Origin of the sequence: Streptomyces echinoruber (assembly GCF_014651135.1) — a bacterium.
Lineage (GTDB): Bacteria > Actinomycetota > Actinomycetes > Streptomycetales > Streptomycetaceae > Streptomyces > Streptomyces echinoruber.
This window is the reverse complement of record NZ_BMWH01000041.1, coordinates 1-42,127: the sequence shown is the minus strand read 5'-3', so window position 1 is coordinate 42,127 and position 42,127 is coordinate 1. Positions and strand designations below refer to the sequence as shown.

40 protein-coding genes, 1 pseudogene and 1 riboswitch are annotated in these 42,127 nt (G+C 73.2%); of the genes and pseudogenes, 27 read left to right on the top strand and 14 right to left on the bottom strand.

The window, feature by feature from the left end; translation table 11 throughout:
* Nucleotides 1-170 precede the first annotated feature (170 nt).
* The 10 genes from clsA to IE225_RS30590 all read left to right on the top strand — a co-directional run bounded on the left by clsA (nt 171) and on the right by IE225_RS30590 (nt 10,790).
* Nucleotides 171-779: a cardiolipin synthase ClsA gene (clsA, locus tag IE225_RS30635; RefSeq protein WP_190060916.1), complete on the top strand. Its 609-nt coding sequence runs from the start codon at nt 171-173 to the stop codon at nt 777-779.
* A 114-nt stretch (nt 780-893) separates the two neighbouring features.
* Nucleotides 894-3,389 carry a mannose-1-phosphate guanyltransferase gene (locus IE225_RS30630; protein WP_190060915.1) on the top strand — a complete coding sequence of 832 codons (2,496 nt, stop codon included), beginning with the start codon at nt 894-896 and terminating at the stop codon, nt 3,387-3,389.
* 98 nt (nt 3,390-3,487) lie between these two features.
* Nucleotides 3,488-4,384, top strand: coding sequence for a DUF881 domain-containing protein (locus IE225_RS30625; RefSeq protein WP_190060914.1), 897 nt, complete (start codon nt 3,488-3,490; stop codon nt 4,382-4,384).
* Between the two features lie 12 nt (nt 4,385-4,396).
* Entirely contained in the window at nt 4,397-4,729 is a 333-nt protein-coding gene (locus IE225_RS30620; RefSeq protein WP_003977440.1) for a small basic family protein, read from the top strand.
* Between the two features lie 17 nt (nt 4,730-4,746).
* A complete protein-coding gene (locus IE225_RS30615) occupies nt 4,747-5,844 on the top strand; it encodes a DUF881 domain-containing protein (RefSeq protein ID WP_373303291.1) in 1,098 nt (365 codons plus the stop codon).
* Nucleotides 5,845-6,034: 190 nt separating this feature from the next.
* A complete protein-coding gene (locus tag IE225_RS30610) occupies nt 6,035-6,865 on the top strand; it encodes a zinc-ribbon and FHA domain-containing protein (protein ID WP_190060913.1) in 831 nt (276 codons plus the stop codon).
* 44 nt (nt 6,866-6,909) lie between these two features.
* A complete protein-coding gene (gene ftsR / locus IE225_RS30605; RefSeq protein ID WP_190060912.1) occupies nt 6,910-7,647 on the top strand; it encodes a transcriptional regulator FtsR in 738 nt (245 codons plus the stop codon).
* A 121-nt stretch (nt 7,648-7,768) separates the two neighbouring features.
* Nucleotides 7,769-8,242: a bifunctional nuclease family protein gene (locus IE225_RS30600; protein ID WP_190060911.1), complete on the top strand. Its 474-nt coding sequence runs from the start codon at nt 7,769-7,771 to the stop codon at nt 8,240-8,242.
* A 305-nt stretch (nt 8,243-8,547) separates the two neighbouring features.
* Nucleotides 8,548-9,231 (top strand): MerR family transcriptional regulator, encoded by a 684-nt coding sequence (locus tag IE225_RS30595; RefSeq protein WP_190060910.1) that lies wholly within the window; start codon nt 8,548-8,550, stop codon nt 9,229-9,231.
* Between the two features lie 83 nt (nt 9,232-9,314).
* Nucleotides 9,315-10,790 (top strand): DNA polymerase IV, encoded by a 1,476-nt coding sequence (locus IE225_RS30590; protein ID WP_190060909.1) that lies wholly within the window; start codon nt 9,315-9,317, stop codon nt 10,788-10,790.
* A gap of 181 nt (nt 10,791-10,971) precedes the next feature.
* On the opposite strand, the gene IE225_RS30585 is transcribed toward IE225_RS30590, so the two are convergent.
* On the bottom strand, nt 10,972-11,343 hold the full coding sequence (locus tag IE225_RS30585) for a PRC-barrel domain-containing protein (protein ID WP_190060908.1): 372 nt from the start codon (nt 11,341-11,343) through the stop codon (nt 10,972-10,974).
* A gap of 139 nt (nt 11,344-11,482) precedes the next feature.
* Nucleotides 11,483-11,577, top strand: a riboswitch (glycine riboswitch).
* 177 nt (nt 11,578-11,754) lie between these two features.
* Here IE225_RS30585 and gcvP point away from each other — a divergent pair.
* Nucleotides 11,755-14,640 carry an aminomethyl-transferring glycine dehydrogenase gene (gene gcvP / locus IE225_RS30580; RefSeq protein ID WP_190060907.1) on the top strand — a complete coding sequence of 962 codons (2,886 nt, stop codon included), beginning with the start codon at nt 11,755-11,757 and terminating at the stop codon, nt 14,638-14,640.
* A 114-nt stretch (nt 14,641-14,754) separates the two neighbouring features.
* Here the strand turns inward: gcvP and IE225_RS30575 are convergent, their stop codons facing one another.
* The 4 genes from IE225_RS30575 to IE225_RS30560 all read right to left on the bottom strand — a co-directional run bounded on the left by IE225_RS30575 (nt 14,755) and on the right by IE225_RS30560 (nt 18,470).
* Nucleotides 14,755-15,834 carry an ABC transporter ATP-binding protein gene (locus IE225_RS30575; protein WP_190060906.1) on the bottom strand — a complete coding sequence of 360 codons (1,080 nt, stop codon included), beginning with the start codon at nt 15,832-15,834 and terminating at the stop codon, nt 14,755-14,757.
* Nucleotides 15,835-15,952: 118 nt separating this feature from the next.
* Nucleotides 15,953-16,807, bottom strand: a complete 855-nt coding sequence (modB, locus tag IE225_RS30570) for a molybdate ABC transporter permease subunit (RefSeq protein WP_190060905.1) — start codon at nt 16,805-16,807, stop codon at nt 15,953-15,955.
* Entirely contained in the window at nt 16,804-17,664 is an 861-nt protein-coding gene (gene modA / locus IE225_RS30565; protein ID WP_190060904.1) for a molybdate ABC transporter substrate-binding protein, read from the bottom strand. Before modA ends, modB begins: the two co-directional genes overlap by 4 nt.
* A gap of 410 nt (nt 17,665-18,074) precedes the next feature.
* On the bottom strand, nt 18,075-18,470 hold the full coding sequence (locus IE225_RS30560; protein WP_190060903.1) for a TOBE domain-containing protein: 396 nt from the start codon (nt 18,468-18,470) through the stop codon (nt 18,075-18,077).
* Nucleotides 18,471-18,575: 105 nt separating this feature from the next.
* On the opposite strand from IE225_RS30560, the gene IE225_RS30555 reads away from it, so the two are divergent.
* On the top strand, nt 18,576-19,178 hold the full coding sequence (locus IE225_RS30555; RefSeq protein ID WP_373303290.1) for a DUF1707 SHOCT-like domain-containing protein: 603 nt from the start codon (nt 18,576-18,578) through the stop codon (nt 19,176-19,178).
* 341 nt (nt 19,179-19,519) lie between these two features.
* A complete protein-coding gene (locus tag IE225_RS30550) occupies nt 19,520-19,678 on the top strand; it encodes a beta-xylosidase family glycoside hydrolase (protein ID WP_190060901.1) in 159 nt (52 codons plus the stop codon).
* Nucleotides 19,679-19,884: 206 nt separating this feature from the next.
* Here the strand turns inward: IE225_RS30550 and IE225_RS30545 are convergent, their stop codons facing one another.
* Nucleotides 19,885-20,091: a DUF5999 family protein gene (locus tag IE225_RS30545; RefSeq protein WP_190060900.1), complete on the bottom strand. Its 207-nt coding sequence runs from the start codon at nt 20,089-20,091 to the stop codon at nt 19,885-19,887.
* Between the two features lie 305 nt (nt 20,092-20,396).
* The gene (locus tag IE225_RS30540) at nt 20,397-20,981 is read right to left on the bottom strand and encodes a hypothetical protein (RefSeq protein ID WP_190060899.1); all 585 of its coding nucleotides are present in this window, start codon (nt 20,979-20,981) and stop codon (nt 20,397-20,399) included.
* Nucleotides 20,982-21,542: 561 nt separating this feature from the next.
* Here IE225_RS30540 and IE225_RS30535 point away from each other — a divergent pair.
* Nucleotides 21,543-23,060 carry a glutamate-cysteine ligase family protein gene (locus IE225_RS30535; RefSeq protein ID WP_190060898.1) on the top strand — a complete coding sequence of 506 codons (1,518 nt, stop codon included), beginning with the start codon at nt 21,543-21,545 and terminating at the stop codon, nt 23,058-23,060.
* A gap of 195 nt (nt 23,061-23,255) precedes the next feature.
* On the top strand, nt 23,256-24,056 hold the full coding sequence (locus IE225_RS30530) for a CPBP family intramembrane glutamic endopeptidase (RefSeq protein ID WP_190060897.1): 801 nt from the start codon (nt 23,256-23,258) through the stop codon (nt 24,054-24,056).
* 166 nt (nt 24,057-24,222) lie between these two features.
* Here IE225_RS30530 and IE225_RS30525 read toward each other — a convergent pair whose 3' ends face one another.
* Entirely contained in the window at nt 24,223-25,032 is an 810-nt protein-coding gene (locus tag IE225_RS30525) for a PhzF family phenazine biosynthesis protein (protein WP_190060896.1), read from the bottom strand.
* A 170-nt stretch (nt 25,033-25,202) separates the two neighbouring features.
* Nucleotides 25,203-25,943 (bottom strand): VOC family protein, encoded by a 741-nt coding sequence (locus IE225_RS30520; RefSeq protein WP_190060895.1) that lies wholly within the window; start codon nt 25,941-25,943, stop codon nt 25,203-25,205.
* Nucleotides 25,944-26,166: 223 nt separating this feature from the next.
* On the opposite strand from IE225_RS30520, the gene IE225_RS30515 reads away from it, so the two are divergent.
* From IE225_RS30515 to IE225_RS30500, 4 genes are all read left to right on the top strand, one after another.
* Nucleotides 26,167-26,787: a PadR family transcriptional regulator gene (locus IE225_RS30515; RefSeq protein WP_190060917.1), complete on the top strand. Its 621-nt coding sequence runs from the start codon at nt 26,167-26,169 to the stop codon at nt 26,785-26,787.
* A 228-nt stretch (nt 26,788-27,015) separates the two neighbouring features.
* Nucleotides 27,016-27,582 carry a Clp protease N-terminal domain-containing protein gene (locus IE225_RS30510; RefSeq protein ID WP_190060894.1) on the top strand — a complete coding sequence of 189 codons (567 nt, stop codon included), beginning with the start codon at nt 27,016-27,018 and terminating at the stop codon, nt 27,580-27,582.
* Between the two features lie 299 nt (nt 27,583-27,881).
* Complete coding sequence (locus tag IE225_RS30505; RefSeq protein WP_190060893.1) at nt 27,882-28,883, top strand: EamA family transporter; 1,002 nt, start codon at nt 27,882-27,884, stop codon at nt 28,881-28,883.
* 193 nt (nt 28,884-29,076) lie between these two features.
* Entirely contained in the window at nt 29,077-30,048 is a 972-nt protein-coding gene (locus IE225_RS30500) for a DMT family transporter (RefSeq protein WP_190060892.1), read from the top strand.
* A 191-nt stretch (nt 30,049-30,239) separates the two neighbouring features.
* On the opposite strand, the pseudogene IE225_RS30495 reads toward IE225_RS30500, so the two are convergent.
* Both IE225_RS30495 and IE225_RS30490 read right to left on the bottom strand, forming a co-directional pair.
* Nucleotides 30,240-30,863: pseudogene (locus IE225_RS30495) on the bottom strand (FMN-binding negative transcriptional regulator); the annotation flags it as partial.
* A complete protein-coding gene (locus IE225_RS30490) occupies nt 30,863-31,546 on the bottom strand; it encodes a pyridoxamine 5'-phosphate oxidase family protein (RefSeq protein ID WP_190060891.1) in 684 nt (227 codons plus the stop codon). The pseudogene IE225_RS30495 and the gene IE225_RS30490, both read right to left, overlap by 1 nt.
* Before the next feature lie 168 nt (nt 31,547-31,714).
* On the opposite strand from IE225_RS30490, the gene IE225_RS30485 reads away from it, so the two are divergent.
* Nucleotides 31,715-33,046 (top strand): aminotransferase class I/II-fold pyridoxal phosphate-dependent enzyme, encoded by a 1,332-nt coding sequence (locus IE225_RS30485; protein WP_190060890.1) that lies wholly within the window; start codon nt 31,715-31,717, stop codon nt 33,044-33,046.
* Nucleotides 33,047-33,127: 81 nt separating this feature from the next.
* Here the strand turns inward: IE225_RS30485 and IE225_RS30480 are convergent, their stop codons facing one another.
* Nucleotides 33,128-34,087 (bottom strand): DMT family transporter, encoded by a 960-nt coding sequence (locus IE225_RS30480; protein ID WP_190060889.1) that lies wholly within the window; start codon nt 34,085-34,087, stop codon nt 33,128-33,130.
* Nucleotides 34,088-34,160: 73 nt separating this feature from the next.
* Between IE225_RS30480 and IE225_RS30475 the strand changes: the two genes are divergently transcribed.
* The gene (locus IE225_RS30475) at nt 34,161-35,069 is read left to right on the top strand and encodes a LysR family transcriptional regulator (protein WP_190060888.1); all 909 of its coding nucleotides are present in this window, start codon (nt 34,161-34,163) and stop codon (nt 35,067-35,069) included.
* Between the two features lie 67 nt (nt 35,070-35,136).
* Here IE225_RS30475 and IE225_RS30470 read toward each other — a convergent pair whose 3' ends face one another.
* Both IE225_RS30470 and IE225_RS30465 read right to left on the bottom strand, forming a co-directional pair.
* Complete coding sequence (locus IE225_RS30470) at nt 35,137-35,604, bottom strand: pyridoxamine 5'-phosphate oxidase family protein (RefSeq protein ID WP_190060887.1); 468 nt, start codon at nt 35,602-35,604, stop codon at nt 35,137-35,139.
* A 259-nt stretch (nt 35,605-35,863) separates the two neighbouring features.
* Nucleotides 35,864-36,301: a Rieske (2Fe-2S) protein gene (locus tag IE225_RS30465; protein WP_190060886.1), complete on the bottom strand. Its 438-nt coding sequence runs from the start codon at nt 36,299-36,301 to the stop codon at nt 35,864-35,866.
* A gap of 246 nt (nt 36,302-36,547) precedes the next feature.
* Here IE225_RS30465 and IE225_RS30460 point away from each other — a divergent pair, with 246 nt between their 5' ends.
* From IE225_RS30460 to ung, 6 genes are all read left to right on the top strand, one after another.
* On the top strand, nt 36,548-37,312 hold the full coding sequence (locus tag IE225_RS30460) for a HipA family kinase (protein ID WP_190060885.1): 765 nt from the start codon (nt 36,548-36,550) through the stop codon (nt 37,310-37,312).
* Between the two features lie 79 nt (nt 37,313-37,391).
* Complete coding sequence (locus IE225_RS30455) at nt 37,392-37,775, top strand: DUF3037 domain-containing protein (RefSeq protein ID WP_190060884.1); 384 nt, start codon at nt 37,392-37,394, stop codon at nt 37,773-37,775.
* Nucleotides 37,776-37,934: 159 nt separating this feature from the next.
* A complete protein-coding gene (fabG, locus tag IE225_RS30450; protein ID WP_190060883.1) occupies nt 37,935-38,696 on the top strand; it encodes a 3-oxoacyl-ACP reductase FabG in 762 nt (253 codons plus the stop codon).
* 11 nt (nt 38,697-38,707) lie between these two features.
* Nucleotides 38,708-39,460, top strand: a complete 753-nt coding sequence (locus IE225_RS30445; RefSeq protein WP_190060882.1) for an SDR family oxidoreductase — start codon at nt 38,708-38,710, stop codon at nt 39,458-39,460.
* Between the two features lie 231 nt (nt 39,461-39,691).
* A complete protein-coding gene (locus tag IE225_RS30440) occupies nt 39,692-41,269 on the top strand; it encodes an ABC transporter substrate-binding protein (protein ID WP_190060881.1) in 1,578 nt (525 codons plus the stop codon).
* A 128-nt stretch (nt 41,270-41,397) separates the two neighbouring features.
* The gene (gene ung, locus IE225_RS30435; protein ID WP_190060880.1) at nt 41,398-42,081 is read left to right on the top strand and encodes a uracil-DNA glycosylase; all 684 of its coding nucleotides are present in this window, start codon (nt 41,398-41,400) and stop codon (nt 42,079-42,081) included.
* Nucleotides 42,082-42,127 lie beyond the last annotated feature (46 nt).

Sequence of the window (42,127 nt, the reverse complement as noted above, 5' to 3'; positions counted from 1 at the left end):
CTTACAGCGCCGATGGTACTGCAGGGGGGACCCTGTGGGAGAGTAGGACGCCGCCGAACAATTATTGAGAGCTCCGGCTCTCGGGTGTGTACGCCCGAGAGCCGGAGCTTTTTTGCGTTGAGGTAAGGTCAGTGAGCATCGTTGGCACGTTTCCCACAGGAGGCCCCCGGGTGGAGGTCCAGGAGACCCGGATCCAGACGGACCGGGTCCTCACGATCCCGAACATCCTGAGCATGGCCCGGCTCGTCGGCGTGCCCCTCTTCCTGTGGCTGATCCTCAGGCCGGAGTTCGGAGGCCCGAAGAGCGACGGCTGGGCACTGCTGGTGCTGGCGTTGAGCGGGATCAGCGACTATCTGGACGGAAAGCTCGCACGGCGCTGGAACCAGATCAGCAGCCTCGGCCGGCTCCTCGATCCCGCGGCCGACCGGCTGTACGTGCTGTCGACATTGGTGGGCCTCACCTGGCGTGAGATCCTGCCGCTCTGGTTGACCGCCGTACTACTGGCGCGGGAGCTGGTCCTGCTGGTGATGGTGGGCGTCCTGCGGCGGCACGGCTACCCGCCGCCGCAGGTGAACTTCCTCGGGAAGGCGGCAACCTTCAACCTGATGTATGCCTTCCCGCTGCTTCTGCTCAGTGACGGAAGCGGTTGGATCCCGTCACTCGCTGCTATTTTCGGATGGGCGTTCGCCGGATGGGGTACAACGCTCTATTGGTGGGCAGGAGTCCTCTACGTGGTGCAAGTCCGCCGCTTGGTCCGTGCGGACGCCATGGCCGACTGAGCTCCCTGATTGGCTCGCCGCATTGGCTCGATGGCCCGTTTGACGAAACCGCGGGACAATCTGGACGGGGGAAGTCGGCTAGACAGTCGTCTCTTGGAGGAGGACGCTTCCGACATGAAGGCCGTCGTGATGGCCGGCGGCGAAGGAACACGCCTTCGCCCCATGACCTCGAGTATGCCCAAGCCGCTCCTGCCGGTGGTGAACCGCCCGATCATGGAGCACGTGCTGCGGCTGCTCAAAAGGCATGGGCTCAACGAAACCGTCGTGACTGTCCAGTTCCTGGCCTCGTTGGTCAAGAACTACTTCGGTGACGGCGAAGAGCTCGGCATGGAGCTCACCTATGCCAACGAGGAGAAGCCCCTCGGCACCGCCGGAAGCGTCAAGAACGCCGAAGAGGCGCTCAAGGACGACGCGTTCCTCGTGATCTCCGGTGACGCCCTGACCGATTTCGACCTGACCGAGCTGATCAATTTCCACAAGGAAAAGGGTGCTCTGGTCACGGTCTGCCTCACGCGTGTGCCCAACCCACTGGAATTCGGCATCACCATCGTCGACGACGAGGGTCGGGTCGAGCGCTTCCTGGAGAAGCCGACCTGGGGCCAGGTGTTCTCGGACACCGTGAACACCGGCATCTACGTCATGGAGCCCGAGGTCTTCGACTACGTCGAGCCCGACGTTCCGGTCGACTGGTCCGGCGACGTCTTCCCGCAGCTGATGAAGGAGGGCAAGCCGATCTACGGCTATGTCGCCGAGGGCTACTGGGAGGACGTCGGCACGCACGAGAGCTACGTCAAGGCCCAGGCCGACGTCCTCGAGGGCAAGGTCGACGTCGAGATCGACGGCTTCGAGATCTCGCCGGGAGTCTGGGTCGCCGAGGGTGCCGAGGTGCACCCCGACGCCATTCTGCGCGGGCCGGTCTACATCGGTGACTACGCCAAGGTGGAGGCCGGCGCCGAGATCCGCGAGCACACCGTCATCGGCTCGAACGTCGTCGTCAAGAGCGGCGCCTTCCTGCACAAGGCCGTCGTCCACGACAACGTCTACGTCGGGCAGCACAGCAACCTGCGGGGCTGCGTCGTCGGCAAGAACACCGACATCATGCGCGCCGCGCGGATCGAGGACGGCGCCGTCATCGGTGACGAGTGCCTCATCGGTGAAGAATCGATCGTTCAGGGCAATGTGCGGGTCTACCCGTTCAAGACGATCGAGGCCGGTGCCTTCGTCAACACGTCGGTCATCTGGGAGTCCCGGGGGCAGGCGCACCTCTTCGGCGCCCGCGGGGTCTCCGGCATCCTCAACGTCGAGATCACGCCGGAGCTGGCCGTGCGGCTGGCCGGCGCCTACGCGACGACGCTGAAGAAGGGCGCGACCGTCACCACGGCCCGTGACCACTCCCGCGGCGCCCGGGCGCTGAAGCGGGCGGTCATCTCCGCCCTGCAGGCCAGCGCCATCGACGTACGCGACCTGGAGAACGTGCCGCTGCCCGTGGCGCGGCAGCAGACCGCGCGGGGCAGCGCCGGCGGCATCATGATCCGGACGACGCCCGGGGTGCCGGACTCGGTCGACATCATGTTCTTCGACAGCCAGGGCGCCGACCTGTCGCAGGCCAGCCAGCGCAAGCTGGACCGGGTGTTCGCGCGCCAGGAGTACCGGCGGGCGTTCCCCGGAGAGATCGGTGACCTGCACTTCCCGGCCAGCGTCTTCGACTCGTACACCGGGTCGCTGCTGCGCAACGTCGACACGACCGGTATCGCCGAGTCGGGGCTGAAGGTCGTCGTGGACGCCTCGAACGGCAGCGCCGGTCTCGTGCTGCCCAGCCTGCTCGGCAAGCTCGGGGTGGACTCGCTGACCATCAACCCCGGTCTGGACGAGTCCCGGCCGACCGAGACGGCCGAGATGCGGCGGGCCGGCCTGACCCGGCTCGGCGAGATCGTGGCGTCCTCCGGAGCGGCGTTCGGCGTGCGGTTCGACCCGGTCGGCGAGCGGCTGTCGCTGGTGGACGAGAAGGGCCGCATCATCGAGGACGACCGGGCGCTGCTGGTGATGCTCGACCTGGTCGCCGCCGAGCGGCGCAGCGGCCGGGTGGCGCTTCCGGTGACGACCACCAGAATCGCCGAGCAGGTCGCCGCGTACCACGGCACGCAGGTCGAGTGGACGACGACCTCGCCGGACGACCTGACCCGTGTCGGCCGCCAGGAGGGCACGATCTTCGGCGGTGACGGCAAGGGCGGGTTCATCGTCCCCGAGTTCAGCAGCGTCTACGACGGCACCGCGGCGTTCGTACGGCTGATCGGACTGGTGGCGCGGACGCAGCTCACCCTCAGCCAGATCGACGCGCGGATCCCGCGGGCGCACGTCCTCAAGCGGGATCTGGCCACGCCGTGGGCGGTCAAGGGCCTGGTCATGCGCCGGGTCGTGGAGGCGGCCGGAGACCGCCACGTCGACACCACGGACGGGGTGCGGGTCGTGGAGACCGACGGCCGCTGGGTGATGGTGCTGCCCGACCCGGCCGAGGCGGTCACGCACCTGTGGGCGGAGGGCCCCGACGACGCCTCCGCGCAGGCCCTGCTCGACGAGTGGTCGGCCGTGGTGGACAGCGCCGGCCGGTAAAGCGGTAGGACACGCGCGTGCCGGACAAGTGTTCCCCAAGGGGGCCTGTCCGGCACGTCGGTGGGGCCATTCGGAGGTAGCGGCAGCGACGTGCGACGATGTGCGGCATGCCGCAGCAGCCCCCCGTTCGGAGCACCACCGTGCGCGTGTCGCGCCCGGACGCGTCCATGTCGCTGCTCACCAACGTCATGGACCACAGCCTCGACGACGGCTATGCCGAGGCCGCGGCCCGCAAGGAGGCCGCCGGAACCGCCGGCATGCCGAAGACCGTGAAGGCGAAACTGTCGCTCGCCGCCGGCCTGGTGCTGGCGGCGCTCGTCGTGACCGTCGGGGCGGCCCAGGCACGCGTGGCCGCCCCGACCGTCGCCAAGGAGCGGCAGGAACTCCTCGACCGCATCGACCGCGAGACGGCGCAGGCCGACCGGCTCGAGCAGAGCGTGGACGAACTGCGCGACGAAGTCGGCGCCCGCCAGCGCGAGGCGCTGAAGAGCGGCGGCAGCGGCCGGGCCGAGCTGGTGGGCCTGCTCGCGGGCGCCACCGAGGTGCGCGGTCCCGGGGTCAGGCTCGTCGTGAACGACGCCAAGGAGGCCACCGGCGGCGGTGACGGCGACCCGCGGGAGACGTCCGGGTTCTCCGACACCGGGCGGGTGCGGGACCGCGACATGCAGCGCGTCGTCAACGGCCTGTGGGCCTCCGGCGCCGAGGCCGTCGCCATCAACGGGCAGCGGCTGACGTCCCTGTCCGCGATCAGGGCCGCCGGTGACGCGATACTGGTCGACAACAAGCCGCTGGTACCGCCGTACACGGTGCTGGCGGTGGGGGACGGCAAGCGGCTGAGCACCCGGTTCCAGGACAGCGCGGACGGGCTCTACCTGCACGCCCTGCAGGACAACTACGGAATCCGCACCAGCATCTCCGTGGAGAGCGACCTCAGGCTGCCCGCCGCACCCAGTGTGATCGTACGTACAGCACAGCCGAACACCGAGAAAAACTGAGAAGGGCACATCGTGATCGCCGTACTGGGCCTCGTCGTGGGAGTCGTGGCCGGCCTGTTGGTCCGGCCCGAGGTTCCGGCGGCCGTCGAGCCCTACCTGCCGATCGCCGTGGTGGCGGCACTGGACGCCGTCTTCGGCGGTCTGCGGGCCATGCTCGACGGCATCTTCGACGACAAGGTCTTCGTGGTGTCGTTCCTGTCGAACGTGGTCGTCGCCGCGCTGATCGTGTTCCTGGGCGACAAGTTGGGTGTCGGCGCCCAGCTCTCCACCGGAGTCGTGGTCGTCCTGGGCATCCGGATCTTCTCCAACGCCGCGGCGATCCGGCGGCACGTGTTCCGGGCGTGAGGCGGCGTGAGGCAGGGATGAACAACCAGAGCGAACCCCGGGAGAACCCGCGGGAAGAACGGCGGGAGAACCTGCGAGAAGAACGGCGGGAGAACCCGCCGAGCGGGCGGCGGGAGAGCCCGCGGGCCGAACGCCCGGACGACTCGCAGGCCGAACGCCCGGAGAACTCGCAGGCCGAGCGCCCGGAAAGGCCGCGGGGCGGGCGTCCGGAGAGCCTGCTGCGCCGCGAACTGCCCGAGGAGGTCCCCGTGGCCGCGGCGCCCTCCGACACCGTTGCGGTGGCCCGGGAAGCCAATGCGACGGGTGAGGCGGCAGATGCCGCCAGGACTCCCGGGGCGGAGACCGAGCAGCCCGGAACGAAGAGCGAGTCCGGGACGGGGGCCGAACCGGCGCTGACCGGCCGGCAGCGGCTGGTGCAAGGACTGTGGCCGCCGCGCATCACCCGCCCCCAACTCATCTTCGCCGTACTGCTCTTCGGCCTCGGCTTCGGGCTGGCCATCCAGGTCGCGTCCACCAGCTCGGCCGACAGCGCTCTGCGCGGTGCGCGCCAGGAGGATCTCGTGCGGATCCTCGATGAACTGGACGACCGCACTCAGCGTCTTGAGGACGAGAGGCAGGGGCTCGAAAAGCAGCGCCAGGAGCTGCAGAACAGCTCCGACCAGGCCGCGGAGGCCCGCAAGCAGACGGTCGAGAAGGAGAGGCAACTCGGCATTCTGGCGGGCACGGTGGCGGCGCAGGGACCCGGCATCACCATGACCATCGAAGACACGAAGGGGACGGTCGAGGCGGACATGCTGCTCGACGCGATCCAGGAGCTGCGTGCGGCCGGCGCCGAGGCGATCCAGGTCAACGGCGTACGGGTCGTCGCCAGCACCTATCTGACGGACGTCGGCAAGAGTGTGGACGTCGACGGGAACAAGATCAAAGCGCCCTATCGTTTCAAGGTCATCGGCAAGCCGCAGGACCTCGAGCCGGCGCTCAACATCCCCGGAGGCGTGGTGCAGACACTCGAGAAGGAGCAGGCCACCGTGACCGTCGAGCGGTCTGACAAGATCGTCGTGGACGCCTTGCGGGCGGCGAAGCGGCCTGACTACGCTCGGTTGTCCTCGCAGTGAACAGGGAGTGCATGGGGGTCGTCCGGCAGGGGCAAGAGGTTGCGGGGGGTCGGCGCACCGAAGAGGTGGTGCGTGGTGGAAACTGTCTGGTGGCTACGGACGTTGTCAGGATGTCCGGGTCGGCCGGTGTGATCAGTCAGGGTTCGTCCTGCCCCACGGGCGGGTCTGTTTCGGTCAAGGGGAATCGCCCGTGAAGTTGTTTGCGAAGTTGTTCGGCAAGAGCGCGCGAGAGGGCAGCGACAACGCCACCGCCCGTCATCGCGCACAGCCCGGCGCGGAGGGCCGGCGTCCGCTGTTCCGGGACCAGGTCGCTGGTCCGGGCGGTGACGTTTCAGGGGGCCAGGGCGCGCCGTCGGTTGACCCTGCCCAAGCCGGAGGCATAGGTTTCGGACAGCCGTCAACCTCGAGTGCGGGTGGAGAGTTTGCCGCCGGCCCGTACCCGTCCAACGCCCCCGCGGGGCAGCCGCGGCAGGAGGAACCGTCCATGTCGGCCCTGGTGTGTACGAGGTGCGGTCACCGCAACGCGGAGAACAGCCGCTTCTGCTCCAACTGCGGTGCCCCGCTGCGCGCCGGAGCCACGCCGGAGCGCCCCTCGGAGACGACGTCCACGATCTCCATCTCGGGTCTGGAGGCCTACGACGCCGAGGCCACCGGTCAGACCCCGCTGCCGACGCTCTCGCCGGAGGCGCAGGCGGCCGTCGACGCCCTGCCGGCCGGCTCGGCCCTGCTGGTGGTGCGCCGCGGCCCGAACGCGGGCAGCCGCTTCCTGCTGGACGGCGACCTGACCACGGCCGGGCGCCACCCGCAGAGCGACATCTTCCTCGACGACGTGACGGTCTCCCGGCGCCACGTGGAGTTCCGCCGCGCCCCGGACGGCACGTTCACGGTGGCCGACGTGGGCAGCCTGAACGGCACGTACGTCAACCGGGAGCGGATCGACGAGGTCGCCCTGCACAACGGCGACGAGGTGCAGATCGGCAAGTACCGGCTGGTCTTCTACACCAGTCGGCAGGGCATCTGACCCTCCCCCGGACTCCGGTCCGGGGAATCCCCCAGGGAAGGTCCATGCTGCGAACACCGAGCGGCGGTGCCGGGGACGGCACCGCCGCCACGGACAGTGGGCTGATGAGCATCGGCACGGTGCTGAACGTGCTGCGCGAGGAGTTCCCCGAGGTCACCATCTCCAAGATCCGCTTCCTGGAGTCGGAGGGGCTCGTCGAACCGCGGCGGACCCCCTCGGGATACCGCAAGTTCAGCGCCGAGGACGTCGAGCGCCTCGGCCACGTCCTGAGGATGCAGCGGGACCACTACCTGCCGTTGAAGGTGATCCGCGAGTACCTGGACGCCATGGAGCGCGGTGAGCCGGTGCAGCTGCCCGCGCTGGGCCGGCAGCGCTCCGGGGAACCGGCCGCCGACCCTCCCGAGGGGCCCTCGAGGGCCCGGATCGGCCGGGCCGAGCTGCTCGCCGCCGCCGGCATCGACGAGCAGGAGCTGAAGGAGTGGGAGTCGTACGGGCTCGTCACTCCGCTGGAGGAGGGCGTCTACGACGCCGAGGCCGCCACCGTCGCCTCGCTCGTCGCCGAGCTGGGCCGGTTCGGGATCGAGCCGCGGCACCTGCGGATGATGAAGGCGGCCGCCGAGCGCGAGGCCGGGCTCATCGACCAGGTCGTCGCCCCGCTCAAGCGCCACCGCAATCCGCAGACCAGGGCCCACGCCCAGGCCCGGACCAAGGAGCTCGCCGCGCTCACCGTCAAACTGCACGCGGCCCTGGTCCAGACGGCGCTCGGCGTGCGGCTGCCCTGAGCGGCGCCACCCGGCGGGGCACCGCGCCGGAGTGCGGACCCGCCGCGGCCCGGACGGCGGATCCGCCGCCCGACGGCTGCCCGACTACCCAAACGTCCCGGACACGGCCTAGGGTTGCTGTGTGAACGAGCTCGATGTCGTAGGTGTCCGGGTCGAAATGCCCTCCAACCAGCCGATCGTGCTCCTGCGTGAAGTGGGGGGCGATCGCTACCTCCCGATCTGGATCGGACCGGGGGAGGCGACGGCCATCGCCTTCGCCCAGCAGGGCATGACCCCCGCACGACCGCTGACCCATGACCTGTTCAAGGACGTGCTGGAGGCCGTCGGCCAGGAGCTCACCGAAGTACGCATCACCGACCTGCGGGAAGGCGTCTTCTACGCGGAGCTGGTCTTCGCCAGCGGAGTCGAGGTGAGTGCCCGCCCGTCCGACGCCATAGCGCTGGCCCTGCGCACCGGGACGCCGATCTACGGCAGCGAGACGGTGCTGGACGACGCCGGTATCGCCATCCCGGACGAGCAGGAGGACGAGGTGGAGAAGTTCCGCGAGTTCCTCGACCAGATCTCGCCGGAGGACTTCGGCACCAGCAACCAGTGAGGACGGCCGGCCGCCCCTTCAGGACGGCGTTCCCCGCGCCGCCCTTCAGGACGGCGTTCCCCGCGCCGTGAGGGCCGCTCGGCGGCCCGGTACGAGGGCCGGCACGAGTCCGGAAGGCATGTCCCGGGGCGCAGGAAGGCGCCCTGCGGCTCCCCGCGCAAGCATTCGGCTAGCCTTTCCCCGCGGTGGGGTACGGGAAACCACTCTTAGGGTGATTATCACTCGGCGTGCCGAGTGTGGCGATCGTTGACGCACCCCTGGTGACTGCCTACCGTCGAGAAGGCAGGTCAAGGACGGAGGTCGGCGTGGGAAGCAGCGGCGACGGCAGGGCCGGGAGCGCCCCCGGACGCAGTCTCGTGAGCAGCGGTCCGTATCCTCCCGCAGGCTCCCGGCTGCGCCCGAGCAGGGGATACGCCCCGCACGGCAGCGCGGCCGGTCACGCTCCGCAGCGACCCACGGCCGTGCCGGACAGCAAAGGGGCGGCGTCGATGGCGTCCGAGCAGATCGGCTATCGCGGACCGACCGCCTGCGCGGCCGCCGGCATCACCTATCGGCAACTCGACTACTGGGCCCGCACCGGCCTGGTCGAGCCGAGCGTGCGGCCCGCCTACGGCTCCGGCACGCAGCGCCTGTACAGCTTCCGGGACGTCGTCGTCCTGAAGATCGTGAAGCGGTTCCTGGACACCGGGGTCTCGCTGCAGAACATCCGCACCGCCGTGCAGCACCTCAGGGAACGCGGTTTCCGCGACCTGGAGCGGCTGACCTTGATGAGCGACGGCGCGACGGTCTACGAGTGCACCTCGCCGGACGAGGTGCACGCCCTGCTCCAGGGCGGTCAGGGCATCTTCGGAATCGCCGTGGGCGTCGTGTGGCGGGACGTCGAGAACGCGCTGTCGCAGCTGCACGGCGAGCGCGTCGACACCGGGGAGACCCTCGTCGGGCACCATCCCGCGGACGAGCTGGCGCGGCGGCGCAACCGGGCCGTGTGAGCCGGCCGCGCCGACCGGTGCGAGCGGGGGCGTTGGCAGTGGCGGCCGGGACGTTGTCAGTGGCGTAGGGCAGCATCGAAGGCGTGAGAACCGCGCCCACGATTTTGCATCTCGACATGGACGCCTTCTACGCCTCGGCGGAGCAGGCGGCCAAACCGAGCCTGCGCGGGAAGGCCGTCGTCGTGGGCGGACTCGGGCCGCGCGGCGTGGTCGCCACCGCCTCCTACGAGGCCCGGGTGTTCGGGGTCCACTCGGCGATGCCGATGTCCCAGGCCCGCCGGCTGGCGCCGCACGCCGCGTACCTGGTGCCGCGATTCGGCTTCTACCGGGCGATCAGCGAGCAGGTCATGGGGCTGCTGCGGGAGCTGTCGCCGCTGGTGGAGCCGCTCAGTCTGGACGAGGCGTTCGTGGATCTGGAGGCCGGGGGAGCAGCCTGGGACGAGGAGTCGGCGCGGCTGGTGGGCGCGAAGCTGCGCGCGGACATCCGGGCCGTCACCGGGCTCACCGGCTCGGTCGGGCTCGCCGCCTCCAAGATGCTCGCCAAGATCGCCTCCGAGCAGGCCAAGCCGGACGGGCTGGTCGTCATCGAGCCGGGCACCGAGCGGGCGCTGCTCGGCCCGATGCCGGTCCGCACGCTGCCGGGCGTGGGCCCGGCCACCGGCGACCACCTGCGGCGGGCCGGGATCACCACCGTCGACGAGCTCGTCGAGGCGGGCGAGGACGAGCTCGTACGGCTGCTGGGCAAGGCGCACGGGCACGCGCTGTACGCCATGGCCCTGGCGCGAGACGAGCGGCCCGTGGTCGCCGAGCGGGAGGCGAAGTCGGTGTCCGTGGAGGACACCTACGACGTGGACCTCCACGACCGGATCCGGATCGGGGTGGAGGTGCGGCGGCTGGCCGACCGCTGCGTGCGGCGGCTGCGGGAGGCCGGGCTGTCCGGCCGGACCATCGTGCTGAAGGTGCGCCGGTACGACTTCTCCACGCTCACCCGGTCCGAGACCCTGCGCGGGCCCACCGACGACCCGGCCGTCGTGCGGGAGGCGGCCGCCCGGCTGCTCGACTCGGTCGACACCACCGGCGGGGTGCGGCTGCTGGGCGTGGGCGTCAGCGGGCTGGCCGACTACACGCAGGAGGACCTGTTCGCGCAGGCGGCGGGGGAGCGCACGGAGGAGGACGGGCGGGAGGACCCGGCCGAGGCGGCGCAGGAGGGGGAGCGTGGGCCCGCCGAGCGCCGCTGGCTCGCGGGACACGACGTCCGGCACGCCGAGTACGGGCACGGATGGGTCCAGGGCAGCGGGCTGGGGCGGGTCACCGTGCGGTTCGAGACGCCGGACTCGCGGCCGGGGCGGGTGCGCACGTTCCGGATCGACGACCCGGACCTGGAACCCGCGGAGCCGTTGCCGCTGGTACCGCCGGCGCCGCACGGATCCGGGGAGAGCGGGACGACCGGGGCGGAGGAAGGCGGGACGGCCGGACCGGCCCGCCCCGCGGGTCCGGTGGGCGGCGCGTGGCCCGTCGCCGCCGGAGCGGGGGACGGGGAAGGGGACGGGCGCCGATGACGAGGCCAGTGTCCCCGCGCCGCGCCGTCGGAGCCGGCCCGCGCGGGCGGAGGGAAGACAGGACCGCCCGCCACTCTCACGGGCGATCGGCGCAAGTCCGGGCCATTTGCCACCTTCGCGGGATGACCGGCGGAGGTCCGGGCCGTCCGGTGCTCTCGGGGGTGGCGGTGGCCCGGTGCCCTCAGGGCTCGTCCTTGCCCGCCAGGGTGCCGAAGTCCCGGTCGGGGGCCGGGGACGGCGGGGCGGCGTCGAGGCCGTAGTGGTGGTAGAGCTGGAGCTCCTGCTCGGGGGAGAGGTGGCGGCCGACGCCGAGGTCGGGGGCGTCCTTGACGAGGGCGCGGTCGAACGGGACGCGCAGGACGCCGTCGACCAGCTCGCTGGGTTCCAGGGGGACGAAGGCGTCCCGGGAGAACAGGCCGGTGCGTATGGCGGCCCACTCCGGTACGCCGGTGGCGTCGTCGAGGTAGACCTCGTCCACCGTGCCGATCTTGACGCCGTTGCGGTCGAAGGCCTTGCGGCCGATCAGGCTGCGCGGATCGATGTCGGTCTGCACGGGCCCACCTCCTGGTCGCATCCTGCTTGGTCGCACCTCAGCCGTGAGAGCTACTAAGCACTACGAAAGAGCACAATCCGGGAGGCGGCCACTCGAGGTTCCGGGAGTGGTGCCCGCTGGTAGGCTGGCAAACGGCTGCAGACCCCGTGCGGGAGAGTCCCCCGGCACCGCCGGAGGCGCCGAAGGAGCAAACCCTCCCCGGAATCTCTCAGGCCCACGTACCGCACGGGTGAGGTCACTCTGGAAAGCAGAGCGGGTGCCGGCGGCTCCCGCTCTCACCGACGGTGAAAGCCGGGATCCGCGCAGCGGCCCGGTGAAGCTCTCAGGTCCGGATGACAGAGGGGGAGGCCCTCGGGGTACCCGCTCCGTGGTGCCCTTCGCAGGTCGCGTCAGACCAGGAGGCCTCCGCCCATGACCGCCCGTCGCACACCGCTCTGTGAGCTCGAACAGGGCACGCCCTTCGAACAGCGGCACATCGGCCCCGACCACGAGGCCCGGGCCAAGATGCTCGCGCACGTCGGCTACGGCTCACTGGACGAGCTCACGGCCGCCGCGGTGCCGGACGCCATCAAGAGCGCCGACGCGCTCGACCTGCCGGGCGCCCGCACCGAGGCCGAGGTGCTGGCCGAGCTGCGCTCGCTCGCCGACCGCAACCAGGTCCTCGACTCCATGATCGGGCTCGGGTACTACGGCACCTTCACGCCGCCCGTCATCCTGCGCAACGTGCTGGAGAACCCGGCCTGGTACACGGCCTACACGCCCTACCAGCCGGAGATCTCCCAGGGACGGCTCGAGGCGCTGCTGAACTTCCAGACCATGGTCGCCGACCTCACCGGCCTGCCCACCTCCGGCGCCTCGCTGCTCGACGAGGGGACGGCCGCGGCCGAGGCGATGGCCCTGTCCCGGCGCGTCGGGAAGAACAAGAAGGGCCTGTTCCTGGTCGACGCGGACGCGCTGCCGCAGACCGTCGCCGTGCTGCGCACCCGCGCCGAACCGACCGGCGTCGAGGTGGTCGTCGCCGACCTCGGCGACGGCATCCCGGCCGAGCTCGCCGAGCGGGAGATCAACGGCGTCCTGCTCCAGTACCCGGGCGCCTCCGGCGCCGTACGCGACCTCAAGCCCGTCATCGACCAGGCGCACGAGCTCGGCGCGCTCGTCACCGTCGCCGCCGACCTGCTCGCGCTCACCCTGCTGAAGTCGCCGGGCGAGCTGGGCGCGGACATCGCGGTCGGCACGACGCAGCGGTTCGGCGTGCCGATGGGCTTCGGCGGGCCGCACGCCGGCTACATGGCGGTGCGCGAGCAGTTCGCGCGCAGCCTGCCCGGCCGGCTCGTGGGCGTCTCCGTCGACGCCGACGGGAACAAGGCCTACCGTCTCGCCCTGCAGACGCGCGAGCAGCACATCCGCCGGGAGAAGGCCACCAGCAACATCTGCACCGCGCAGGTGCTGCTCGCGGTGATGGCCGGCATGTACGCCGTCTACCACGGGCCGGAGGGCCTCAGGACGATCGCGCGGCGCACCCACCGGTACGCCGCGATCCTCGCCGAGGGGCTGCGGGCCGGCGGTGTCGAGGTGGTCCACGGCAGCTTCTTCGACACGGTCACCGCGCGGGTGCCGGGCCGGGCCGCCGAGGTCGTCGCCGCCGCCCGCGACAACGGCGTCAACCTGCGGCTCGTCGACGCCGACCACGTCTCCCTGGCCTGCGACGAGACCACCAGGCGGGCCCACCTGGACGCGGTGTGGTCCGCGTTCGGCGTCGAGGGCGACGTCGAGGTGCTGGACGCGGCCGCGGCGGACGCGCTGCCCGAGCCGCTGCTGCGCGACGACGACTACCTCACCCACCCGGTCTTCCACCAGCACCGCTCCGAGACCGCGATGCTGCGCTACCTGCGCCGCCTCGCCGACCGGGACTACGCGCTGGACCGCGGCATGATCCCGCTGGGCTCGTGCACGATGAAGCTCAACGCGACCACCGAGATGGAGCCGGTCACCTGGCCGGAGTTCGGGCAACTGCACCCCTTCGCGCCCGCCGAGCAGGCGGAGGGCTACCTGACGCTCATCCGCGAGCTGGAGGAGCGCCTCGCCGAGCTCACCGGCTACGACAAGGTGTCGCTGCAGCCCAACGCCGGGTCGCAGGGCGAGCTGGCCGGTCTGCTCGCGGTGCGCGCCTACCACCGGGCCAACGGCGACGAGCAGCGCACCGTCTGCCTCATCCCGTCCTCCGCGCACGGCACCAACGCCGCCAGCGCCGCGATGGCCGGCATGAAGGTCGTCGTGGTGAAGACCGCCGAGGACGGCGAGATCGACGTCGAGGACCTGCGGGCGAAGATCGAGCAGTACCGCGACGAGCTGGCGGTCCTGATGATCACCTATCCGTCGACGCACGGCGTGTTCGAGGCGCACGTCGCCGACATCTGCGCGGCCGTCCACGACGCCGGCGGCCAGGTCTACGTCGACGGCGCCAACCTCAACGCCCTGCTGGGCCTGGCCAAGCCCGGCCACTTCGGCGGCGACGTCTCCCACCTGAACCTGCACAAGACGTTCTGCATCCCGCACGGCGGCGGCGGTCCCGGCGTCGGCCCCGTGGCCGTACGCGCCCACCTGGCGCCGTACCTGCCCAACCATCCGCTGCAGCCCGAGGCCGGCCCCGCCACCGGCGTCGGCCCGATCTCGGCGGCGCCGTGGGGCAGCGCGGGCATCCTGCCGATCTCGTGGGCCTACGTCCGTCTCATGGGCGGCGAGGGCCTGAAGCGGGCCACGCAGGTGGCCGTGCTGTCCGCGAACTACCTCGCCAAGCGGCTGGAGCCGCACTACCCGGTGCTGTACACCGGGCCGGGCGGGCTGGTCGCGCACGAGTGCATCATCGACCTGCGGCCGCTGACCAAGGCGACCGGGGTGACCGTGGACGACGTCGCCAAGCGGCTGATCGACTACGGCTTCCACGCGCCGACGATGTCCTTCCCGGTGGCCGGGACGCTGATGATCGAGCCGACCGAGTCGGAGGACCTGGCGGAGCTGGACCGGTTCTGCGACGCGATGATCGCCATCCGCGCGGAGATCGAGAAGGTCGGCTCGGGGGAGTGGCCCAAGGACGACAACCCGCTGCGCAACGCCCCGCACACCGCGGGCGCGCTCGGCGGGGAGTGGACGCACCCCTACAGCCGTGAGGAGGCCGTCTTCCCGGGCGGTGTCACGGCCGCGGACAAGTACTGGCCGCCGGTGCGCCGCATCGACCAGGCCTTCGGCGACCGCAACCTGGTGTGCTCCTGCCCGCCGCTGGACGCGTACGAGAGCTGACGCGGGGCCGGGCACGGCACGTCGGTGGGGCTCCGTCCGGGCAGGGCGGAGCCCTTCCGCATGTCGGGCCGGCAGACGGGTCGGGCCCGGCGGGGAGGCGGGCCGGGGAGGAGGTCAGGCCGGGTACGCGTGGGTCTGGGTCGCCTTGACGGCCGCCCAGACCGGTGCGCCCGGATGCAGGCCGAGGTCCGCCGCGGCGGCCGTGGTCAGATCGGCGGCGAGCGGGAGTTCGCCGGTGAGGTCGGCGCGGATCTGGTCGCCGTGCGTCTCCAGGCCCGCGACCTCGCAGCGCCACAGGTTGCGGGCGCTGGAGCCGGCGGGCCGCTCCCGGTGGAGGGTGACCGCGCTCGGTGGGAAGGCGACGAAGACCGGGCCGGAGAGGTCCTCGGTGGTGGTGAGGGCGGGCCCGGCGTCGAGCCGTACCGTGTGGCCGTCCGCCTCGCCGCGGTACAGGTTCAGGCCGACGAGCCGGGCGATGTAGTCGGTGCGGGGGCGGCGGGCGATGTCGGCGGGGGTGCCCTCCTGGACGACGCGGCCGTCCTCGACGACGACCAGCCGGTCCGCCAGCACCATCGCGTCCAGCGGGTCGTGCGTGACGAGGACGGCGACCGCCTCGAAGTCCGCCAGGTGACGGCGGAGCTGGGCGCGGACCTCCAGACGGGTGCGGGCGTCCAGCGCGGCGAGCGGCTCGTCCAGGAGCAGCAGCCGGGGGTGCGTGGCCAGGGCCCGGGCGAGCGCGACACGCTGGGCCTGGCCGCCGGAGAGGTGGCGCGGCTTGGCGCCCGCGTGATCGGTGAGGCCCAGGCGGGCCAGCCACTCGGCGGCCAGCGCGCGGGCCGCCGCCCTGCTCGCGCCCCGGCAGCGCGGCCCGAACGCCACATTGTCCAGGGCGGTGAGGTGCGGGAAGAGCAGGTAGTCCTGGAAGACGACGCCGACCGGGCGGGACTGCGGAGGAGTGCGGTCCAGCGACGTGCCGTCCAGCCGCAGGTGACCGCCGGCCTGCGGGACGAGGCCGGCGAGCGCCCGCAGGGCGGTGGTCTTGCCGGCGCCGTTCGGGCCGAGCAGCGCCACGACGTCGCCGGAGGCGGCACGCAGACGGACGTCCAGGCGGAAGCCGCCGCGGTCGACGACGAGGTGCGCGTCGAGGCCCTGGCCGGCGGTGACGCCGGTCCGCGGGGCGGCGAGGTCGGTCATGGGGTGCTCGTCCAGACGTCGTGCGGGCCGGCGGCGCGCGAGGCGGGGCCGGGCGGGGCGGGCTGAGCGCGGCCGGACGTGGCGGGCCCGGGGACCGGCGCGCGTGTCGTCGTAGGGCTCATCGCGTCGTCATCCAGCGGTCCCGCAGCCCGGCCAGGACCGAGATCGAGACGGCCAGCAGGACCAGGCTCAGGGCGATGGCCGCGGCCGGGTCGTTCTGCAGGGCGAGATAGACCGCGAGCGGCATGGTCTGCGTACGGCCGGGGAAGTTGCCGGCGAAGGTGATCGTCGCGCCGAACTCGCCGAGCGCCCGCGCCCAGGCCAGGACGGCGCCGGCCGCGACGCCGGGGGCGATCAGCGGCAGGGTGACCCGGCGGAACGCGGTGAAGCGGGACGCGCCCAGGGTCGTCGCGGCCTCCTCGTAGCGCGGGTCGGCGGCGCGCAGCGTGCCCTCCACGCTGATGACGAGGAACGGCATCGCCACGAACGCCTCGGCGACGACGACTCCCGCGGTGGTGAACGGCAGCGTGACGCCGAACCAGTCGTCCAGCCACCGTCCGGCCACGCCGTTGCGGCCGAGCGCCAGCAGCAGCGCCACACCGCCCACCACCGGCGGCAGGACGAGCGGCAGGGTCACCAGGGCCCGCAGCAGGCCGCGGCCGGGGAAGTCGACGCGGGCCAGCAGCCAGGCCAGCGGCACCCCGAGCACCAGGCTGACGGCGGTGGCGGCGGTCGCGCTGACCAGGGACAGCCGCAGCGCCTGCCACACCTCCGCACTGGTCAGCTGGTCCGGCAGGCTGCGCCAGGGGGTCCGCAGGAGCAGGGCGAGGAGGGGCAGCAGCAGGAAGGCGAGGCCGGCCAGGGCCGGCACCAGCAGCGGCAGGGGCACACCGCGGCCCGGTGCCCGGACCCGGCCGCGCCGCGGCCCGCCCGTGGGGGCGCCGACCGCGGTGGAGGGACGCGGTGCGGTCACGGGGCGAGGAAGCCGGCCCGCGTCAGCACCCCCCGGCCCTCGGCGGACCGCACCAGGGCGATGAAGGCCCGGGCGGCGTCCGGGTTGGGGGCGTTCTTCAGCAGGGCGATCGGGTAGTCGTTGACGGCCCGGGCCGACTCGGGGAAGGTCACGCCCTCCACCTTGCCGCCGGCCGCCTTCACGTCGGTCTTGTAGACGACGGCCGCGTCGGCCTCCTTCAGTTCGACCTTCGTCAGGGCGCTCTTGACGTCCTGCTCGTAGGAGACCGGCGTCACCTTCAGCCCGCCGGCGTCCAGGGCCTTTTGGGCGGCGGCGCCGCACGGCACCGTCTTGGCGCACAGCACGACCTTCAGGCCGGACCGGGTGAGGTCCTTCAGGGAGGAGATGTGGTCGGGGTTGCCCGGCAGGGTGGCGATCTCCAGCCGGTTGCGGACGAAGGTGACGGGCGGACCGGCCGTGTCCTTCTCGCCCGTCACGATCCCCATCGTCTTCGGGGAGGCGGCGGCGAAGACGTCGGCGGGGGCGCCGGCGGTGATGTTCGCGGCGAGGGTGTCGCTGCCGCCGAAGTTGAAGGTGACCTTGGTGCCGGGGTGGTCCTTCTCGAACTCCTTGCCCAGGGTCGTGAAGCTCTCCTTCAGCGAGGCCGCGGCGAAGACGGTCACCGTCCCGGAGAGCCGTTTCGCGCCCGAAGCCGCACTCGCAGCCGTGCCCGATGCCGCGGCCGATCCGGAGGACCGCGGGGCGGACGACGACGCGTCGCCGGAGGAGGAGCAGGCGCTCAGGGCCAGCAGCGCGGCGGCTCCCGCGCCGGCCGCCTGCAGTGTCCGGCCGGTCCGGCGCACGGTACGGGTCGTCACGGGCCACCCCTCCTGTCACGGCCGCGGGCCGGCCGTACGGCGATGATACTGCCGCAGATGCGAGGCGTAGATTCGCTGTCGTACCGCACGAGCCGGTTCGATCATGGAATTCGGGCCGCAGATGCGCTCACGTGAACCGGAGTGGCCTCCCGGGCTGCCCGGAAGCCGGCCCACTTGAGTCGGTCAACTGAAGGGGAGGGGGCCCGTCGTGCCGATCCCGAGCTCCCTTGCCCGGAGGCCGACCCATGTTCCAGGCACGACCCGAGCCCGCCCCCGGCGGAGCGGTCGCCGGACCGGCGGCCGCGGCGGTGCCCGGCCCCGGACCGGCCGCCGGTCCCGTGGAGCAGCCGCGCGCCGGGAACCGACGGACGGCCGAGGGGCCGGTACGGCCAGGGCCGCGGGGCCGCCGCTCAGGTGCGGTCGATGTGGACGTTGGTCGACTTCACCCGGGCGGTGGCCTCCATGCCGACCTCGAGGCCGAGCTCCTCCACGGCCTCCCGGGTCAGCAGCGACACCAGCCGGTGGGGGCCCGCCTGGATCTCCACCTGGGCCGCGACGTCGCCCAGCTTGATCGCGGTGACGATGCCGGGGAAGGCGTTGCGCACCGAGGTGTACGACGGCTCCTCCTCGCCCACCCCGGACCTGGCCAGCTCGACGGAGAAGGCGGCGAGGTCCCGCCCGTCGATGAGCCGGCGGCCGCTGTCGTCGCGGTGGGTCGGGATCCGGCCCGCGTCCGCCCACCGGCGCGCGGTGTCCGGGCTGACGCCGAGCAGCCGCGCGGCCTGGCCGATCGTGTAGGACTGCATGCGCGTCACGATAGGACGCCGCGCCGGGAACTGTGGACGGGGGACCGGTCGTCAGGTATAACGCGATATAACTCAATGACCGGTGGCGGCGAGGAGGGCGACGAGGTGGCGAGGGTGTCTGAGGCGGGGAGTACGGCGGGCCGGCCCGCGGGTGCCGGGGCGGCGCCCGCGCTGCGGGCCTCGGACGCGGACCGGGACCGGGTGGTGGACGTGCTGCGCGTCGCCGCGGGCGAGGGACGGCTCACGGTGGAGGAGCTGGGCGAGCGGGTGGGGGCCGCCCTGTCCGCCCGCACGCTGGGGGAGCTGGCGGGACTGACGGCGGACCTGCCCGAGGACGGCCCGGTGGCCGCGGACGTCGTGCGCATCGAGCAGCGAGGCGGCTCGGCCCGGCGGGACGACGGCTGGGTGGTGCCGCGCCGGATGGAGATCGTGTCCTCCCTGGGCGAGGTGGTGCTCGACTTCACCCGCGCGGTGATCCCGCACCACGCGCTGGAGATCGACCTGGACCTGCGCTTCGGCACGCTGAGACTGCTGACCCGGCCCGGCATCGTGATCGACACCGACGGTCTGGTCGTCGAGTACGGCAAGGTCAGGGTCCGCCCGGCCACCGCCCCCGGCGCGCCCGTCGACCTGCGGATCGCGATACGCGGGGAGCTGGGCTACGGCAAGGTGGTGGCGCGCCCGGCGCGGCGGATCTTCGGCAGGTGACGGGACCGATCGGCTCGGGGCGATCCGGGCGCGGGCGCGCGGATCGGGTCGGTCACGGATCGGGCCGGTCGCGGATCGCGCCCGAGCGAAGATCGCGCCCGAGCGGGGATCGCGCCCGGGCGGGGTCCGCCGGACCGGTCTTGTCCTGCTCCGACCGGCCCCCTGCAGTCCCTCGTGAAGCGCGTCGCCGAGCACCCGGTGCCGGCGGGGCCGCTCGTCCTCGCGGTCGGGATCCGTACCGGCGAGGTGCCGTCGCCCACGGTCACGACTCCGGGCGGGCGCCCGGGCTGCGCGCGGGCGGTCCCGGCACCCTCGCCTTCTCCGTCGAGACCCCGGCGGGGGTGCTGCCGCCGGCCGAACTCGACGGGCGGTACCTGTCCACGCAGGTCGCCACCGGGTTCACGGGGAGGGTGATCGGCCTGTCCGCCACCGAGGGCGGCGCGGCCTTCGACTGGTTCGAGCAGCGGCCGCTGCCGAGGCCCTGCGGGCCGGGATCTTGAGGCCGGGGTCCCGGGACCGGGGCCCTGAGGGCCGGAATCCCGAGACCGGGGTTTTGAGGACCGGGGCCGCCGCGGGCCGCCGCGGCCGGGGAGCGCCGGGCGTCGGCCGACCGGTGGGCCGGCGCGGCCTTCATGGCGTCAGGCGCACACGTGGGGGCCGGCGCGCCGCCGCCGACCCCGTGTGGACGGCACCCGTGACCGGGTGCTCAGGCGGCCGTCACCACCCGGCTGGCGTCCAGCGGACGGTGCGGCGCGATGACCCGGCCGTCCGGCAGGAGCTCACCTGTGTCCTCGAACAGGACGACGCCGTTGCACAGCAGACTCCATCCCTGCTCCGGGTGGTGCGCCACGAGACGGGCGCAGTCCCGGTCGGCGGAGTCGGCTGAGGGGCACGGCGGCTGGTGCTGACACATGGGTGGGATCTTTCGCTTGGTCGTGTTCATGGCTGCCCCCGTGGTGATGCGTCGATACGAACCCCAGTGTTGCCCGCGGCGCGTCGATCCGCAGGCATTTCGCGGTACGGCTTCCTCACAGGTTGATGACGCCCGGCCCGCGCGGACGGTTCAGTGCGACCCCCTGGTCCTTTCGGAGGGTTCGCGATGGCCGAAGCGGGCTGGTCCGGACGGGCGCGGGTACCGCGCGTACCCGGGCGGGCACGCAGACGTACCCCGCCGCCGGGGTGCGGCGGCGGGGTACGCGGCGGTCGCGGGGACGCCGGTCAGGCGGGGGAGCCGAGGAGCCGGATCGGGGGTACCCGGTGGGTGAGCACCGGCAGCAGTTCGGCGACCCGGTAGGGCCGGTGGGCCGCGATGCCGGGCGGGGCCGGGGCCAGGGGCACGAGCAGGTCGGCGGGGGCGGGGTGGCCGGTGCCGCCGTCCGCGGTGCAGTCGCCGTGCAGCCATAGGGTGATCATGTACAGGCCGGGTACGGACAGCAGGCGCGGCTGGTAGGGGTGGGTGAGGGCCTCGGCCTGCTGCAGGGCGCGCTCGGTGGAGGCCACGTAGGGCCCCTCGAAGAAGTGCGAGAACGCCCACCCGTCGGGGGTGAGCATGGTCTCCGCCGCGGCCACCGCGCGGTCGCCGCAGCGGATCAGGAAGCGCCACCCGGCGAGCCGGGTGGCCGGGGCGTCCTTGGCGGGTGCCTGCTCCAGGACGTGCACGGGCAGCGGGAGTTCGGGCGTGGCCGGCCCCTGGGCGGTGCGCAGCGAGGGTGTTCGGGCTTCGCGGACCGCGGTGGGGGAACCGAGTGCCGTGAGGACGGAGCGCAGTGCGGGCGCGGGAGCCGGGGGGACATGCAACGGCATGGTGGGTCGCCTCTCATTCGACAGGCACAGTGGCGCGAGGGCGGGGGCGGACGACGCTGTCAGCTCACAGGAATCGGAACACGAAGCCAGAAAGGCGGAGCCGGGCCGTGGAGGAGGGTGCGGACGAGGCCCGCCGTGCGCGGGAACGGCGGCAGCCGGGACCATGGGCGCCAACCTTCTGCCTTGCACAGAGTTTATACGACAAATGTTCAGACGGTGTTTCGTCTAACTGTTTCCGGTGAGTAGGGCAAGGGGTCATTCGGTCGCGGTTATGCGAAAATGATCCCGGTTCCGCCCTGCTGTTCCCCGGCCTGACCTGCGGCGACGTGTTCCGCGCGGACGGCGCGTTGTCATCGGCGTTTTTCACGAGAGGCACGGGGCATTCGAAACTGCGTCGTGCGGCATGCCTCGTGAATGTGCCTGCGGCGCTCCCGGACCAGCGTAGCGGGTACCCCGGTCGCCGGGGGACGTTATCGATCGCTTCGGCGGGGCATCATCCACCCTGACCCGGGACACCGGCGGCCGGATCGTCCGTCCGCCCAGCCGAGGAGGGACGCTTCCATGGGTGAGAAGGTCGTGGCAGGCTCCTTCGACCTGTCCGATCGCCACCGCTACCGCGACAAGCTCCGGCAGTGCCTGACGGGGCTGGAGCGTCTGCTGGCCGAGGAGCGGTTCGACCGCCCCCAGAATCTGATGGGGCTGGAGATCGAATTGAATCTCGTCGGCTCCGACGGCATGCCGAAAATGCTGAACGCGCAAGTGCTGGAGCGCATAGCGAGCCGCGATTTCCAAACGGAACTCGCCATGTTCAATCTGGAGGTGAACATAGCCCCGCACCGCCTGGGCGGGCGGGTATTCGACCGGCTCGCCGAGGAGCTGCGCACATCGCTGGCGTATGCCGACCGGAAAGCCGGCGAGGTCGACGCCGGCATCGTGATGATCGGCATTCTGCCCACGCTCGACCGCGACGACGTGATCTCCGCCAATCTCTCCGACGTCGACCGCTACACGCTGCTCAACGACCAGATCGTGGCGGCGCGCGGCGAGGACTTCCGCCTCGACATCGAGGGCGTGGAGCACCTGACCTGCACCCACCGGTCGATCGCGCCGGAGGCGGCCTGCACCTCCGTGCAGCTGCACCTGCAGGTCACCCCGGGCCGTTTCGCGGACGTGTGGAACGCGGCCCAGGCCGTCGCCGCCGCCCAGGTGGCCGTCGGCGCCAACTCGCCGTTCCTCTTCGGGCGTGAGCTGTGGCGCGAGTCGCGGCCCCCGCTGTTCCAGCAGGCCACCGACACCCGCCCGCCCGAGTTGCAGGCCCAGGGCGTGCGGCCGCGCACCTGGTTCGGCGAGCGGTGGATCTCCTCGGCCCGCGAGCTGTTCGAGGAGAACCTGCGGTACTTCCCGGCGCTGCTGCCGATCTGCGACGACGAGGACCCCCTGAAGGTGATCGAGGCGGGCGGCGCCCCGAAACTCGCCGAGCTGGTCCTGCACAACGGCACCGTCTACCGCTGGAACCGCCCGGTCTACGACGTCGCCGACGGCGTACCGCACCTGCGCGTGGAGAACCGCGTGCTGCCCGCCGGGCCCACCGTCACCGACGTGCTCGCCAACGCGGCCTTCTACTACGGCCTGGTGCGCGCCCTGGCCGAGGAGGCGCGGCCGGTGTGGACGAGGATGCCGTTCGAGACGGCCGCCGCCAACTTCGACGCGGCCTGCCGGCACGGCATCGACGCCCGCCTGGCCTGGCCCCGGCGCGGCCGCCTGGGCGGGGTGGGCGAGGTGGACGCCGTGACCCTGGTGCGCGACGAGCTGCTGCCGCTGGCCGCCGCCGGCCTGGACGCGTGGGGGGTGGAGCCCGCCGACCGGGACTTCTACCTCGGCGTGATCGAGGAGCGGTGCCGGCGCCGGGTCAACGGCGCGCAGTGGCAGGTCGCCACCTTCCACCGGGCGCTGGAGCGGGGGTTGAGCCGGGAGGCCGCCCTGGCGGCCACGACCCGCCGCTACCGCGAGCTGACGCACCGCGGGGAGCCCGTGCACACCTGGCCCGTGGGGCTGCCGGAGCCGGTGCCCCTGGGCTGACGGGCGCCTTCTCCCGCGCTCGGGGCGCCGCCCGGCCCCGGGCGGCGCCGGTTCGGGGCACGCTTCCCGGGACCCGTCCCGGCCCGTCGCCGTACGGCGTGCGAGGCTGAGTACGCCCGTACGGCACCCCTCCTCGCCCGGCCAGGACGCGAGGACGCGGTCCGGCGGGGCGGGATGGCTCGATGGGAGGCGTGTGTGCAGGCGGAAGCGGGCCCGGTGGCCGACTCTTCTCCGGACGAGCGGCCCTCGCGCCGGACACTGCGGGACGAGACGCTGCTCGTGCTGGCGCTGTCGCTCGGCGCGAGCGCGGTGTCGGCGCTGATCAGCTTCCTCGGTTCGGTGACGAAGCCGGGGGGCCTGAAGGACCAGGCGGCGACGATGAACGCGTCGGCCGCGCCGGGCCGGCCCTGGCTGGACCTGGCCTGGCAGCTGTTCGGGATCGCCACGGCGCTGGTGCCGGTCGCGCTGGTCGCGCACTTCCTGCTGCGGGAGGGCGCGAGCCTGCGCAGCCTCGGCTTCGACCGCACCCGGCCCCGGCCCGACCTCGCCCGCGGCGCCGTGCTGGCCGCGGTGATCGGCAGCACGGGCATCGCCTTCTACCTGGCCGCCCGCGGCGCCGGCGCCAACCTCACCGTGGTGCCGGAGGCACTGCCCGACGTGTGGTGGAAGTACCCGGTGCTGGTGCTGTCGGCGGTGCAGAACGCGGTGCTGGAGGAGGTGATCGTCGTCGGCTACCTGCTGCGCCGGCTCGACCGGCTGGGCTGGACGCCGGGCACGGCACTGGTCGCCAGCTCGGTGCTGCGCGGCTCGTACCACCTCTACCAGGGCATCGGCGGCTTCGTCGGCAACATGGTGATGGGCGTGGTGTTCGTCCTGCTCTACCGGCGCTGGCGCCGGGTCGGCCCGCTGGTGGTCGCGCACTCCTTCCTCGACATCGGGGCGTTCGTCGGGTACGCGCTGCTGGCCGGGAAGGTGGGCTGGCTGCCCACGGCGTGAGCCCCTTCCCGGCCGCCGGAGGTGCGAGTTCCTTCCCGGCCGCCGGAGGCGTGAGTCCCTTCCCGGTCGCCGGAGGTGCGAGTTCCTTCCCGGCCGCCGGAGGCGTGAGTCCTTGGCCGACCACCCGAGGCGTGAGAGTTCCCTTCCCGGTCGTCCGCCGCGCCGCTCAGGCGAGCAGCTCGCCCTCGATCACCGTGACCGCGCGGCCGGCCAGCAGCGTCCTGTCGCCGCGCAGCGCGGTGCGCACCAGGCCGGAGCGGGCGGAGGCCTGCAGACCGGTGAGGTCCGGGCGGCCGAGGCGGTCGGACCAGAAGGGGGCGAGCGCCGTGTGGGCGCTGCCGGTGACCGGGTCCTCGTCGATGCCGACGTTGGGGAAGAAGCAGCGCGAGACGAAGTCGTAGCCGCCGTCCGGGCTTGCGGCGCGGGCGGTGGCGATGATGCCGCGCGCCGAGTGGCGGCCCAGCGCCCGCACGTCGGGGGCGAGGGCGCGGACGGTCTTCTCGTCGGCGAGCTCCACCACCAGGTCGCCGACGGCCGGACCGGTGTCGGCGGCCGCGAGCGGCGTCGCGCCCAGCGCCTCGGCGATCCCGTCGGGGACCTCGACGGGCGTGAGCGGCGCGGTCGGGAAGTCCAGGGTGATCCAGCCGTCCGCGCCGGGCGTGGCGACCAGCACCCCGCTGCGGGTGGCGAAGCGCACCGGGCCCGCGTGGGCGCCGGTGGTGTGCAGCACGTGGGCGGTGGCGAGCGTGGCGTGGCCGCACAGGGCGACCTCGGTGGCCGGGGTGAACCAGCGCAGCGCCCAGTCGGCCTCGCCGCCCTCCGGCAGGCGGTGGGCGAACGCCGTCTCGGCGTGGTTGACCTCCCGGGCGACGTTCTGCAGCCAGTCGTCGTCCGGGTAGGCGTCCAGGAGCAGCACTCCGGCCGGGTTGCCGGAGAAGGGGCGGTCGGTGAAGGCGTCGACGATTCGGATGCGCATGGTCCGACGCTAGGGCCTGCGGGAAGCCGCGGGCCAAGGCCAATCGGGGGAATCCGGCCCGCACCGGTCGGGGGAATCCGGCCCGCGCCGGTGCCCGCGCGGTCGCGGCCCGACCCGTCTCGGCGAACGTCGGGGCTCCGTGCCAGGGCGGGGTGGTCAGGACGGAGGTGTCAGGACGGGGCGAGGACGCAGAACTCGTGGCCCTCCGGGTCGACCAGGCACGTCCACGGGACGTCGCCCTGGCCGAGGTCGAGGTCGGTGGCGCCGAGGGCCCGCAGCCGGGCCACCTCCGCCGCTTTGTCGTCACCGGGGTACGGCAGCAGGTCGAGGTGGACGCGGTCCGGCACGGTCTTCACGCCGGGCGTGCGGAGGAACTCGAGATACGGGCCGACACCCTTGGCGGAGCGCAGCACCGCATGATCGTCGGTCACTTCGTGCAGGGCCCAGTCCACCGCCTCACCCCAGAACCGGGCCATGGCCCGCGGATCCGCGCAGTCGACCACCACCGCGGCGATCGGCCCGGTGTCCCGGTAGATCTCCCGGGGCTCCAGCACGCAGAACTCGTTGCCCTCCGGGTCGGCGAGGACCGTCCACGGCACGTTGCCCTGGCCCACGTGGGCGGGCGTCGCGCCGAGTGCCTTCAGGCGCGCGACCAGCTCCGCCTGATGGGCCGCGGAGGTGGTGGCGAGATCGAGGTGCACACGGTTCTTCGTCGTCGTCCTGGGTTCCGGGACGGGAACGACGTCGATACCGACGGCGACCGGGTCCGGCCACACGAGGCCGCCGACGGGTCCGACGTAGGTGGTCACGCCGGGGCTGTAGGTACTCCAGCCGAGCGCCTGTGCCCAGAACCGGCCGACCGCCGAGGCGTCAAGTGCCTTGATGTTCACCATCACCGGTCGCAGTGCCATGCCGGCGATCCTACGCACCCGCTCCGCGACCACACCCGCTCCGCGACGACCCCCGGCCGTCGCCGATATCGGGGGCTGGTGCAGCTCCGGTGAGATCCGAGGCGCCTTCCTCGGGACGGGTTACGGCCGCTTCACGGCAGGGGGTTGTCAGCCGAACAGTTCCGATATATCGTCGAGTCATCGCGACAGATCAGCGATGAAGTGACGAAATGGAGTGACGATGATGCGTATGCACGGTTTCGAGCACGGTCACCGCGGTCCCGGCTTTGGCCCGCGCGGCCGGGGCGAGGGGCGGCGCGCGGCCTTCGGGCCCTTCGGCCCCGGCGGTCCCGGCTTCGGCCCGGGCGGCCCGTTCGGCCCCGGCCCCTGGGGGCCGCGCGGCCGCGGCGGACCGGGACGGGGCAGGGCACGGCGCGGCGACGTACGGGCGTCGATCCTGGCCCTGCTGAAGGACCGGCCCATGCACGGCTACGAGATGATCCAGGAGATCGCCGAGCGCAGCGGCGGCGCGTGGAAGCCGAGCCCCGGCTCGGTCTACCCCACCCTGCAACTGCTGGAGGACGAGGGGCTCATCACCAGCGAGAGCGAGGGCGGCAAGAAGCTGTTCTCGCTCACCGAGACGGGCCGCGCCGCAGCCGACGAGGGTCCCGACGCCCCCTGGGAGGAGGCGTCGCGCGGGATCGACTGGGAAGCCCTCAACGACATCCGCCAGGCCGGGTTCGGCCTGATGGAGGCCTTCGGCCAGGTCTGGAAGACCGGCAGCAAGGAGCAGCGCGAGAAGGCGCTCGGGGTCATCAACGAGGCCCGCAAGAAGCTGTACCTGATCCTCGCCGACGAGGACTGACATCCACAGGAGCATCCGGCCGGGCGGCCGCCGCGCGCGGCCGTGCCGACCGCCGGCGCCCCGCGGAGCGGTCCGCGGGGCGCCGCCACGTGTCCGGCCACCGGGGAGGAACGGCGTGATTTCCTCCGTGAGGAGGATGTTCCGGCCGGTGTCGTCCGCTTCCTGTGGGACGCGGAAATGCTTCCTGCCGGGGATGCCCGGAGCCGGGGGGAGTGATGGGGTGGGAGTGTGCAGTCCCGTAGCTCCCGACAGCCGGCCCACGACGACCAGGGCGGCGACCGCGACGACCGTACCGCCCGGCTCGGCGAGGAGCTGGCGGCGGTGGTCGCCGGCGCGCGCCGCCGGGCCGTGCGGGACGGCGACCGGCAGATCGACACCGCCCACCTGCTGCACACGTTGCTGGAGGCCGACCCGCAGGCACGCGCTGCGGTCGACGACGGGCCGCGGCTGGCCCGGCTGCTGGGCTACCTGGTGCAGCGCAGCATCGGCTACGGCCTGCGCTGGCAGGGCTCCGTCGAGGACTCGGGCGCCGTCCCGGTGGTGGCGGAGGCCGCGGGCTGGTCGCCGCTGGCCGCGGGCGCCATGGAGCACGCGTGCGAGCGCGCCGCCCGCCGTGGCGACGGCCGTGCGTGCGGTCTGGACCTGCTCGCGGCGATCGTCGCGGACCCCCGGGCGCGCGCCGTCGAGGTGCTCGCCCACGCCGGCATCGACGCCCGTGAGGTGCTGGCCCGCGTCGAGGAGCGCACCGAGGGGCGCTTAGCCGTCGGCCCGGCCTGCGCGGCGTGCGGCCCGTAGGGCTCTTCGGGGTCCCCGGCGGGGTTCTTCCGGGGTTGGGTTTTTTCAGGATCCCCCGCGCCCCGTGTGGCGCCCACCGTCCCACGCGGTGTCTGCGTACGTCTCATGCGGTGTCCGCCGTCCCGCGCGACGCCCGCCGTCCCGCACGTCGCCTGCTGTCCCGTGCGCTTTCCGCCGGTCCTTCGCCGCCTGTCGACCCCGGAGGCGCCGTAAGCCAGTGGTGCGGGCCGAGGGACCGCCGTCCGGACGGTGAGACAGGAGTCACCGGGGATGACGGTGCTGTCGTCTCCTGTCATCATGTGCCGGTGCACACATCCGGGAGCAGTCGGGAAAACCCCCGCCGGGGCGTCGGACCCGGTCTCGCGCTGGTGTCCGCAGTCGCCTTCGGCGGTTCGGGAGTGGCGGCCAAGCCGCTGATCGAGGCGGGCCTGGACCCGCTGCACGTGGTGTGGCTGCGGGTGGCCGCCGCGGCGGTGGTCATGCTGCCGCTCGCCGTGCGCCACCGGGCGCTGCCGCGCCGCCGCCCGGCCCTGCTCGCCGGATACGGGCTGCTCGCCGTGGCCGGCGTCCAGGCCTGCTACTTCGCGGCTCTCTCCCGCATCCCGGTCGGGGTCGCCCTGCTCGTGGAGTACCTGGCGCCCGCGCTGGTGCTGGGCTGGGTCCGCATCGTGCAGCGCCGGCCGGTCACCCGCGCCGCGGCCCTCGGCGTGGTCCTCGCCGTCGGCGGTCTCGCCTGCGTCGTCGAAGTGTGGTCCGGGCTCCGGTTCGACGCCCTGGGACTGCTGCTCGCCCTCGGCGCGGCCTGCTGCCAGGTCGGCTACTTCGTCCTGTCCGACAGCGGCGCCGAGGCCGGCGGGGAACCGCCGCACCCGCTCGGCGTCATCGCCTACGGCCTCCTCCTCGGCGCCGCCGTCCTCACCGTCGTCGCCCACCCCTGGACCATGCACTGGTCGGTGCTCGCCCACACCGCCCGCATGGACGGCAGGCCCGTCCCGGCCGCCGCGCTGCTGGCCTGGGTCGTGCTCGTCGCCACGGTCCTGGCGTACGTCACCGGGGTGCTCGCCGTGCGGCGGCTGTCGCCGCAGGTGGCCGGCGTCGTGGCGTGCCTGGAGGCGGTCGTGGCGGCCGTGCTGGCGTGGCTGCTGCTCGGCGAGCACCTGTCGCTGCCGCAGATCGCGGGCGGCGTGGTGGTGCTGGCGGGCGCCTTCATCGCCCAGTCCTCGGCCCCCGCCCCCTCCTCCGGACCGACCGTGGCGAGCGGCGCGGAAAGGGAGTTGCCCGCCCGGGAAACGGCGACTTAGGGTGTCGATCATGCACGGGAACACGCTCGTTCTGCCGCCGCCGGCTGCCTGAGGCGGGCCACGATCACTCCGGGTCCGGCGTACGCCGCCGGACGGGTCGGTGCTGCCCGCAGACGCAGTCCCCGGCCCCGCCGTGCGGGGCCCCGTCGACGTCTGCGCATCCGGCGGGATGCGTCCTTGCGGAGAACGAACCGTGTCACACGCTGCTTCCGGCCTGCCCGTCGGGCGAGGCCTGCTCTACCTGATCGTCGCCGGCGCCGCCTGGGGCACCGCGGGCGCCGCCGCCTCCCTGATCGACCGCTCCAGCGACCTCGGGCCCGTCGCCCTGTCCTTCTGGCGCTGCGCCGCCGGGCTCGCGCTGCTGCTCGTCGGCCGGCTGCCGCGCCCGCGCGCCCGGTCGGCCCGCGCGCCGCTGGCACGCCGGGTGCGGCACGCCGTCGCCACCGGCCTCGGGCTCGCGGTGTTCCAGACCGCCTACTTCGCCGCGGTCTCGGCCACCGGGCTCGCCGTGGCCACCGTCGTGACCCTCGGCGCCGGACCCGTCCTCATCGCCCTCGGCGCGCGCCTGCTGCTCGGGGAGCGGCTGGGCCGCCCCGGCGCGGCGGCCGTCGCCGGAGCCCTCACCGGACTGGCGGTGCTCGTCCTCGGCGACGGGGGCGCCACCGTCCGCCTCCGGGGCGTGCTGCTCGCGCTGGCCTCGGCGGCCGGCTACGGCGCCATGACCCTGCTCACCCGCCGCTGGGGCCGGGACGGCACCACGGACGCCTCCGGCACGACCGCGGGGGCGTTCGCGGTCACCAGCCTCTGCCTGCTGCCGTTCGCCTGCGTGGAGGGGCTGGTGCCGCACACGGCCGCGCCCTGGCACGTTGCGCTGCTGATCGGCTACATCGCCGCGGTGCCCACGGCCCTCGCCTACGCCCTGTACTTCGCGGGCGCGGCCGTCGTGCGGTCGGCCACCGTGTCGGTGGTGATGCTGCTGGAGCCGGTGACCGCCGCCGTCCTGGCCGTGACCGTGCTCGGCGAGCGGCTCACCGCGGCCACGCTCACCGGTACGGCACTGCTGCTCGGGTCGGTCACGGGCCTGGCGGCCGCGGAGGCCCGGGGCGCGCGGGCGGCCGTGGGGGAGGTGGGGGAGGTGGGGGAGGAGGAGACAGTGCCGGTGTGAGGGACGGACGGCGGGACGGGGTTCCGGGCGGCCGGGAAGCCGCCGAGCGCGGCGGCCCGGCCCGCCCGGACACCGGCCCGCCCGGGCACAGGCCCGCCCGGACACCGGGGTGCCCGGGTGTCGGGGCGGCGCGGGAGCGGGGGAGTCGGCAACCGGGTCGCCGGTGCCGGGGTCCGGCCGTGCCGCCCCGCGCGGCGGCGCAGCAGATGGGCGCGGGCCGCCGCGTCGCCCGGGCCGCCGCGTGCCGCCAGGCCGGCGGCGATGCGGTCCTGGACCGCGGCGGGTTTCTTACCGGCGTACTTGAACTTCGCCCGGACGCCGGTCACTTCCAGCCGCAGCCCGCGGATGCCCGGCAGCATGCGGCCGTACGGTGCCCGGCCGGCGGCGGCCGGGGCGTAACCGCCCTCCGGCTGGAGCCGGGCCAGTTGCCGGTTGAGCAGGGCGGCCTTCTCCGCCGGGTCGTCCACGACACTTGCGGTGCAGCGGAGTTGGACGGCCGCGTAGAAGCTGGTCGGTACGCCGTGTTCGGGCGGGACGTCCGGGGCGGCCTGCCAGGGGCCGGGGACGTAGACGTAGTCGTCGACCACGCTCAGCAGCACCTCGGGAGCCGCCTCCAGCGCGGGCCACAGCGGGTTGGGGCGGGCGAGGTGGGTGACGGCCTCGCCGCGCTCGGCGTCGTAGGCGAAGTGCAGCGGCTGCACGAACGGCGGTTCGCCGGGCGGGCCGTTGACGGCGAGCTGGCCGAAGGTGCGCCCGGCCAGCCAGTGTTGCCACTCGGCGTCGTCGCGGGGGGCGTCCCAGGGGTGGATCAGCATCACAACTCCGCCAGGTAGCCGGGGAGTTCGATGCCGGGGGCGAGATCGTGGTTGGGCAGCGGGGTGTCGTAGCCCCGGCGCAGCGGGAGGACGCCGGCCCAGTGGGGGAGGGACAGGTCCTCGGGCTCGTCGTTCGCGCCGCCGGTGCGGATCTTGGCGGAGACCTCGGCGAGGTCGAGGCGGAGCACGGCGGTCGCGGCCAGCTCCTTGGCGTTGGCGGGGCGCGCGTCGGCCGCCCGGCCCGGCACCACGTGGTCGACCAGCGCGTCCAGGGCGGCCCGCTTCTCCTCGGGGTCGGTGACCTGGCGGGCGACGCCGTGCACCACGACGGAGCGGTAGTTGACCGAGTGGTGGAACGCCGAGCGGGCCAGCACCAGGCCGTCGACCAGGGTGACGGTCAGGCACACCGGCAGCCCCGGGCCGGCCTGGCCCGCCATCCGCAGCGGACGCGAGCCGGTGGAGCCGTGCACGTAGAGCCGCTCGCCCACCCGGCCGTACAGCGTGGGCAGCACCACCGGGGCGCCGTCGCGCACGAAGCCGAGATGGCAGACGCGGCCCTCGTCGAGTATCGCGTGCACGACCTCCTTGTCGTACGACGCCCTCTGCGCGGAGCGGGTGGGGACCGTGCGGTCGGTGGGGGTGTAGGCGGCGGTCGGTGCCAGTGTCCGCTGGGTGTCTTGCATGGCGCTCCTCGGGACGTCCGGGGGTGAGCCGGTGGCGGGTCAGTGATGGGTCGGTGATGGGTCGGTGATGGATCGGTGGCGTGTCGGTGACGGGCCGGTGGTGGGCCGGGACGGGTCGGGTGGCGGGCCGAATGGCGTCCGCTATTGCACTAGTGCATAATCGGGTTTGTGCTAGGAGAATATCCGATCGAGGGGCGTGGCGCAGCCGAGATCGCCGCCAGCGTCGAGCGCGCGGTGGGCTCCGGGGACCTGGAGCCCGGCCAACTGCTGCCTCCGCAGCGGGAGTTGGCGGCGCGCCTGGGGGTCAATCCGAACACCGTGGCCGCCGCGTACCGCATCTTGCGCGACCGCGGGGTGATCGAGACCGCCGGGCGGCGGGGCAGCCGGGTGCGGCCCGCGCCGGCCACGACGGGACGCGACCGCATCCGCGTCGAGGTGCCGGACGGCGTGCGCGACCTCGCCGACGGCAACCCCGATCCGGCGCTGCTGCCGCCGCTGGCGCCCGCGTGCGCCGTGGCGGCCGCCGAGCGCGACGGCGCACCCGTGCTGTACGGCGACGAGCCCGTGGAGCCGGAACTGGCGCGCCTGGCGCGGGCCGGATTCGACGCCGACGGCGTGCCCGACGGCCCGCTCGCCGTCGTCTCCGGCGCGCTCGACGGCGTCGAACGCGTCCTCGCCGCCCACCTCCGCCCCGGGGACACCGTCGCCGTGGAGGACCCCGGCTGGGGCCGCGTCTTCGACCTGGTCCCCGCCCTCGGCCTGCGCGCCGCCCCCGTCGGCGTCGACGACGACGGCCCGCTCCCCGACGACGTCCGGCGCGCCCTGCGCTCCGGCGCCCGCGCCCTGATCGTCACCGACCGGGCCCAGAACCCGACCGGCGCCGCGCTGAGCGCGCCGCGTGCGCGGGCCCTTCGGGCGGTCCTGCGGGAGCACCCGGAGACCCTGCTCGTCGAGGACGACCACGGCCACGGCATAGTCGACGTCCCCCTGCACCCCCTGGCCGGCGTCACCCGGCACTGGGCCTTCGTCCGCTCCGCCGCCAAGGCCTACGGCCCCGACCTGCGCCTCGCTGTCCTGACCGGCGACCCCGTCACCGTCGACCGCGTCCGCGGCCGGCAGCGGCTCGGGCCCGGCTGGGTGAGCCGGGTGCTGCAGCGCGCCCTGGTGCGGCTGTGGCGGGACGGCGCGGTCGACCCGCGGGCGGTGGCGGCGTCGTACGGCGAGCGCCGCGACGCGCTCGTCGCGGAACTGGCCCGGCGCGGGGTGGCCGCGCACGGGCGCAGCGGAATGAACGTGTGGGTGCCGGTGCCGGACGAGACCGGGGTCGTGGCCCGGCTGCTCCACGCCGGCTGGGCGGTCGCCCCGGGCGCCCGCTTCCGGATCGGGGCGCCGCCGGGCATCCGCGTCACCGTCTCGTCGCTGCGGGCCGATGAGGCCGGGGAGCTGGCGGACGCGATCGCCGCCGCGCTCGGGGCGGGGCCGGTACGGGCGTACGTGTAGGGGCGGCGGTGGGCGGGGGAGGGGGAGCGGCCGGAGGCGTCCCCCGCCGGGCCGGCTCAGGCCCGGCCCCGCTCCGTCGGCTCAGGCCCGGCCCCGCTCCGCGGCCGGTGCGGGCCGCGCCTGCGTCAGGGCCGCCCCGGCCAGGACGATCACCGCGCCGACGGGGGTGGACCAGGTCAGCCGCTCGTCCAGCAGGACGACGCCGGCGGCCGTGGCGACGACCGGGACGAAGTACGTGACCATCTGGGCGGTGGTCGGGCCGACCTCGGCGACGAGACCGTACTGCACGAGCATCGCGACGCCGGTGCCGAGGGCGCCCAGGGCGGCGACCGCCAGCAGGGGCAGCGCGGCGACGTGGGTCGGCAGGCCGGTGAACAGCACCATGGCGACGGCGAGTTGCACGGTGGCGAGGAGCAACTGGCCGCCCGTCAGGGACAGGTGGGAGTAGGGGGAGCCGGCCAGGGTGCGGCGGACGTAGATCCAGCCGACGGGGTAGCTCAGCGAGGCGGCCAGGGCCAGGCCCGTGCCGGTGGCGTCCAGGCCGTGGAAGCCCTGCCAGACGCCGAGCACCGTCAGCACGCCGAGGAAGCCCAGGCCGAGACCGGCCACCCGCAGCCGGGTGGGGCGGTCCTCGGAGAGCGCGACCAGCGACAGGGCCATGCCCCACAGCGGCGAGGTGGCGTTGCAGATGCCCGCGAGCGTCGACGGGATCGTCAGCTCGGCGAACGCGAACAGCGAGAACGGCAGGGCGTTGAGCAGCATGCCGGCCACCGCCAGATGCCCCCAGGTGCGCAGCCCGCGCGGCAGCCGGTCCCGCTTCGCCGCCAGCGCGACCGCGAGCACCGCCGTGCCGAACAGCAGCCGGCCGAACGTGACCTGGAAGGGGGCGTAGCCCCGCGTGCCGACCTTGATGAACAGGAAGCTGAAGCCCCAGATCAGGGCCAGTGCGCCGAGCCGGATCCGCCAGTCGGTGCGGGCGTGCGGGCGGGCGGTGCCGACGGGCTCGGGCCGGGTGCGGGAGGCAGGGGTGACGGTGCTCATGAGGTCACGATGCCGTGCGCCACGTCGTAGCACAATCGAGAATAAGAACCAGGTATCTCGTAGTATTGCTTACATGTTGAACCTGGAGCGCCTGCGGACCCTTGACGCCCTCGCCCGCCACGGCTCGGTCAGCGGCGCCGCCGAGGGGCTGCACGTGACGACGTCGGCCGTCTCCCAGCAGATGGCCAAGCTGGAGCGGGAGGTGGGCCAGCAGCTCCTCGCCAGGAACGGCCGCGGCGTGCGGCTCACCGACGCCGGGCGGCTCCTGGCCGAGCACGCGGCGCGCATCCTGGCCCAGGTCGAGCTCGCCCAGGCCGACCTGGAGGCGCACCGCGGACAGGTGGTCGGGGAGCTGCGGCTGGCCGCGTTCCCCACCGCCGCGCGCGGACTGTTCCCCACCGCGCTGAGCGCCCTGCGGACCCGGCACCCCGCCCTGCGGGTGCGCTCCCGCGAGCTGGAGCCGGAGGAGGCGGTGTACGCCGTGCTGCGCGGCGACTTCGACCTCGCCGTCGTCCTCGACTGGTACAACAAGCCGCTGCCCGTGCCGGACGGACTCGCCAAGGCCGCGCTGCTCGACGACCCGGCGGAGATCGCCGTGCCGGAGGGACACCCGCTCGCCGACCGGGACGAGATCGACCTGGAGGACCTGGCGGAGGAGGACTGGGTCACCTGGGGCGAGAGCGAGTTCTGCCACGAGTGGCTCCTGTACACGCTGCGCGCCAAGGGCATCGAGCCCCGCATCGCCCACCGGGCCGAGGAGCACCACACCCAACTCGCCCTCGTCGCCGCCGGACTGGGGGTCTGCGTGGCCCCGCGCCTGGGCCGCGGCCCCGTCCCGCCCGGCATCCGCACCCTCCCCGTGCGCCCCGCCGTCCGCCGCCACGTCTACGCCGTGTGGCGCACCGACGCCGACCGCCGCCCGTCCATCCGCGCCGCGGTGACGGCACTGCGCGAGGCCGCCGAGGCGCCGGGGGACCGGTGACGGCCGGCGTCCGCGCCCGGCCGCCGCGGCCCGGCCGGCGCCCGCGGCGTGATCCAAACGACAGCCCTTAGGACGACCCCAGCTTGCGGAAGTCCCAGGACACCGTCTTGCGCGGGGTCAGACGCAGCCACGCGTGGCGGCCGTCGTGCACCATCTCCTCCAGGCCGAAGTACTTGCGGGCGAACAGGGTCTCGGGCAGGTCGAGTTCGGCGTGCAGTTCGCCGGTGCGCGGGACCTCGCCCACGAAGTCGACGGTGCCGGACAGCTCGACGCCGCGCAGCTGCTCGTACTCCTCGCCGGTGTCGACGACGACCGCCACCCGCGGGTCGCGGCGCAGGTCGGCCCAGCGCTTGCTGCGCACGACGGAGTACAGCCACAGGGACGTGCCGTCCCACACGAACCACAGGGCGCTCACGTGCGGGGACCCGTCGGCCGACACGGTGGCGACCCGGCAGGTGCGCTGGCTGGTCAGGAACGCGTCCAGTTCCCCCGGCGTCATCATGATCCTGCGGCCCCGGCGCTGCGTGGCGGTCATGCGCCCCCCTTCTTCCTCCCACGTCGTGCCAGAGGGGTTCCCTGAGCCTCTGGCATCACGTCAGACGAAGAATGGGTCAGGTGAAGGACGGGCCAGGTGAAGAACGGGCCGCCGTACGGTCCCGGCCGCCGCGTCCGCCCCGGGGGCGGCCCGGGAGCGGCCCGGGAGCGGCCCGGCCGCCGCCCGCGTCCCGCCGCCCGCCCGACGGGCGCGGCTGCGGCGGGCGGGCGGCGGGACGCGGGCGGCAGGGGTGCGCGGGTCAGGCCAGTTCGATCGAGTCCCCCTTGACGTTGATCTTCTGGGCGGGCAGCGGCTGGGTGGCGGGACCCTGCTTCACACTGCCGTCCTCGACGGAGAACTCGCTGTTGTGGCACGGGCAGTGGATCACTCCGTTCGCGACGCTCCCCACGAGGCACCCCTGGTGCGTGCACTTGGCCGAGAAGGCCTTGAACTGGCCGGAGGACGGCTGGGTGACCACCACGGCCCGGTCCTTGAAGATCTTGCCGCCGCCCTCGGGGATCTCCGAAGTCTTGGCCAGCACGGTGCCGCCGGCCGAGTTGCCGCCGGAGCCGGACGACGACGAGCCGTCCTCCGACCCGCAGGCGGTCAGTGCGACGCCGAGGCCCGCTGCGCCGGCCGCCGCGATGACGGTGCGCCGGGACGGTGCTCCGGTGGGCTGAAGCGATTCGCTGGACATGATGCCGACGTTCCTTCCGCGGGACTGCGTGATCTGCCCAAAGGTACGGCGCGCGCGCACCGGCCGTTCACGTGCACCGGCCCTTCGGCCGGTGCCGGGATCCTGGCGGGCGCGGGATCAGGCGGGCGTAAAGAAACTTGAAAGTTCACGGGGGTGGGTGAAGGACGGGTGAAAAGCGGCCCCGGAGTCCCGCCCGCACCGGCCGGGACCGTCGGGGCGCGGGTTCCGCCCCAGTAACCTGGGGCGGTGCTGAAGGAAGTCATCGCCACCCGCTACGTCGCCCCGCTGCGGGAGGGCGGTTCGCTGCCGGGACTCGTGGAGGCCGACGACCACGGGCTGTACGTGGTGAAGTTCACCGGCGCCGGGCAGGGCCGCCGCACCCTGGTCGCCGAGGTCCTGTGCGGGGAGCTGGCCCGGCGGCTCGGCCTGCGGGTGCCCGGGCTGGTGACGGTCGCCCTGGACCCGGTGCTCGGGCTCGGCGAACCCGACGAGGAGGTGCAGCAGCTGCTGAGGTCCAGCGGCGGCACCAACCTCGGCGTCGGCTTCCTCTCCGGCGCGCTCGGCTTCGACCCGCTGGCCTTCCCCGTCGATTCCGAGGAGGCCGGACGGATCGTCTGGTTCGACGCGCTGGTGCACAACGTCGACCGCTCCTGGCGCAACCCCAACCTGCTGGTGCGCGACGGCGAGCTGTGGCTGATCGACCACGGCGCGACCCTGATCTGGCACCACGACTGGCGCGGCGCCGACGCCTTCGCCGCCCGCCCCTACGACGCCTCCGACCACGCCCTGGCCCGCTTCGCGCCGGACGTCCGCGCGGCCGCCGCCGACCTGGCGCCCCGGATCACCGAGGACCTGCTCGCCGAGGTGACCGCCGCGATCCCGGACGCCTGGCTGGAGGACGAGCCGGGCTTCGGCTCCCCGGACGCCGTGCGTGCCGCCCACGCCCGGCCGCTGCTGGCCCGGGCCGCCGGCGTCCACGAGCGCGTCACCGGCCTCGACGAGGCCCCGTGAGCGAGCGAGGAGCCCCGTGAGCGAACGAGGAGGCTCCGTGAGCGACCGAACAGGCCCCGTGACCGACGGAGGAGGCCCCGTGGCCGACCGCCACGTCTTCGAGTACGCCCTGCTGCGGGTGGTGCCGCGCATCGAGCGCGGCGAGTGCCTCAACGCCGGCGTGCTCGTCTACTGCCGCGCCAAGGACTTCGTCACCGCCCGCACCCACCTCGACGAGGCCCGGCTGCGCGCCCTCGACCCGGACGCCGACGTGGCCGGAATCCGGGCCGCGCTGCGCGCCGCCGAGGGGGTGTGCGAGGGCGGCGCGGCTGCCGGGCAGGCGGCGCGCGACGCGGCCGGGCGGCGGTTCCGCTGGCTGGTCGCCCCGCGCTCGACCGTCGTCCAGCCCGGCCCGGTGCACACCGGTCTCACCGCCGATCCGGAGGCCGAGGCCGAACGGCTGCTCGACCTGCTGGTCCGATGACGCCCGGCGCGCCGGGACGGATGGATCACACGCGCCCGGGATGCCGTTGACACCGGGTGCCAGGGCTTCTAGCGTCACGTCTGCTGAAGGTACTAAGCGGTCGCTCACCGAAGGGCGGACCGCTCGAGCCGCATCCCCCAAGGGCGAGGAGAAGCAGCCATGTCCACCACTGAGCAGCGGGTCGCCGTCGTCACCGGTGCCGCGCGCGGCATCGGCGCCGCCACCGCCGTACGCCTGGCCGCCGAGGGCCGTGCCGTCGCCGTGATCGACCTCGACGAGGCCGCGTGCAAGGAGACCGTGGAGAAGATCACCGCCGCCGGCGGCCGGGCGATCGCGGTCGGCTGCGACGTCTCCGACGAGGCACAGGTCGAGGCGGCCGTCGCGCGCGTCGCCCAGGAGCTGGGCGCGCCCGTGATCCTCGTCAACAACGCGGGCGTGCTGCGCGACAACCTGCTGTTCAAGATGAGCGTCTCCGACTGGGACACCGTCATGAACGTGCACCTGCGCGGCGCCTTCCTGATGTCCCGGGCCTGCCAGAAGCACATGGTCGACGCCCAGTGGGGCCGGATCGTCAACCTCTCCTCCTCGTCAGCGCTCGGCAACCGCGGGCAGGCCAACTACTCCGCCGCCAAGGCCGGCCTGCAGGGCTTCACCAAGACCCTCGCCAAGGAGCTCGGCAAGTTCGGCATCACCGCCAACGCCGTCGCCCCCGGCTTCATCGTCACCGACATGACCAAGACCACCGCCGAGCGCGTCGGCATGGGCTTCGAGGACTTCAAGGCCGCCGCCGCGAGCCAGATCCCCGTGCAGCGCGTCGGTGAGCCGGACGACATCGCCAACGCCATCGCCTTCTTCACCGGCGAGGCGGCCGGCTTCGTCTCCGGCCAGGTGCTGTACGTCGCCGGCGGACCGCTCGACTAAGGAACACGGACATGACTGAACTCTCCGGCAAGGTCGCCCTCGTCACGGGCGCCAGCCGCGGCATCGGCTACGGCATCGCCGAGGCCCTCGTCGCCCGCGGCGACCGCGTCTGCATCACCGGCCGCAACGAGGACGCCCTGAAGGAGGCCGTGGACAAGCTCGGCGCCGACCGCGTCATCGGCGTCGCCGGCAAGGCCCACGACGAGGCCCACCAGGCCGCCGCCGTCGAACGCACCATGGAGGCCTTCGGCCGCGTCGACTACCTGGTCAACAACGCCGGAACCAACCCGGTGTTCGGGCCGATCGCCGACCTCGACCTGGGCGTGGCGCGCAAGGTGTTCGAGACCAACGTGATATCGGCACTCGGCTTCGCGCAGCGGACCTGGCACGCCTGGCAGAAGGACAACGGCGGCGCGATCGTCAACATCGCCTCGGTCGCGGGCCTGTCCGCCTCGCCGTTCATCGGCGCCTACGGCGTCAGCAAGGCCGCGATGATCAACCTGACGCAGCAGCTCGCGCACGAGTTCGCGCCCGGGGTGCGGGTCAACGCGATCGCCCCGGCCGTGGTCAAGACCCAGTTCGCGCAGGCGCTCTACGAGGGCCGGGAGGCGGAGGCCGCCGCGGCCTACCCGCTGGGCCGGCTCGGCGTGCCCTCCGACATCGGCGGCGCCGCCGCGTTCCTCACCTCCGACCAGTCCGCCTGGATCACCGGGCAGACGCTCGTCGTCGACGGCGGTATCTTCCTCAACGCCGGCGTGGGCTGACGCCGGAGCCCGTCCCGCCGCCGGTCCGGACGCCGTTCCCTCCCCGTATGCCTCCTGAGGCGTTTTGTGGACGGAAACGGCGTCCGGGCCGGGGCGCGGCGGACGTACAGCCGTTTGACAACGTAGTCAGGAAACAACTGCATCACAGGCCTCTTGCGGACCCGGTCCGGTGTGCGGTTCCCTGCGGTATGGTCTGCCGACCCTTGGTATGGCAGATCGAGGAGCGTACGCGTGTTCAACCGGAGCCGATGCCTGCGTCACGTGGTGGCGATCGCTTCCATGTCCTTGGTGGCCGGGTGCGGTGTTCTGTCCGGCGGTGGCGCCGACGACAAGGGACCGATCGTCGTGGGGACGACCAGCGCCCCCAGCACCCTGGACCCGGCGGCCTCGTGGGACCAGTCCTGGGAGCTGTTCCGCAACATCTACCAGACGCTGCTCAGCTACCCCGACGGCGCGACCACCCCGCAGCCCGACGCCGCCGAGAGCTGCCGCTTCACGGACAGCTCCAACACGGTGTACAGCTGCGAGCTGCGTTCGGGTCTGACCTTCTCCGACGGGCACAAGCTCGACGCGCAGGCGGTGAAGTACTCCATCGACCGCATCAGGAAGATCGACGTCAACGGCGGTCCGGTCGGTCTGCTCGGCAGCCTGGAGCGCGTCCAGGCCGTCGGTTCGCGCGAGGTGGTCTTCCACCTCAACAAGCCGGACGCCACCTTCCCGTTCGTCCTGGCCACGCCCGCCATGTCGATCGTCGACCCCGACGACTACCCGGCCGACGCCCTGCGCAAGGACGGCAAGGTCCTCGGGTCCGGCCCCTACCGGCTCGAGTCGTACCAGGAGGGCAAGGAGGCCGTGCTGGTCGCCAACGACCGCTACAAGGGCCTCGCCAAGCCGCTCAACAAGGCGGTGACGATCCGCTACTACCAGGACTCCGGCCCCATGGTGCGGGAGCTGCGCGCCAAGAAGATCGACGTCGCCTTCCGCGGCCTGACCGCCGACGACATCGTCTCCTTCCAGCGCAGCGACTCCAAGGACTTCCAGCTCATCGAGGGCACCGGCACCGAGATCAACTACCTGGTGTTCAACCCCAAGGACCCCTGGGCCGCCAAGCCGGCGGTGCGCCGGGCGGTCGCGCAGGTCGTCGACCGGGCCGCGATCGCGCACAAGGTCTACAAGGACACCGTCGAGCCGCTGTACTCCATGGTCCCGGCCGGCCTGACCGGTCACACCACCGGCTTCTTCGACCAGTACGGCGACCCCGACGTCGCCAAGGCCCGCAAGATCCTCACCGCTGCGGGCATCACCCAGAAGGTCCCGCTCACCCTCTGGTACACCTCCGACCGCTACGGCTCCGAGACCGCCAAGGAGTTCAAGGAGCTCAAGCGCCAGCTCGAGGCGTCCGGACTGTTCACGATCACGCTCAAGAGCCGCCCGTGGAAGACGTACGTCAGCGGCTACCAGAAGGGCGAGTACCCGGTGTTCGGCCGCGGCTGGTTCCCCGACTTCCCCGACGCCGAGAACTTCATCGCCCCGTTCGTCGGCCGGCAGAACGCGCTCGGCACGCCCTACCCCGCGTCCCGCATCACCGACGACCTGCTGCCCCGCTCGCGCCGCGAGAGCGACCGCGCCGAGGTGGTCAAGGAGTTCGAGGAGGCCCAGAAGGTCCTGGTCGACGACGCGCGGCTGCTGCCGCTGTGGCAGGGCAAGCAGTACGTGGCCGCCAGCGAGGACATCTCCGGCGCGGAACGGGCGCTCGACCCGTCGACGATCATGCTGATGTGGGAGCTGCACCGCAAGACCAGCTGGTAGACCTCCCGCCGTCCGCCCGTCGGTGGCGTTGTCAGTGGGCACCGCTAGGTTGTGGGACCTGGGTCCGCGGACCCGGGGTCTCACCGGACCCGGCAAGTGACCGCACACCACACCGTGAGGACGTTGACGTGACCGACATCGCCATGCTGCCCGAGTCCTGGCGCGGGGTTCTGGGCGACGAGCTGCAGCAGCCCTACTTCAAGGAGCTGATGGAGTTCGTCGAGGAGGAGCGGGCGAGGGGTCCCGTCTACCCGCCGCGCGAGGAGGTCTTCGCGGCGCTGGAGGCGACGCCGTACGAGCAGGTGAAGGTGCTCATTCTCGGCCAGGACCCCTACCACGGGCCCGGCCAGGGCCACGGCCTGTGCTTCTCCGTGCGCCCCGGCGTGCGCATCCCGCCGTCGCTGCGCAACATCTACAAGGAGCTGCACGACGAGCTGGGCGTGCCCGTCCCGGACAACGGCTACCTGATGCCGTGGGCGCGGCAGGGCGTGCTGCTGCTCAACGCGGTGCTCACGGTCCGCCAGGGCGAGCCCAACTCCCACAAGGGCAAGGGCTGGGAGCGGTTCACCGACGCCGTGATCCGCGCGGTCGCCGAGCGGCCCGACCCGGCGGTGTTCGTGCTGTGGGGCGCCTACGCGCAGAAGAAGCTCCCGCTCATCGACACCGACCGCCACACCGTCGTCAAGGGCGCCCACCCCTCGCCCCTGTCCGCCCGCAAGTTCTTCGGCTCCCGTCCCTTCACCCAGATCAACGAGGCGGTCGCGCGCCACGGCCACGAGCCGATCGACTGGCGGATCCCCGACCTGGGGTGAGCGGCGCGGGCGGCCGGGGCCGGCCGCGCACCGGGCGCGGGCGGGC

Coding starts and splice junctions, on each gene's coding strand:
- IE225_RS30525 (WP_190060896.1), bottom strand. CDS start 25,032: ATGCGCATCCGAATCGTCGACGCCTTCACCGACCGCCCCTTCTCCGGC.
- ftsR (WP_190060912.1), top strand. CDS start 6,910: ATGCTGCGAACACCGAGCGGCGGTGCCGGGGACGGCACCGCCGCCACG.
- fabG (WP_190060883.1), top strand. CDS start 37,935: ATGTCCACCACTGAGCAGCGGGTCGCCGTCGTCACCGGTGCCGCGCGC.
- IE225_RS30545 (WP_190060900.1), bottom strand. CDS start 20,091: ATGTGTCAGCACCAGCCGCCGTGCCCCTCAGCCGACTCCGCCGACCGG.
- IE225_RS30575 (WP_190060906.1), bottom strand. CDS start 15,834: ATGACCGACCTCGCCGCCCCGCGGACCGGCGTCACCGCCGGCCAGGGC.
- IE225_RS30445 (WP_190060882.1), top strand. CDS start 38,708: ATGACTGAACTCTCCGGCAAGGTCGCCCTCGTCACGGGCGCCAGCCGC.
- IE225_RS30480 (WP_190060889.1), bottom strand. CDS start 34,087: ATGAGCACCGTCACCCCTGCCTCCCGCACCCGGCCCGAGCCCGTCGGC.
- IE225_RS30625 (WP_190060914.1), top strand. CDS start 3,488: ATGTGCGGCATGCCGCAGCAGCCCCCCGTTCGGAGCACCACCGTGCGC.
- IE225_RS30470 (WP_190060887.1), bottom strand. CDS start 35,604: ATGACCGCCACGCAGCGCCGGGGCCGCAGGATCATGATGACGCCGGGG.
- gcvP (WP_190060907.1), top strand. CDS start 11,755: ATGACCGCCCGTCGCACACCGCTCTGTGAGCTCGAACAGGGCACGCCC.
- IE225_RS30615 (WP_373303291.1), top strand. CDS start 4,747: ATGAACAACCAGAGCGAACCCCGGGAGAACCCGCGGGAAGAACGGCGG.
- IE225_RS30515 (WP_190060917.1), top strand. CDS start 26,167: ATGCGTATGCACGGTTTCGAGCACGGTCACCGCGGTCCCGGCTTTGGC.
- IE225_RS30465 (WP_190060886.1), bottom strand. CDS start 36,301: ATGTCCAGCGAATCGCTTCAGCCCACCGGAGCACCGTCCCGGCGCACC.
- IE225_RS30560 (WP_190060903.1), bottom strand. CDS start 18,470: ATGCAGTCCTACACGATCGGCCAGGCCGCGCGGCTGCTCGGCGTCAGC.
- IE225_RS30630 (WP_190060915.1), top strand. CDS start 894: ATGAAGGCCGTCGTGATGGCCGGCGGCGAAGGAACACGCCTTCGCCCC.
- IE225_RS30540 (WP_190060899.1), bottom strand. CDS start 20,981: ATGCCGTTGCATGTCCCCCCGGCTCCCGCGCCCGCACTGCGCTCCGTC.
- IE225_RS30520 (WP_190060895.1), bottom strand. CDS start 25,943: ATGGCACTGCGACCGGTGATGGTGAACATCAAGGCACTTGACGCCTCG.
- IE225_RS30490 (WP_190060891.1), bottom strand. CDS start 31,546: ATGCAAGACACCCAGCGGACACTGGCACCGACCGCCGCCTACACCCCC.
- IE225_RS30475 (WP_190060888.1), top strand. CDS start 34,161: ATGTTGAACCTGGAGCGCCTGCGGACCCTTGACGCCCTCGCCCGCCAC.
- IE225_RS30535 (WP_190060898.1), top strand. CDS start 21,543: ATGGGTGAGAAGGTCGTGGCAGGCTCCTTCGACCTGTCCGATCGCCAC.